This window comes from Streptomyces sp. NPDC023573 (genome assembly GCF_055559735.1).
Window position 1 is genome coordinate 563,657 of record NZ_JBVHKB010000001.1, and the last position, 55,458, is coordinate 619,114.

Consider the following 55,458-nt stretch of genomic DNA (forward strand, 5'->3'; position numbering starts at 1 on the left):
ACCGAGGAGGCCGGGAGGATACGCCCGGCCTCCTCGGCGAGCGGCTTCATGTCGGGGTGCTTGATCTTCCAGCGGCCCGACATCTGCTCGACCACCAGCTTGGAGTCCATCCGGACCCGGACCTGCACGTCCGTGTCCGGGAAGAGCTCCTTCACCGCCCGCAGGCCGGCGATCAGGCCCTTGTACTCGGCGACGTTGTTCGTCGCGACGCCGATGTACCCGGCCTTCTCGGCGAGGGTGTGGGCGTCGGCCGGGTCGACGACGACAGCGCCGTAACCCGCGGGTCCCGGGTTGCCCCGGGAGCCTCCGTCGGCCTCGACGACCAGCTGGCGGGGAGCGGACATTACAGGCCCGACTCCGAGGTGCGTACGAGGATGCGGTGGCAGTTCTCGCAGCGCAGCACGGTGTCGGGAGACGCGGCCTTCACGTCGTTGACCTCGGTGATGTTCAGCTCCAGGCGGCAGCCCTCGCAGCGGCGCTGGTAGAGCCGTGCGGCGCCGACGCCGCCCTGCTGGGCGCGCAGCTTGTCGTAGAGCTTGAGCAGGTCGGCGGGGACGGCACTCGCGACGACCTCGCGGTCCTTGGCCACGGTGGCGGTCTCCGAGTCGAGCTCCTGGGAGGCCGCGTCCCGGCGGGCGGTCGCGTCGTCGACCTTGGCCTGCACCGCGCTCACGCGCTCGGTCAGTTCGGCGACGCGCTCCTGGGCGGACTCGCGGCGCTCCATGATCTCGAGGACGACGTCCTCCAGGTCGCCCTGGCGCTTGGCCAGCGAAGTGATCTCACGCTGGAGGCTCTCCAGGTCCTTCGGCGAGGAGACCGCGCCGGAGTCGAGCCGCTGCTGGTCGCGGACGGCGCGCTGACGCACCTGGTCGACGTCCTGCTCCGCCTTGGTCTGCTCGCGGGTGGTGTCGCTCTCCTCGGTCTGCGAGGCGACGAGCAGGTCACGGAGCTGCGCGAGGTCGCTGTTGAGCGACTCGAGCTCGGCGTGCTCGGGCAGCGAGGTGCGCTTGTGGGAGAGCTGCGACAGACGTACGTCGAGTGCCTGGACTTCGAGGAGTCGGATCTGGTCGGCGGGCGCGGCGTTCAGTTGGGGGCTCCAGAAGAGTGGTGGGTGGTCCAGGGGTCGGTGACCTGCTTCGAGACATGGACCCGCAGGTCCCATCCGTGGCGGTCGGAAATTGCGTCGAGCTGCGCGGCGGCCTGCTCGCACCAGGGCCATTCGGTGGCCCAGTGTGCGGCGTCGACGAGGCCGAGCGGCGAGTGCTGGACGGCCTCGGAGGCCGGGTGGTGGCGCAGGTCCGCGGTGAGGAAGGCGTCCACACCGGCGGCGCGCACGGCGTCGAAGAGGCTGTCGCCGGAGCCGCCGCTCACCGCGACCCGGCGCACGGAGGCGTCGGGGTCGCCGGCCAGCCGGACGCCCTGCGCGGTGGCGGGCAGCCTGGCGGCCGCGCGGGCGGCGAAGTCGCGGAGGGTCTCGGGGTGGTCGAGCTCGCAGATCCGGCCGAGCCCGCGGCGCCCCCCGGCGTCCGTGGGATCCGGCACGAGGGGACCGGTGACCCGCAGGTCCAGGGCGCCCGCGAGGGCGTCGGACACCCCGGGATCGGCGGTGTCGGCGTTGGTGTGCGCGACGTGGAGGGCGATGTCGTGCTTGATGAGCCCGTGCACGACCCGGCCCTTGAAGGTGGAGGCCGCGACCGTCGTCGTACCGCGCAGATAGAGCGGGTGGTGGGTGACGATCAGCTGGGCACCGAGGGTGCGGGCCTCGTCGGCGATCTGCTCGACGGGATCGACGGCGAAGAGGACCCGGTCGATCTCCGCTCCGGGATCACCGCAGACCGTGCCGACGGCGTCCCATCCTTCGGCCCGCTCGGGAGGCCAGAGGGCGTCGAGCTCGGCGATGACTTCAGACAGACGGGGCACGTAGGAAAGGCTACCTGTCCGCCGTGGCCCGGCGCCCCTGGCCGCCGGTCCCGCAGTGCGGGACCGGCGGCCAGGGGCGAATCGTTACCGGGCGGAGCCGCACTCCGCCGTGACGAGGCCGTACGCCGTCACTTGACGAGGTCGGCGCGGAGGTCGTCGAGGACCAGGTTCGCGGAGGTGACTCCAAGGCCCAGGTACCAGGTCTCGTCGGAGACGTCCTTGGCCTGGCCGGCCTTCACCGCGGCGAGGTTCTTCCACAGCGGGTTGGCGCGGGCGGTGTCGCGCTCGGTGGCCTCGGCGTCGCCGTAGACACCGGTGAAGATCCAGTCGGCGTCCGCCTGGTCCATGTTCTCGGAGCTGATCTCCGCGGCGAGGTCGTCGATCTGCTGGTTCTCCGGCCGCGGCAGGCCCACGTCCTGAAGAATCGTGCCGATGAAGGAGGCCTTGGCGTAGAGCCGGATCTTGTCCGGCATGTAGCGGACCATGGAGACGGTCGGCTTCTCCGGGCCGATGTCCGCGCCGAGCTTCTTCGCCTTCGCCTCGTAGGCCGCGAGCTCGGACTCCGCCTTCGCGGTCCTGTCGAGCGCGGCGGCGTTCAGTAGGTAGTTCTCCTTCCAGGTGAATCCCGGGCGGATGGAGAACACGGTCGGCGCGATCTTCGAGAGCTCGTCGTACTTGTCCGCCGCGCGCAGCTGGCTGCCGAGGATCAGGTCCGGCTTCAGGCCGGCGATCGCCTCCAGGTTGAGGCTGTTGATCGTCCCGACGCTCGCCGGCTTCCCCGCCTCCTTCTTCAGGTAGGACGGGATGGCCTCGTCACCCTCGGAGGGGGCGTAACCGACGGGCTTCACACCGAGCGAGACGACGTTGTCGAACTCGCCGACGTCCAGCACGACCACGCGCTTCGGGGCGGCTTCGAGCTTCGTGCTTCCCATGGCGTGGGTGAGTGTGCGGGGGAACTCACCGGCTTCGGCGTCGGTCCCGTACGCCGCCGTCTTCTTCGCCGCGTCGGCGAAGTCCTTGCCGCCCGTGGCGACGGCCGCCTTCTTGTCGCCGCCCGTGTCGCCGCCCGCCGCCCCGCCCGCCGTGTCGTCGCCGCCGCACGCCGTGAGGGAGAGGGCGGCCGCCACCGCGAGACCGATCGCGGCGGTGCCGCGGCGTCTGAAGGACATGTTCTGCTCCAGTTCGGGACATGCACAGGAAATTCTTAGGGAAGGCTCACCTTAGCCCGCAGTGAAGCGGCAGCACAGCCACCCCCGGCTTCGCAGGCGAACAAGGACATCGGCACCCTTATGTGTGAAGTGGCGTGGCTCGTGTTGTCCGGTGGGGAGTGCGAAACCTAGCTTCGGTTGCCGGAGGTGACCGGACCATGACTGCCTGTGCCATCGAGGACGAGACCGCCGGAGCCGCGAGGACGACCGCGGCAGCCGGGCCCACAGCCGAGGTGGCGGAGCCCGGGAAGCCGGCCGAGCCCGTGGCAGACCTCGGCACGGGCGGCCCCGACGAGGGCGGTAAGCCGGCCGCAGGGGGAACACCGGCCGGAGCGGGTACGCCGGCCGCATCCGTACCGCCTGTCCCCTCCGTGCCACCGGAGCCGCCCGCTCCCCCCGCCCCCGCGGCAGTGCCCGCGCACGCCGAGTCCCGCGTGGAGCATGAGGAGGCGCCCCTCCCCCGGACGCCCTCGCGCCTCGTGCCGCCCGCACTCACTCTCGCGGCCGACCACACGTACGCGGCGCGGCTCACCCCGGCCGGGGAAGCTGCCGGGCCGGGCTGGTTCCCCGAGCGCTGGACGCTGGACGGCCCCGAGCCCTACGCCGTGCCCCTCCCGCTGGACCGGCCGGAGGACGCCTCGTCCGACGTACTGCCGCTCTCGGACGGGCGGGTCCTGATCCGGCGGGAGGTGGAACCCCGCACGCACTCGTTCTCCCTCCTCTACCCGACCGGGCCCGGCACGGGCGAGGTCTCGCTGGGCGCACTCGACTGCCCGGAGCTCACGCTCCTCCCTCCGTCACCGGACGGCATGAGCGCCTACGCCCTGCTCCCCGGTGAACGCTCCACCGGCGTCTGGCTGGTGGCGGGCGGCGCATTCGGCCCCGAGCGTGTCGCCGAGGTCCCGGGACGCTGTTCGGGCGGCGTCTGGCTCGACCGCGAGGGCCGCCTGCTGGCCCTGGACCGGCAGATGCCGGGCGGCGGGCCCGTGAAGGCGGTCGTCGTCGACCTGGGGCGCGGCGGAGAGGTGACCCCGCTGCTGCAGATCGCGCCGGAGAGCGACGACCGGCTGTTGATGGCCGACGCGGACAGCGGCCTGCTGCTGGTCCGGTCGGACGCGCCGGGCACCGACCGGCTCGGCTGGGGCGTGCTCGGCAGCTGCCTCCCCATGCGTTTCCCGGAGTGCCTGCGCGCGCCGGAGGGAGCGCTGACGCCGTTCGCCGTGCAGCCCGGTCAGATGCTGATGCCGGAGAGCTGCGCGGTGGCTCTGCGGATCGACGGGGCGGCGGGCAGCTGGGTGGGGCTGTGGCGTCCGGCGGGGCGTCGGCTGCACCAGTTCGCGGCGCCCGGCGGGTGGCTGGCCGGATCCGGATTCTGGACCCGGGACGGGGTGCTGCACCTGCCGTACTCCCAGGAGGGCGCGCCGTGCGCCGTGGCGTTGCTGGAGGCTCCGGTGGACGAGCCTCACCCGGCCGTCGCATCCGGAACGAACACGTCCGCCACCACGCCGGCCCGCGGGGTGTGCAGGCCCGTTCCACTGGGGCAGGCGCCTCTCAACGGGCGTCCGGCACCTGGATAAACTCGGCTCCGGGCTACGCAGCCGTTCCGTGCGGACGCCGAGGTGACCGCGCCGGGGTGGCGGCGGGCTGCGACACACACGTAAGCGATCGCAACGGGGAGACCTCCCACATGTCTGAAGCCCGAACCGACACGACCCGGACGCGTCCGCACGAGGCGGACACGGAACGGGCCGAAGCCGGCGGCTACGGAAAGCACCGAGGAGGCGCGTCCGCGGAGAGCGTGAACGCGCAGCCGCACGGCCGTCACCGCCGTCCCTCCGAAGGAGGTGGCAGCGCGGCGGCCTGAACCGCTCCGCACAGCACACGGGAGCCGTCGCAGCCCGGCTGCGGCGGCTTCCGGCGTCACGGCGGCCGGCTTCCCGCTCCCGACGGCCGCGCGCCCGGGACATGCGTCATCACGAGGTGCGCTCGGTCTCTCCCGGAAGACAGGAACGGGCATCGCGTCGCACGAACGCGCGGCACGCCAGGAGGGCCGGCTCCACTCCGTTCAGCCCTCCGGGGAGTGCAGCGCCGCCGACGTGGACTTCTTCGCGGGGTGTCCGCCGGCCCGCGTGCCCGGACGTCCGGTGCGGCCGTCCCGGCGGCCCGGCAGCCAGAGCAGCATCATCGCGGCCCCGCACACCAGCACCACGGCGGACGTGCGGAAGGCCGTCGCGTATCCGGCCGTGATCTCCGCCGCCTCCGTCGAACCCGCCGTACGGGCCGCCGCGACCGTGGAGAGCACGGCGAGGCCCAGTGCGCCGCCCATGGTGCGGGAGGTGTTGACCAGCCCGGAGACGAGTCCGGCGTCGCCCGGGGCCGCCCCGGAGGTGGCGAGCGTGGCCAGCGGGGTGGAGGCCAGCCCGGCGCCGGCCATCATCAGGACGCCGGGGAGGCAGACCGCGGTGAGGTAGGAGCCGTGTACACCCATGGTGGACTGCCAGCCGAAGCCGGCGGCGGCGACCAGGGTTCCGGCCACGGCCAGGGACTTGGCCCCCGCCCGCGCCATGAGCGCGGGCGCGGCCTTCGCACCGATGAAGACGGCGGCGGAGCTCGGCACGAGGGCGAACCCGGCCTCCAGCGGCGTGTAGCCCAGCACGTTCTGGGCGTAGACGGTCATGAAGTACCACATGCCGAACGTCGCCGAACCCAGCAGCAGCATCGACACGTTGGCCGCCGAGACGGCGCGGACTCCGAGCACCCGCAGGGGCATCAGCGGCGCGGCCGTCCTGGCCTCCACCAGGACGAAGACGGCGAGCAGTGCCAGTCCGCCCAGGAGGGGCACCAGCGTGGAGGCGGCGGCCCAGCCGGCGGCCTCGGTCTGCACGATGCCGTACGCCGTCGTCGCCAGGCCCGCCGTGACGAGTACCGCGCCGAGCAGGTCCACACGGCGGCGGTCGCCCGCCCTGCCCTCGGCCAGCCACACCACGGCGCCGGCGATGACGAGGACGCCGACCGGCACGTTGATGAGCAGCACCCACCGCCAGGAGAGAAGGTCGGTGAGCACCCCGCCGATCAGTCCGCCGGCCGCGCCGCCGCCCGCGCCGACGGCCATCCAGGTGCCGATCGCCCTGGACCGTGCGGGGCCCTCGGGGACGGCGGCGGTGAGGATCGTGAGGGTCGCCGGGGACAGGACGGCGGCGCCGAGCCCCTGCCCCGCCCGGGCGGCGAGGAGCTGCCAGCCCTCCTGTGCGAGTCCGCCTGCCAGGGAGGCGGCGGTGAAGAGGGCGAGCCCGGTCAGGAACATCCTCTTGCGGCCGTATATGTCCGCGGCCCGGCCTCCGAGCAGCATGAAGCCGGCGAAGGCGATCGAGTAGGCGTTGACGACCCACTGGAGCCCGGGTCCGCTGAGGCCCAGGTCGGTGCGCATGGACGGCAGGGCGACATTGACGACGGACACGTCGAGGACGACCAGGAACTGACCGGTGCAGGCGGCCGCGACCACGGCCCAGGTACGGGTTCTCGACCGGGCGGGCGGCAGTGCGGGCGGGGAGACGTCAACCATGGGTGTCATACTCGCAGGCCACTCGTGCCCCGTACATCGGTTTCGGGGCCCCCTTCGGTCCCCTCTCTTCTCCGTCTCCTGGCGTTGGTCCTCCGCCGACTTCCCTGTTTTTACGCCGCGTTCACCGGAATATCGCAGGCACAAGGAAGTGTTCAACATGCACACACTTGGCGGCCGACGCTGCCCGTCGGCGCGCCGCCGCATGCTCCGCCCCGCTCGACCTTCTGCTTCTTCCCCTGCCCGGAGGCCCCACGTATGCAACGGACGACGAACGGACAGCAAGCCGGGGACCTCCCCGACCCGCGCAGGGGCAAGGGCGGTGGCGTCGTACCCGTACTCGCGTTCGCGGGGATCACCGTCGCGGTGATGCAGACCCTGCTCGTCCCCGTCATCAAGGACCTGCCGTCCCTGCTCGGCACCGATCCGGCGAACGCGACCTGGGTGATGACGGCCACCCTGCTCGCCGGGGCCGTCGCGACCCCGATCATGGGGCGGCTCGGCGATCTGTACGGCAAGCGGCGGATGCTGCTGGCCAGCCTCGCCGTGATGGTGGTGGGCTCGCTGATCTGCGCGTCCACCGACAACCTCGTGATCATGATCGTCGGCCGGGCGCTCCAGGGTTTCGCCATGGGTGCCATCCCGCTGGGGATCGGCATCATGCGCGACGTGCTGCCGCGCGAGAAGCTCGGTTCCGCGATGGCCCTGATGAGCTCGTCCATAGGCGTGGGCGGCGGACTCGCGCTGCCCGCCGCCGCGATCGTCGCCCAGCACGCCGACTGGCACGCGCTGTTCCTCGCGTCGGCCGCGCTGGGCGTGCTGGCCATGGGCCTGACCGTCCTCGTCGTGCCGGAACCCCCGCTGCGCGCGCCGGGCCGCTTCGACTTCGTCGGGGCGCTGGGCCTCTCGCTCGGCCTGGTCTGCCTGCTGCTGCCGGTGACCAAGGGCGGCGACTGGGGCTGGACCTCCCCGCTGACGCTCGGTCTGATCGCCGCGTCCCTGGTGGTCCTGCTGCTGTGGGGCCTGTTCGAGCTGCGCTCCCCGGCACCGCTGGTCGATCTCCGTACCAGCGCCCGCCGCGAGGTACTGCTCACCAACCTGGTCTCGATCATGGTCGGGGTCGCCTTCTACGCCGTCTCCCTGGTCCTGCCGCAGCTGCTCCAGCTGCCCGCCTCGACGGGTTACGGCCTGGGGCAGTCCATGGTGGTCGCGGGGCTCTGCGTGGCACCGCTGGGTCTGACCATGATGTTCGTCGCCCCGCTGTACGCACGGCTCTCCGCCCGCCGCGGGCCCAAGACCACCCTGATCCTGGGGATGCTGATCATCGCCGTCGGTTACGGGGCGGGGCTCGGCCTGATGAGCGCGGCCTGGCAGACCGTGGTCATCGCGGTGGTGCTCGGGGCGGGGATCGGGCTGGCGTACTCCTCGCTGCCCGCCCTGATCATCGGCGCGGTCGACGCGTCGGAGACGGGTGCGGCCAACGGTCTGAACACGCTGATGCGGTCGATCGGCACCTCGATGTCCAGTGCGGTGATCGGCATGGTGCTGGCGAACACCTCGGTCCGGATGGGCTCGGTGGACGTCCCCACCATGGAGGGCTTCCGGACCTCGTTCGTGATCGCCACGGGGGCGGTGCTGATCGGCCTCGTGCTGGCGGCGTTCCTGCCGGCACAGCGGAAGGCGCGTCCGGTTCTGCTCGCCAGCAGCGCGGGCGACGCGCTCGCCGCGGCGGAGTCCGCCCCCGTGGCGGCGCCGGTCAGCGCGCCGGGACGTCGAACCTCGGCTCCGTAGCCAGCAGCCGGGACACATCGGTCCCGGCCGCGAGCTCCTGCGGCGGGGCACCGCGCGTGAACAGCCGTGCGGGCCGGGCGCCCTGGACCGTGGCCGTGCCCTCCTCGACGCGGATCCAGGAGCCCTCGCGCAGCCCGAGCACGGGGACGTCGTTCTCCTCCAGGAATTCGGTGAGCCGCTCCTCGCGGGTCTCGCCCTTGTGGGTGCTGTCCGGGTCGGGGTCCAGGTAGTGCGGGTTGATCTGGAACGGGACCAGGCCCAGCGCGTCGAAGGACGGCGGCTGCACGATGGGCATGTCGTTGGAGGTCCGGAGGGTCGGCGCGGCCATGTTGGTGCCCGCGCTGGCCCCCATGTAGGGCAGTCCGCCCCGTGCGGCGTCCCGCACGGCCTCGCGCAGGCCGGTGCGGTACAGGGCGTCGAGGAGCCGGAAGGAGTTGCCTCCGCCGATGAACACGGCGTCCGAGCCGGCGAGTTCGGCGAGGGGGTCGCCGCTCTCGTGGACGCCGCGCACGCGGATCCCGGACGGTTCCAGTGCCGCGCGGACCCGTGCGGTGTACGCGTCGTGGGCGGCCAGCGCGTACGGCACGAAGGCCAGCCGCGCGTTCGCCGGCAGGAACGCGCTGACGGTGTCCAGGGCGTGTTCCAGATAACCACGGCCGTACTGGGTGGAGTTGGACAGAAGAAGCAGATTCATGTGGATCCTCGTGCGACAGGGGCGGAGCCGGGTCAGGCGGTACGCGGCCGGCCCGCGCGGGACTTCGGCCGCTGGGGCGGGTGGGTGAGCCGCTGCTCCAGCGCGTGGGCGGCGTGGCGCAGGGCTTCGAGCCGGTCCTCGGGCGCGCCCCGGAAGCGGTCCTCGCCCCCGCCGAGGCTGAGGCTGCCGTAGGGTTCGCGCCTCAGGAAGACCGGCACGGCGACGGTGGCGATACCGGTGTCGTACTCACCGACGGTCCAGGCGAACCCCTGGGCGCGGATCTTCAGGAACTCCTTCTCCAGCAGATCCGGGTCGGTGACGGTCCGGTCGGTGAACCGCGCCATGGGGCGGCCCCGGAAGAGCCGGTGGCGCTGGTCGTCGGGCAGGTAGGCGTAGAAGGACTTGCTGGTGGCCCCGGCGTGCGCCGGGTAGAGCTCCCCGACCAGCGGGTAGTAGCGCAGCGGCCCGGTCTCGCCCTCCTCGGCCGCCACGCACCGCATGTGGAAGTTGTCCGGCAGGCAGAACAGGACGGTGTCGCCGGTGGTCCGGCGGAGCTCCTCCAGCACCGGGCCGGCCAGCAGCTCCAGTGACCCCGAGCGCTCCCAGAGCCGGCCGAGCCGCAGCACGGCCGGGCCGATGCGGTAGCGGCGGGTGACCGGGTCGGACACCAGGAATCCGCGGCCCGCGAGCGTGGCCAGCAGGCGCTGGGCGACCGAGGTGTCCCAGCCGAACTCCTCGGCGACCTCGGTGACACCCCAGTCGGGCCGGGTGCGTTCGAAGGCGAGCAGCACCAGGAGCGCCCGGTCGACGGTCTGCAGCGCCCCGGCGGGGGTCCGGCGGTCCGGATCGAACTCGGCCATCAGCATCTCACCATTCAGACCTGAATTGCAGATAACGGGAAAGCATTGCGTTCCACGGTAGCGGATCCCGAATGTGGCTCCAGCACCCCGCCCGTCGCTTCCCCGCAGAAGCGCCGGGCGGGTGTCCCGCTCCGGAGAAAGGCCCCCCATGCTCAAGTACGTACTGGACATCGTCGACCTGCTGGACGACCCGCAGGTCAGCGGCAGGTCCGTCGCCGGATACCTCGACTCCGTCGCCGGGGCCGCCGGCTCGGCGGCCGAGGTCACGACGGTCACCGGCGACCGGGGGGCGACGGACTTCGTACTCGTCCGCATCCCGGGCACCCACGGGCGCACCTCGGGCGGCAGTGCCCGGACCCTCGGCGTGGTCGGCCGGCTCGGTGGCGTCGGCGCCCGGCCCGAGGTGACCGGGCTCGTGTCCGACGCCGACGGCGCGGCCTCGGCACTCGCCGCGGCCGCCAAACTGCTGGACATGCGCCGCCGGGGCGACGCGCTGCCCGGCGACGTGATCGTCGCCACGCACATCTGCCCGAACGCTCCGACCGAGCCGCACGACCCGGTCCCGTTCATGGGGTCCCCGGTGGACATCGCCACGATGAACCGGCACGAGGTCACCGGCGAGATGGAGGCCGTGCTCTCCATCGACACCACCAAGGGCAACCGGATCATCAACCACAAGGGCCTGGCCCTCTCGCCCACCGTCAAGGAGGGCTGGGTGCTCCGGGTGTCGGAGCAGCTCGGCGAGCTGCTCGCCGTGGTGACCGGTGAGCCGTTGGTCACGTACCCCGTGACCACACAGGACATCACCCCGTACGGTAACGGTGCACACCACATCAATTCGATTCTGCAGCCCTCCACCGCGACCGCGGCGCCGGTCGTCGGTCTGGCCGTCACCTCGGCCGCCGCGGTGCCGGGCTGCCAGACGGGCGCGAGTCACGAGACGGACATCGCGTCCGCCGCCCGGTACGCCGTCGAGGTCGCCAAGGCCTTCGGCGCCGGAACCCTGGACTTCCACGACGCGGTGGAGTTCGACAACCTCGTCAGCCGCTACGGGTCGCTGGCTCACCTGCAGACCTTCGGCCGCACCACCCAGGAGTCCTGATGGCATCCGACAGCCGGGGCGCCGCCACGGCCCCCGAGGCCAAGAGCATCGGCAGCGACGACTACTCGCTCTCCCGGGTGCCGCGCGACAAGCGCTTCGGCTTCTGGTCGATGCTCCTGCAGTGGCTGGCCCAGTCCGGGTCGATCTCGCAGTTCACGCTCGGTGCCACCATCGGCGTGGGCATGACCTTCGGGGACGCGTTCCTCGCCTTCACGCTCGGCGCGGTGATCCTGGAGATCGTGATCTTCGCGATCGGCATGGCCGGGATGCGGGAGGGCCTGGCGACTCCGATGCTGACCCGGTGGGTGGGCTTCGGCAGAAACGGTTCGGCACTGGTCAGCTTCGTCATCGCGGTCAGCCTGGTCGGCTGGTTCGGCGTCCAGAACACGATCTTCGGCGACAGTGTCTCGGCCCTCGTCGGCGGCCCGTCCTGGATGTGGTGCGTCGTCGCGGGCATCGCCATCACCGCCCTGGTGATCTTCGGCTTCCGCTGGATGGCCCTCTTCGCGAAGATCGTCACCCCGCTCTTCTTCGGCATGGTCGCCTGGTCGGTGATCACGACACTCAACGACCACTCGCTCGGCGACCTGATCAGCTCGCCGCCGCCCGGTGAGACGATCCCGCTGGCGGTGGCCGCCACCGCGATCGCCGGCGGCTACATGACCGGCGCCATCGTCTCGCCCGAGATGACCCGCTACAACAGGAAGAGCTCGCACGTCTTCGTGCAGAGCGCCTCCTCCATGATCCTCTCCGAGTACATCGTCGGCATGGTCGGTGTGCTCCTCGGCCACCTGGTGAAGTCCAGCGAGGTCTCACACATCGTGCTCTCCACCTCGGGCGCGTTCGGCGTGATCGTGGTCCTGATGTCCACCGCCAAGATCAACGACTGGAACCTGTACGGCTCCTCGCTCGGCGTCGTCAACTTCTTCCAGGTCGTCTTCGGCAAGCGGCTGCACCGCGGCGTCGTCACCGTCGCCCTCGGCGTGGCGGGCACGCTCCTCTCCGCGGTCGGCATCATGACCCACTTCACGGAGTTCCTCTCCCTGCTGGGCGTGATGATCCCGCCGATCGGCGGGATCATCGTCGCGGAGTACTGGGTCGTGAAGCGGATGCGGCGGCCGCTGGACGAGACCCGCGAGGCGCAGACCCTGCCCGCGACCTCCCCGACCTGGGTGCCGATGTCCCTGGCCATCTGGCTCGCCGCGTTCTGCGTCGGCAAGTTCTACGACGGCGGGATCCCGGCCCTCAACTCGCTGGCCACCGCCTTCCTCCTGTACTGCGTGCTCGGCCTGCTGGGCTGGATCAGGCCGTACGGAACCTCCGCCCTGGACGACGACGCGCACACCCCCGCGCCCGCCGCCGCCCACGTCACCACCCCGACAGGAGCAGCATGAGCATCGTCCCCGCGTCCGAGCAGGCCCAGGAGGAGGTCGTCGGTCTCTGCGCCGAGCTGATCCGCTTCGACACCTCCAACCCGACGAGCGACGAGCGTGCCGCGGCGGACTGGGTGGCGGCCCGGCTCGCCGAGGTGGGCATCGAATCCGTACGGGTCGACTCGGCCCCCGGGCGGGCCAACGTCATCGCGCGCGTCGCGGGCGCCGACCCGTCCCGGGGGGCCCTGCTGGTCCACGGCCACCTCGACGTCGTACCCGCCGACGCCTCCGAATGGCAGGTGCCGCCGTTCTCCGGCGAGATCCGCGACGGCTACCTCTGGGGACGCGGCGCGATCGACATGAAGGACACGGTCGCGGTCATGCTGGCCACCGCCCGGCACTTCGCCCGCACCGGCACGCGACCGGCCCGCGACCTCGTCCTCGCCTTCCTCGCCGACGAGGAGGCGGGCGGGAAGTTCGGCGCGCACTGGCTGGTCGAGCACCGTCCCGAGCTCTTCTCCGGGGTCACGGAGGCGATCGGCGAGGGCGGCGGTTTCTCCTTCGCGATCGACGACACCCGGCGGCTGTACCCGATCGAGAACGCCCAGCGCGGCATGGCGTGGATGGAGCTCACCGCCACCGGCCGGGCCGGCCACGGCTCCTCCCCCAACGACGAGAACGCGGTCACCGACCTCGCCGAGTCCCTCACCCGGATCGGCCGGGAGACCTTCCCGGTCCGGCTGATCGAACCGGTCCGCGCCCTGCTGGAGGAGGCGGCGCGCCTCTACGGTGTGGAGTTCGACGAGGACGACATCGAGGGCACCCTGCCCCGGCTGGGTCCGGTCGCGGACTTCATGCAGGTGGTGCTCCGCAACTCCGCCAACCCCACCATGTTCACGGCGGGTTATCAGACCAACGTGATCCCCGGGAAGGCGACCGCCCGGGTGGACGGCCGTTTCCTGCCGGGCCACGAGCAGGAGCTGATCGACACGATCGACCGGCTGCTGCTGCCGTCCGTGAGCCGCGAGTGGGTCAACCACGACATCGCGATGGAGACGACGTTCGACGGGCCGCTGGTCGACGCGATGTGTGACGCGGTCCGTGCGGAGGACCCGGACGGCCACCCCGTCCCGTACTGCAACCCCGGCGGCACCGACGCCAAGGCCTTCACCCACCTGGGAATCCGCTGCTTCGGGTTCAAGGGGCTGAAGCTCCCGCACGACCTGGACTACGGCCGGCTCTTCCACGGCGTGGACGAACGCGTCCCGCTGGAGGGCCTGCGCTTCGGCGTCCGGGTCATGACCCGGCTCTGGCAGAGCTGCTGACCCGAGCCGGAAGCGGTCTGGTTCACCGCTGCGGAATCGGCTCGGGATTCCGGGCCGTCCGATGCCTACGGTGGTGCCTGTCCCGCCGGGCGTACGCCCGGCGGGAGAGCCGGCCCCCGGGTGGTGGCCCATGTACCGAGGAGTTACGCATGTTGCGACGCCGTATCGGAGGCCCCACAGGTCCCCTTGCAAGTGTCCTGTCCCTGGGCACTCTGCCCTTCGGCACCACGGTGGACGAGAAGACTTCCTTCGCCATCCTGGACAGGTTCGTGGAGTCGGGCGGCAACCTCCTCGACACCGCGAACAACTACGCGTTCTGGGCTCCCGGCGGGACCGGTGACGAGAGCGAGGCCACCGTCGGCCGGTGGCTGGCCGCCCGGGGCCTGCGCGACCAGGTGCTGATCTCCACCAAGACGGGTGCCCGGCCCACGGTGCCCGGTACCGGTCTGGAGACAGCTGAGGGCCTCTCCGGGGCTGTCGTCCGCAAGGCCGCGGAGGAGAGTCTGCGGCGCCTCGGCACGGACCGTATCGACGTGTACTGGTCCCACATCGAGGACCGGACCGTCCCGTTGGAGGAGACCATGGAGGCGTTCCACACGCTGGTCGGAGAGGGGAAGGCGCGGGTGCTCGGGTGCTCGAACCATGCCACCTGGCTGACCGAGCGGGCCCGTGGCGTGGCTCGCGCGGGCGGATTGACGCCGTACACCTGCGTACAGCAGCGCTACTCCTACCTCCAGCCGCGTCTCGACCTGGCCCTGCCGGAGAGCGGCCACGTACATGTCACACCGGAGCTGCTCGACTACGTGCGTGCCGAGCCCGACATGACGCTCATGGCCTACTCCTCGCTGCTCTCGGGCGCCTACACACGGTCGGACAAGCCGCTGCCTGAGGCGTACGACCACCCGGGCAGCGTGCGGCGCCGGGCGGTGCTCGGCGAGGTGGCCGACGAGCTCGGGGCGACGGTGAACCAGGTGGTCCTGGCCTGGCTGATGGCCGGTGATCCGCCCGTCATCCCGATCGTGGGAGCGAGTTCGGTGGAGCAGCTGGACGAGATTCTGGGGGCGGCGGAGCTCCACCTGCCGGTGGAGCTGAAGGAGCGTCTGGACTCGGCGTCGCTCAGCCCGGCCGGCTGACGTCGTCAACTGCCGGTTCCCGGCCTGGGTCACCACCCACCGCGAGCACCGCGGATCCGACGCGAGGACCCGGCCGGCGGGCAGGGTGCTGTCCGCGGCGAGACGCCCGCTGGTGACGGCGGTGCGCAGCGCACAGGGCGGGCGGCTGTGCAGCGGTCCTTCGGCGGGGGACTCCAGCTCCAGGAAGGGCCCCACGCGGGCCCGGTCCACTCACGGCCGGTCGTCACACCGGGGATGTCAGCCGCACACAAAAGTTGGGGGAACGACGTACGGATCGCCCCGCCGATCCCTGTCGCGGGGGCGTACGGCACGATGGGACGCCGTCCGATCCGCCGCCCCACCAGGAGGAACCCCGTGGCCGCCGAGTCGCCCGCCCGTCCCGACCCGGAGATCCTCGCCGCCTTCGAGGCAGCCAAGGGCTTCATGCCGGTGCACGAAGGGCTCGCCCTGTACGCCGCCGCCGTCGAGGCCGCCGCGCTCGGGCTCCCGCTCCTGGAGGTGGGCACCTACTGCGGGCGGTCCACGATCCTGCTGGCCGCCGCCGCCCGCGCCGCCGGAGTGACGGCGCTCACCGTCGACCATCACCGGGGCAGCGAGGAGCAGCAGCCCGGGTGGGAGTACCACGACCCGTCGGTGGTGGACCCGGAGACCGGCCTGATGGACACGCTGCCGACCTTCCGGCGCACCCTGCACCGGGCGGGCCTGGAGGAGCACGTGATCGCCCTCGTCGGACGGTCCCCGCAGGTCGCGGGTGCCTGGGGCGGAGCGCTCGGCCTGGTCTTCATCGACGGCGGCCACACCGACGAGCACGCGAACGGCGACTACGAGGGCTGGGCCCCGAAGGTCGCCGACGGCGGTCTCCTGGTCATCCACGACGTGTTCCCGGACCCGGCGGACGGCGGCCAGGCCCCGTACCGGGTCCACCAACGCGCCCTGGGTTCGGGGGCGTTCACCGAGACCTCGGTGACGGACTCGCTGCGCGTCCTGCGGCGCACGGGGTCGGGGATCTGAGGGGCACGGATAGCATCGCGACGTGCGTCACGACGATTTCCCTCCCCCCACACCCCGCCGAGGGCCCGTGTTCGCCGCCGCCGCGCTGGCCGGCGTCTGTCTGACCGCCGCGGGATGCGCGGGCGACGGCGGGCAGGGCCCCGGGGCCGGACCGGAGAGCGCGTCGCGGTCCGCCGCGTCCTCGCCCGCGTCCACCCACTCGGCCCCGCAGCCGTCCGCTCCGGCCGCGACCCCGTCCGCCTCCCCGGAGCTCCGGGGGCCGCTCACGGGACGGACCGTGGTGATCGACCCCGGTCACAACCCGGGCAACCGTGATCACACCCGGGAGATCAACAGCCAGGTGGACATCGGCACCGGGCACAAGGAGTGCGACACCACGGGCACGGCGACCGACGCGGGTTACGCGGAGGCCGAGTTCACCCTCGACCTCTCCCGCCGGCTGCGCACGCTGCTGGAGGAACAGGGCGCGAAGGTCGTGCTCACCCAGGACGGCGACCGCCCCTACGGGCCGTGCGTAGACGAGCGGGCGCGGATCGGCAACAAGGAGCGGGCGGACGCGGTCGTCTCGGTCCACGCGGACGGTTCCGCAACCGGGAACCGTGGATTCCACGTCATTCTCCCCGCGGCGGTGAAGGGAGGCGGCGCGGACACCGCGAAGATCGTTGCCCCTTCGCGTGAACTCGGAGTGCGGATTGCGGGGAATTTCGTACGCGTTACCGGAAGCGCACCCTCCAATTACATCGGTGGCAACACGGGCCTGGACACCCGTGACGATCTCGGCGGCCTGAATCTGTCGACCGTGCCCAAAGTGTTCGTCGAATGCGGCAATATGCGTGATCCGAAGGACGCCGCCCTGCTCACCAGTTCGGGCTGGCGGCAGAAAGCCGCTCTCGGCATCGCCGAGGGCGTCGGCAGCTATCTGAAGAGGTAGTTCTGCGGTGAAAGTGGCGACATCGGGGGGATGGCCCGTCCGTGGTCCGGGCAGCATCACAACCCGCCCGGGCAGACGATAGATTCATCCGTACGATGGGGAGCCGCCCCCGAGCTTCGTGCCGTAACCCGCCGATCGGGCGGCATCGACGACCGCCCCGACGAGACGACCGACTAAGGACCTTCACGTGAATATCCGCTCCCTCACTCGAGGCGACGGCGTGGTGATCGGAGCAGCGGTCGTGCTGTTCGTCGCCTCTTTCCTCGACCTCTTCGGCGTCGACTGCCCCTCGGGCGTGGACTGCTCGAACTACAGCTCGAACGCCTGGGACTCGCTCTCCGTCCTGATGAGCATCTACCTGGCCGGCATCATCGGCGCCGCGCTGCTGATCGTCAGCCGCGCGATGCCGGGCCGCAAGGTGGCTGGCTTCGAACTCGGCCAGTCCGGCGCCGCGTTCACCGTGTTTGCCCTGTGGACCATGTTCTGGACCATCATCGACGCGGGTGACGCGGGCGCCGGTCTGATCCTCGGACTGCTGGCGACCCTCGTGCTGGCCGCCGGCGCCGTGGCCACCCCGATGGTTCCCGCGCTCCAGGCCCCCCTCCTGGGCGCACCGCGCCCGGCGCAGGCCGTGCAGCCGGCGTACGGCCAGCAGCCCGGCCAGGGCTACGGCTACCCCGGTGGCCAGCAGCCGTTCGGCGCCCAGCCGGGACAGCCCCAGCCGTACGGCGCCCAGCCGGGACAGCAGGGACAGCCCGCGCAGCAGGGACAGCCGGAGCACCAGCAGCAGGCTCCGCAGGGTGGTGCGGCACCGGCCGGTGACTTCACCCCGTTCTGGTTCGCGGTTCCGGTGGCCCGTCCGCTGTACGGCGAGGACGGCGCCCCCAACCCGATCGCGGAGCTCGCGCCGGGTACGTGGTACCTCGCGGTCGAGCAGCGCGGCCCCGGGCTCATCGCCCAGACGCAGGACGGCCGTCGTGGCGTCCTCCAGGACACCACGGGCATCCAGCGCGGCTGAGCCGTCCGACGCGAGTGGCCCCCGCCCTTCCGGGTGGGGGCCACTCGCGCTTTCCGGCCTCTCAGCCGAAGGACGACCTCTCCAGCCAGAAGTCCAGCAGCCCCCGGTCCCCCAGGACCTCCAGTCCGCCCTCGTCCGGCTTCTGCCTGCGGTTGAACGCCAGCATCAGACCGGTCAGCGGGCCGCGGAGGGCGACGGTCGCCTTCTCGTGGGCGTGGCGCCAGGTGAAGCCCTCCTCGCCGAGGTCGATGAGCCACTCCGCGCCGGGTACATCCGTGGCGTGCAGGTGCAAGGACCGTCCGCCACCGCGCAGTTCGGCTGCCTCCGGATCGCCCTGCGCCTGGGAGAAGGCGACGATCTGGAGCCACTCGGTGATCGTGTCGGCGGCCAGACCGGGTGCCACCTCGACGGCAGTCCCCGCGGCGAGGGCCGCGTCCGCTCCGTGGACGGCGGTCTCGTGAGCCATGCGCCTGGCCCAGAAGGCGCTCCGGCGCTCCCACCCCCAGGTCCAGACCTCGGTGTCGGGGCCCGCCTCGCGCAGTGCGTCCACGGTCGCGGCGGCGCCCGCCCTCAGCCATTGCGCCAGAGCGGCCGGGTCGTCGCCGGCCGGACCCGCGGCGTCCGGCACCTGATCCTCGGGGATCGCGGCGGCTGCCCGGCTGCGGACGATCTCACCGGCCCAGCGGTGCGCGCCTCCGACATGGACGACGAGTTCGCGCAGGTTCCAGTCGGGGCAGGTGGGGACGCGCAGGGTCAGGTCGGCGTCCTTGACCAGAGCGCCCAACCGGTCGGTCTGCACCAGGATCTCGTCGCAGTACCGCTCGTGTGAAAGGAGGGTCATCCTCGCACCCTATGCGGCGTACGGAGATCAGTTCAGGTGATTATCCGCCCAGCTGTGCGGTCGACGGGACCTTGTTCTTCACCTCGGCGCCCGCGCTCTTCCCGGCGTCCTTGACGCTGTTGATGACACTCTCGAAGGCCCCCACGCCACCGGCGTCGCCCTTGCCCATCTTCTCGGCCGCGTCCTTGAGCGACTCGATCCCGGCGGTCAGTGGTGCGACGGCCTTCGACAGGAGCGGGTCGCCCTCGGCGTTGTGCGCGGCGGCCTTGAGCCGGTTGTACGCGAAGGCGCCCGCCGCCCCCGCCTTGACCATGGTGAAGGTCCGCCCGTCCGCGCCCTTCTTGAACTTGCCCGCCCTGTACGGCTTCACGATCCACTGGTACGTGGCCCCGGCCGCGAGGCCCGCGTTGGCCACGAAGCGTGTCTTGGCCCACTTCTGTTTCTGCGCCGACGTCGTGGGGCTCGGACTCGCGGAGCTGCTGGCGGCCTGGCTGCTTCCGTCGTCGTCACCGCAGGCGGTGGTCCCCGCCAGGACGGCGCAGGAGAGCAGCAGCACCACGACGAGCCGGTGGAGCGGTGCGGAACGGGACACGGAGGGCCTCCCTGACCGGGGACATCACGGTGAGTGACGCGGCTCGGCACTCCTCGTCAGGCTCGCCCGTGCGGGAGCGGCCCGCCACCCGGCCCACGCCGTACGGGTTTCACTCACGGTAAAGCGGCAATCCGGAGAACATGTCTCCCAGAACAGGCACAGGAAGCAGCACCGCCGCACGCGTCATAGCCGTCGTCGCGGACATCATGGCGTTCATCATCATTCTGTGGATCCTGATGTACCTGCTCGACGCCAACCGGGGCAACGACCTGGTCCAGTGGGTCCAGGACGCCGCACGCTGGCTCGCCGGCTGGTCGCACGACCTGTTCACCTTCGACGAGGCGTGGGCACGCGTCGTCACGGGTTACGGTCTGGCCGCCGTGGTCTACCTGTTCATCGGTCACGCGGTGGCGGGCCGGGTCCGCCGCTTCTAGAGCACGTCCCTCTCACGGCAGCAGTCGGGCTCCAGCCCCGTCGGCAGCCGTTCGCCGCTGAACACCGCGGTGGTCGCCTCGTCCCCCCCGAGCGCGGCCACCGCCAGCAGCAGTGATCCGGCGGTCCAGGTGGTGAGTTCCTCCGGCCATATGGCCCGCTCGCCCTCGAAGACGTACCCCGTCCAGTAGAGGCCGCCCTCGGCCCGCAGGTGCTGGATCGACTGCAGGATCTCCAGGGCGCGGTCCGACTCCCCCGTCACCCAGAGCGCCAGGGCCAGTTCGCAGCTCTCGCCGCCCGTCACCCACGGGTTGGGGAGCACGCAGCGCACGCCGAGACCGGGCACCACGAAGCTGTCCCAGCCGTCCTGGATCCGCCGCGTCGCGTCGGTTCCGGTGACCGCGCCGCCGAGGACCGGGTAGTACCAGTCCATCGAGTAGCGGCTCTTGTCCAGGAAGCGTTCGGGGTGGCTGCGGATCGCGTGGCCCAGTGCCCCGGCCGCCAGCTCCCAGTCCGGCTGGTCCTCCTCGCGCTGCTCCGCCAGTGCCAGCGCGCAGCGCAGCGCCTGGTACACGGAGGAGGAACCGGTCAGCAGGGCGTCGGCGACGGGGGTGCCGTCGGCCTCCCGCTTCCAGCCGATCTCCCCGCCGGGCTGCTGGAGCCGCAGCACGAATTCGACCGCGGCGAAGACCGTCGGCCACATCCGGTCGACGAACGCGTCGTCGCCGGTGGCGAGGTAGTGGTGCCAGACGCCGACGGCCACGTAGGCGCAGAAGTTGGTCTCGCGCCCCAGGTCGGTCGGCCTGTCGGGGTCACCGTCGTGGTACGCGGCGTACCAGGAGCCGTCCTCGTTCTGGTGGCGGGCCAGCCACGCGTAGGCGCGGGCGGCGGCCTCGTGCTCACCGGCCGCGTCCAGCGCCATCGCGGCCTCGGTGTGGTCCCACGGGTCGAGGTGGTGGCCGCGGAACCAGGGCAGCGCCCCGTCCTCGCGCTGCACGGCGAGCAGCGCGGCCACGGTCTCGGCGGCCTGTCCGGCGGTGAGCACGCCCGGCAGGACGAGGTGTTCGGTCTGCTCCGGCGTGCTCACGCCTCGGCCTTCGGCAGGTGCGGCTTGGTCGCGTACGCGACGAAGCTCTTGCCGACGACCGGGTTGAGCAGCTGCTCGGCGACCCGGGTGGCCAGGGGCTTCTTCATGATGTCCCAGACCAGCAGCTTGTGGTAGGCGCGCACCGGCAGCGCCTTGTCGTTGTCGACGCCGAAGGCGCACTTCAGCCACCAGTAGGGGCTGTGCAGCGCGTGTGCGTGGTGGGTGCCGTAGGGCTTGAGCCCGGCTTCGCGGATCCTGCCGAGCAGTTCGTCGGCCTTGTAGATGCGGATGTGTCCGCCCTCGACCTCGTGGTACGCGTCGGAGAGCGTCCAGCAGAACTTCTCGGGGCCGTAGCGGGGCACGGTGATCGCGATCCGGCCGCCCGGCTTCAGCACCCGGACCATCTCGGCGAGGACACCCTTGTCGTCGGGGATGTGCTCCATGACCTCGGAGATGATGACGACGTCGAAGGAGGCGTCGGGGAACGGCAGGTTGAGCGCGTCGCCCTCCATCGCGGTGGCCGTCGCGCCCGCGGGTGCCTCACCGGCCTCCTTCATCGCGGCGAACCACTTCGCGACCTCGCGGATCTCCTCGCCGTTCTGGTCGAGGGCCACCACCTGGGCGCCGCGCCGGTAGCACTCGAAGGCATGCCGGCCGGCGCCGCAGCCCAGATCGAGCACCCGGTCGCCGGCGGCGAGCGGGAAGCGGGTGAAGTCGACGGTCAGCACGGGGGCCTGCCTTCGAGGTCGGAGGTACGGATTCCGGGAGCCACGGGGGTCGTCACCTGCGGGCCCCCCGGGCTGCGATCGACTGACGGTACAGCTCGACGGTGCCCAGGGCGGCCTTGGCCCAGGTGAAGTTGGCCAGGACCCGGGCGCGGCCGGCCTCGCCGAGGCGGGCGCGCAGTTCGCGGTCGCCGAGGAGTCGGCCGAGGGCGGCGGCCAGCGCTCCCGCGTCGCCGGGCGGCACGGCGAGGCAGGTCTCCCCGTCGGGCCCGGTGACCTCCGGGATGGCGCCGCCGGTGGTGGCCACCAGCGGGGTCCCGGTGGCCATGGCCTCGGCGGCGGGCAGCGAGAAGCCCTCGTACAGGGAGGGGACACAGGAGATCTGGGCGCTGCGGACCAGGTCGACGAGTTCGGCGTCGCTGATGCCCTTGACGAACTCGACGGCGTCCTGGAGCCCGTGGCGCGCGATGGCCTGGGCGACGGGGCCGTGTTCGGCGCGCTTGCCGACGACCACGAGGTGCGCCCGCGGGTTCTCGGTGCGTAGCTTGGCGAGGGCCTCCACCAGGTGGACGAGACCCTTGAGCGGGACGTCGGCGCTGGAGGTGGTGACGATCCGTCCGGGGACCTCGGCGACCGAGGGGTCGGGCGACCAGAGGTCGGTGTCGGCCCCGATGTGCACGACCTGGATACGGTCCCGGCGCACCCCGAGGTGCTCCACGATCTCCTGCTGCGACGAGCCGGAGACGGTGAGCACGGACGGCAGGCGGCGCGCGACGCGCTTCTGCATGCGGGTGAAGCCGTACCAGCGGCGCACGGCGAGCCGGCGGCGCGCCGAGCCGGCGGCGTCCAGGTCCAGTCGGCGGTCGACGGTGATCGGGTGGTGGATGGTGGTGACGAGGGGGGCGCCGATGTCGCCGAGCAGGCCGTAGCCGAGCGTCTGGTTGTCGTGCACGACGTCGAAGTCGCCGCGCCTGGCGAGGAGATGACGGCGCGCCCGCAGGCTGAAGGTGAGCGGCTCGGGGAAGCCGCCGGTCCACATGGTGGCGACCTCGGCGACGTCGACCCAGTCGCGGTACTCGCCGCGCCCCGGGGTGCGGAACGGGTCGGGCTGGCGGTAGAGGTCGAGGCTCGGCAGCTCGGTGAGCGGGACGCCCTCGTCGAGCACCGGATAGGGCTGGGCACCGATGACTTCGACGCTGTGGCCGAGCCGGGCCAGCTCCCGGCCGAGGTGACGGACGTAGACGCCCTGGCCCCCGCAGAAGGGGTTGCCCTTGTAGGTCAGGAGTGCGATGCGCAGAGGGCGGTCACCGTCGGTGCCCGACGTGCCGTCGCCCGCGAAGGGGCCCGTCTCTATGGCCTCAGCGGTCACACTCGGCCCCCTTCTCACTACGTTCGCCGGAGAGTAACCGGTCGCGCTAATCTAGAACAAGTTTCAGACTGGGTGGTTCAACCCGAACCGAATCTACCGGCAGGTAGCGTCGGCGTGACGGCCGCATCAGGTGATTCGCACCACGACCGCCACCCTGGCATGCTGTGCGCGCCCGGAAAAAGACGCCCGGCCGGACAGGGAACCGGTTCTCCCTTTTTGGATGGGGACAGCAGATGACAGCGGAAGCCAGACCCGCGGAGCCTCCCCTGACGGAACGCCAGGAGGCCCGCCGCCGGAGCATTCTGCAGGCCGGCGCCCAGCTCGCGGGACGCGGCGGTTTCGAGGCCGTGCAGATGCGTGAGGTGGCGGACGCCGCCGGGGTCGCCCTGGGCACGCTGTACCGATACTTCCCGTCGAAGGTCCATCTGCTGGTGGCGCTCATGCAGGACCAGCTCGGGCATCTGCACCACACGCTCCGCAGACAGCCGCCCGCCGGGGACGACCCGGCCGAGCGGGTCGCGGCGGCCCTGATGCTGGCCTTCCGGGCGCTCCAGCGCGAACCTCATCTGGCGGACGCGATGGTGCGGGCGCTGACCTTCGCGGACCGGGGGGTGAGCCCGGAGGTGGACGCCGTGTCCCGGCTGACGACGGCGATCGTCCTGGACGCGATGGGGGTCGAGGACCCCACGCAGGAACAGCTCTCCGTCGTGCGCGTCATCGAGCACACCTGGCACTCGGCGCTGATCACCTGGCTGTCGGGGCGGGAGTCGATCGCGCAGGTGAGGCGGGACATCGAGACGGTGTGCGGGCTGATCGACCTTCCGGCGGACTGCGGCTGAGCATCTTCCACGGCGGGGTCTCGCGGCCGGCGCTGCCGCCGGCCCGGCGGGGCTCAGACGTCCCGGCCGCCCGACAGGAGGTGGAGCCGCAGGGCGAGCTGGAGCTCCAGCGCACGGTCGGGCTCGTTCCAGTCGCGGCCCAGCAGCACCTGGATCCGGTCGAGACGCTGTACCACCGTGTTCACATGGACGTGCAGTTCGTCCTTGGCCCGGATCAGGCTGCCGCCCGCGCCGAAGTACGCCCGTAGCGTCCGTACGAGATGGGTGCCGCGCCGTTCGTCGTAGCGCAGCAGCGGTCCCAGGATCTGCGTCACGAAGCCGTCCACGTCCTTGGCGTTGCCCAGGACGACGCCAAGGAAGCCGAGTTCGCCGACGCCGGCCCCCTCGCCCTCGCGTCCCAGCGCCCGCATGGCGCGCAGGCACCGGGCGGCTTCGGCGTAGGCGGCGGCGAGTTCGCGGGCGCCGCGCGCCGGGCCGGTGCCGACGACGGTGACGGGCTGCTGGACGAGGTGGCCGAGCTGCGTGGCCGCCGCGCGCGCGGCGGCGCCCGCCGGGGTGCCCTCGGCGTCGCAGTCGATCAGCAGCACGACGGCGCCCGCGTGTTCGGCGCTCACCCCGTGGATGTCGCCGCCGAAGAGGTACCGCATCGCGGCGCTGCCGAGCCTCTCCCTGGCGGACGCCTCCGCGACCAGCACCAGGTGCGGCCGGTCCAGGTCGATGCCGAGTCTCCGGCCCCGCTCGGCCAGCCCGGCCGGATCGCGGTCCGGATCGCCGAGCAGGTCGCTGAGCAGCTCGCCCCGTATCCGGTTCTCGGTCTCGGCGACCGTGCGGCGCAGCAGGAGGAGCAGGCCGGTGACGACGGCGGCGCGTTCGAAGAGCCGCCGGTCGGAGTCGTCGAGCCGGTCCGGCCGGTGCAGCACCAGGCTGGCGAGGAGCTCCTGGCCGGCGAGCACGGCGCAGATCCACCGGCCGTCGCGGTGCACGGCGCGCGCCCCGTGGCGGGACTCGTCCGCGGTGCCGGCGAGCCACCCGGCGTCCATGCTGCCGGCGGCGCATCCGGTTCCGTCGGGCCGTACGGAGGCCAGCGGGCGCCCGCCGGGGTCGTGGATGGTGAGCGGGCTGTCGAGCAGCCCGGCGACGGACACGGCGACGTCCTTCACGTCGCCGCCGCGCAGCACCAGGTCGGTGAGCCGGTCGTGTGCCTCCTCGGCGCGCCGCATGGCGGCCGAGTGCGCGCGTACGGCGGCGTTGGCCCCGGCCAGTTCCGCGTTGGCGCCGGCGAGTTCCGCGAGGGCGGCGCGGGTGTCGTCCAGGGCGCGTGCGGTGTCGATCGCGATCGCGGCGTGCGCGGCGAGCGAGCAGAGCAGGGCCACCTCGTCGGGACTGAAGACCCGCGCGGCACGGTCGGCGGCGAAGAGCACCCCGATGACCTTTCCCGTGCCGCCCCGGCTGGAGCCGAGGAGCAGGGGGACGCCGAGGATCGCGACGAGACCTTCGTCCAGCACACCGGCGTTGATGTTGCGCGTGTGGTGGAAGCGCTCGTCGGTGCGGTAGTCGGGGGTGGCGTACGGGCTCGCGGTCTGTGCCACCAGGCCGCCGAGCCCTTCGCCCAGTTCGAGCCGGAGCCGCTGGAAGAGCAGGGACACCGATCCGTCGGTGACCCGCATGTAGGTGTCCCCGGCCTCCTCGTCGGGGAGCGTGAGATAGGCGGTGTCGGTGCCGAGCAGCATCCTGGCCCGCCGCACGATCGCCTTCAGCACGTCGTCCAGGTCGCGGGAGGCCGCCAGGTCGCCCGCCGTGTCGAAGAGGGCGGTGAGCTGGAGTTCCCTGCGCCGGTGCTGGCGCAGGGCGTCCCTGATCCGCAGGGCGGTGGCGGCCGCGCGCTCCACCTCGGCCAGGTCGGCCGGGGGTACACCGGCGGCCCTCGCCTCCGAGGTGACGGCGCCGAGCTCCTCGGCGGGCGCGTCGTCGGCCAGCAGGTCGAGGAGGCGCCCCAGGAGGGGCGCGGCGGAGGGGGACGGTTCAGACATGGACGGCCATCGTTCTTCCGGCTTCCGTGGGCGGTCGGGCGTCAGTTGGCGGTCCAGCCGCCGTCCATCGTGAGGGAGCTGCCGGTGATGTGCGCCGTGCCGGGCCCGCACAGCCACAGGACGGCCCCGGCCACGTCACCGGGCTCGATCAGCGACTTGAGGGCGCTGCGTTCCAGCAACACCTGGGACAGGACCTCCTGTTCGGAGATGCCGTGGCTGCGCGCCTGGTCCGCGATCTGGTCCTCGACCAGGGGGGTGCGGACGTAACCGGGGCTGACGCAGTTACTCGTCACGCCGTGCGGCGCCGCTTCGAGTGCGACCACTTTGCTGAGCCCCTCCAGTGCGTGCTTGGCCGAGACGTACGCCGACTTGTAGGGGCTGGCGCGCAGCCCGTGCACGGACGAGATGTTGACCACGCGGCCCCAGCCGCGTTCGTACATGCCGGGGAGTGCGCGGCGCAAGATGCGGAACGGTGCTTCCACCATGACGCGGTGGATCAGCGCGAAGGTGTCCGGTGGGAACTCGTGCACCGGCGCGACGTGCTGCAGGCCGGCGTTGTTGACCACGATGTCCGCGTCGGCGGGCAGCCCGTCCACCGCCTCGGCCACGGAGATGTCGGCCACCCAGGCCGTTCCGCCGATCCGTTCGGCCAGGCTCCTGGCGGCGTCGCCCGCCTTGTCCACCACGTGCACATGGGCTCCGGCGGCGGCGAGCGCCTGCGCGCAGGCCAGTCCGATTCCGCTCGCGGCCCCGGTGACCAGGGCCGTGCGTCCGGCGAGAACGGAGGAGGCGAGGGGGTCGTGCCGGGAGGTCAGGGAAGTCTGCATGGGCGTCACCGTAAGGACGTCACCGCCCGCTTCACATGGGCCTGATCCACACACCCCTGGGCAGCCGCATGGTGGCGGCGTACGTGGTCCGGGCCGGAGCGGCCGCCTGTCCCACCCGCTTACTGACCGCCGGCTCCGGCTGTCAGGACGGGTCCTCGTAGGCGACCCTGACCTTCTCCGGCATCCGGCAGCCGTCCTCGACGGCGGTGAGGGACACGGTCCGCCCGGCGTTCTCCCCGGCGTGGTACCGGGCGTACAGCTTCCAGCCCCGCTTGGTGAGGGTGCGGTAGGTGACGTCCCGCTCGGCATGGCTGGACACGATCTCCCAGTCGTGCTGCCGCAGCCGCATCACCGTCGCCTCGAAGGCGCCGGCGGCGTCCGCCGCCGGTGCGTAGCCCGTCCAGGGCGCGACGCACCCGTGCCAGTCGCCCTTCGGCAGCCGGGCCGTGGAGGTGTCGCCGGGCGGCAGGCCCGCGGCCTCGGCGTAGCCGGCTATCTCGTCGGCGACCGTCCGGGTGGTGAAGGAAGGAGTGGGGTCCGGGGAAGGGGGCGGGGCGCTCCCACTGTCGCTGATGAGGCCGCAGCCCGCGGTCATCGTCATGAATCCGGCCGCCACGGCGGCGGCGGCCGCCGTCCTTCGTCTGCGCACTGGTGCTTCCCACCGGTCGTCCCAACCCCACGGGCACGCGCCCGTGTGACCCCCGCCGGAGTCTCGCATGGGGTCTGACCTGCTGGGAAGGCCCTTCGCAGAGGAAGTGCGGCTGTCCGCCCGGAGGGGTCGGGGGGCGCCCCGGTAGAGTGGGCGGGTCGTCATCATGCCCGTACAGGGGGAAGCCGGTGCGAATCCGGCGCCGACCCTTCCCCGAGCGCTCGGCCAGCTCGAGCAGGGGAGAAACCCCATTCGAGAGGCCCAGTCCGCCATGTCCGTACGCCGCCGCGCGGCAGCGCTCGCGATCACCGCCGTGCTCTGTGGAGCGGCCGCCCCGGTGGCGGTCGCCGCGCCGAGTCCGACCCCGTCCCCCTCCACGCCTGACCTTCCGGCGGGGCTGTACGGCACGAAGGACCCGACGTACGACGGGGTGTGGCGCCAGTCGCTCGCCTTCCTCGCCCAGAAGATCGAGCTGGTCACGCCCGCCACGCAGTCGGTGGACTGGCTCGTCGGCCAGCAGTGCGACAGCGGGGCCTTCCCCTCCTACCGCGACGCGTCCGGGCCCTGCGACGCGAAGACGGTCGCGGACACCAACGCCACCGCGGCCGCGGTCCAGGCCCTGGTCGAGCTGGCCGTGCACCGTGAGGCCGTGGACAACGGCGTCAGCTGGCTGAAGTCCGTACAGAACGACGACGGCGGCTGGGGTTACAACCCGGGCAGTCCGAGCGACGCCAACTCCACCGGCGTCGTGGCCGGGGCACTGGCGCGGGCCGGGGTGCCGGTCGCCGAGATCACCAAGAAGGGCGGCAAGTCGCCGTACACGGCGCTGCAGACCTTCGCGCTGCCCTGCGGGGGCGAGGACGGCGGGGCTTTCGCCTACCAGCCGGACAAGAAGGGTGAGCTCACCGCCAACGCGGACGCCACGGCGGCCGCGGTCCTCGGCGCGATGGGCAAGGGCATGGCCTCGGGGAACTACAACGCGGCGAAGGCCCCCGTATGCGTCGAGGGCTCGGGGCTCACGCCCGAGCAGTCCGCGCAGAACGGCGCCTACTACCTGGCGAAGGCCCTCGCCGGGTCGGGTCGTCTGGACCTGCCGCCCATGCCGGGTGCCGAGGAGTCGGCGCCGCAGCCCGACTTCGGCAACACGGCCGACGCGGTCGTGGCGCTGTCCGCGGCCGGCCACAAGGACAAGGCGGCCGGAGCGGTCACCTATCTGGAGAAGCACGCCCAGGGCTGGGCGGAGGAGGGCGGCCCCGCCGCCACCGCCCAGCTGGTGCTCGCCGCCCACGCGACCGGCACCGACGCACGTGACTTCGGCGGCGTCGACCTCGTGAGGCAGCTGAACGCGACGGGCCCCGCCCCCGCGGCGACCGCCGTACCCTCACCGACCGCGACGGCACCGGAGAAGCCGGCGGACACGAGCAGCGACGACGAGGGGCTCGGCCTCTGGTGGATCATCGGCATCGGTCTCGCCTTCGGCGCCGGCATCGGCTTCCTGCTCAGCGGACGCCGGAAGAACCAGCAGCTGTGAGCCGCCCGCTGCGGACGGCGGCGGTGCTCCTCGTCGGCGCCGTCCTGGCCGTGCTGGGCGCGGGGAACGCGCAGGCGGCCGGTTACCGCTACTGGTCGTTCTGGGAGAGCGACGGCGGCACGAGCTGGACGTACGCCACCCAGGGGCCTTCCGTGGTCCGGCCGGACGACGGCACGGTGCAGGGTTTCCGCTTCTCGGTGAGCGCCGATTCGCAGGACTCCGCGCAGCCGCGCCGCGCGCCCGATTTCGGGGCCGTCTGCGCGGACACCCCGGCGAAGGACGGCCGCAAGCGGATCGCGCTGGTCATCGACCCGGGCACGGCGACGGACGCGCCGGACGGCGAGAAGCCGCCCGCGCCGCGTACCGCCTGCGCCCAGGTCGCGCCGGACGCGAGCACGGCGGAGGCCCTCGCCTCGGTGGCGAAGCCCCTGCGGTACGACAGTGCCGCGATGCTCTGTGCGATCTCGGGCTATCCGGAGTCGGGCTGCGGCGAACAGGTCGACGGGGGCTCCGGCGGACCGGAGTCCAGCGTTCCGGCCACCGCGTCCACCGCCGGCGACGCGACGGCCGGTGATGCCGACGGCGGCGGCCCGTCGGTCGGCGTGCTCACCGGTGTCGGCGCGGTCCTCGTCCTGGGTGTCGCCGCTGTGCTGCAGGCCCGCCGCCGCCGATGACCCGCTCCACCGGCCCGGCCCGGCTCCGCCCTGCCCTGCGTGCCCCCGGGGCCACCCGGGGCAACGCACTGCCGGCCGGGGCCTGGTGGCTGTGGGCGCTCGGTCTCGCGACCGCCGCGTCCCGCACGACCAATCCACTGCTGCTCGGACTGCTGGTGGGCGTCGCCGGCTATGTGGTGGCGGCGCGCCGCACGGACGCGCCGTGGGCCCGTTCGTACGGGGCGTTCATCAAGCTCGGGCTGGCCGTCGTCGCCGTACGGCTGGTGTTCTCCGTCGTCCTCGGCTCCTCGGTCCCCGGCACGCATGACCTGTTCACGATGCCCGGCGTGCCGTTGCCCGACTGGGCGCAGGGGATCAGGATCGGCGGCCGGGTCACGGCGGAGCAGGTGGTGTTCGCGCTGTACGAGGGCGCGAAGCTGGCCACGCTGCTGATCTGTATCGGCGCGGCGAACTCGCTGGCCAACCCGGCCCGGCTGCTGAAGTCGCTGCCCGGCGCCCTGTACGAGGTGGGGGTCGCCGTCGTCGTGGCGATGACGTTCGCGCCGAACATGGTCGCCGACGTGGCGCGGCTGCGGACCGCCCGCAGGCTGCGCGGCCGTCCGACCGGCGGGGTCCGGGCGGTGCTCCAGATCGGACTGCCGGTGCTGGAGGGGGCGCTGGAGCGTTCGGTGGCCGTCGCGGCGTCGATGGACGCGCGGGGGTACGGGCGCACCGCGCGGGTCCCGCCCGCCGTCCGCCGCACCACCCATGTGCTCACACTCGGCGGGCTGCTGGGCGTGTGCGCGGGGACGTACGGGCTGCTGGCCGCGCAGGGCGCCGTGCACGGGCTGCCGCTGCTGCTGGCCGGGCTGCTCGCGGCGCTGGCCGGGCTCCGGCTCGGCGGGCGCCGGTCGGTGCGTACCCGCTACCGGCCGGACCGCTGGGGCGTACGCGCCTGGCTCGTCGCCGCCTCGGGCGCGGCCGTCGCGGCGGCGATGATCTGGGCGGGCGCCGCAGCCCCGGACGCCCTGCGCCCGGGTGTCGTCCCGCTCACCGCGCCCGTCCTCCCCCTGTGGCCGGCCGCCGCCGTGCTGATCGGGCTGCTGCCCGCCGTGGTGGCGCCGCTGCCCCCCTCCCCCTCGGACTCCAAGGAGCACTCATGATCCGGTTCGAGAACGTCTCGGTGCGGTACGAGGGCGCGGAGCGCCCCACCCTGTCCGGGGTCGACCTCACCATTCCCGAGGGCGAACTGGTGCTGGCCGTCGGCCCTTCCGGTGTCGGCAAGTCGACACTGCTGAGTGCCGTGTCCGGCCTCGTGCCGCACTTCACGGGCGGGACGCTGACCGGCCGGGTCACCGTCGGCGGCCGGGACACCCGGACCCACAAGCCCCGTGAACTCGCCGACCTGGTGGGCACGGTCGGCCAGGATCCGCTCGCCCACTTCGTGACCGACACCGTGGAGGACGAGCTGGCGTACGGCATGGAGTCGCTGGGCCTGGCCCCGGACGTGATGCGCCGCCGCGTCGAGGAGACGCTGGATCTGCTGGGGCTGGCGGAGCTCCGCGACCGGCCGATCGCCACGCTCTCCGGGGGCCAGCGGCAGCGGGTCGCGATCGGCTCGGTCCTCACCCCGCACCCCAGGGTCCTCGTACTCGACGAGCCGACGTCCGCCCTGGACCCGGCGGCGGCCGAGGACGTGCTGGCGGTCCTCCAGCGGCTGGTGCACGACCTGGGCACGACGGTGCTGATGGCCGAGCACCGCCTGGAGCGCGTCGTGCAGTACGCCGACCAGGTCCTCCTGCTGCCCGCGCCGGGCGCCGCCCCGGTGATGGGCGCGCCCGCCGGCGTCATGGCGCTCTCGCCCGTCCGGCCTCCCGTGGTGGCCCTGGGCCGGCTGGTGGGCTGGGACCCGCTGCCGCTGTCGGTGCGCGACGCCCGGCGCCGTGCGGTGGACCTGCGGGAGCGGCTCGCCGATGTGGAACCGCCGGCGCGCGAGACCCCGGCGGAGGCCGGGGTGGTCCCGCTCCCGGCTCCGTCCGCCGCGCGCTCCGGTCTCCTGGGCAGGCTGTTCGGCCGGCGTCCGGACCCGGCTCCCGCGGTGTCCCCGGCCCCCGGCCCCGTCGTCCGGGTCGAGGCGCTCGGGGTGCGGCACGGGCGGGTCCAGGCGCTGCGCGGAGTGACGCTGTCCGTCGCGCCGGGCGAGACCGTGGCCCTGATGGGCCGTAACGGCGCGGGGAAGTCGACCCTGCTGACGACCCTGGTCGGGATGACCGAACCGACCACGGGGTCCGTCCTGGTCGGCGGCCTGCACCCGTCCCGTACGGCGCCGCGCGACATGGTGCGCCGGGTCGGGCTCGTCCCGCAGGAGCCGCGCGACCTGCTGTACGCGGACACGGTCGCCGCCGAGTGCGCGGCGGCCGACTCCGACGCGGGCGCGCCCGCGGGGAGCTGCCGGGCGCTGGTCTCCGAGCTGCTGCCCGGGGTGCCCGACGCCATCCACCCCCGTGATCTCTCGGAGGGCCAGCGGCTCGCCCTGGCCCTCGCGCTGGTGCTCACCGCCCGGCCCCCGCTCCTCCTCCTGGACGAGCCGACGCGGGGGCTGGACTACGCGGCGAAGGGGCGGCTCGTGGGCGTACTGCGCCGGCTGGCCGCCGAGGGTCACGCGATCATCCTGGCCACGCACGATGTGGAACTGGCGGCGGAGCTGGCCGACCGGGTGGTGATCCTGGCCGACGGTGAGGCGGTCGCCGACGGCCCGACCCGGCAGGTCGTGGTCTCCTCGCCCGCGTTCGCCCCGCAGATCTCGAAGATCCTGGCGCCACGCGAGTGGCTGACGGTGTCGCAGGTGCGCAGGGCTCTGGAGGCTCTCGCATGACGGCCCGGCCCGCCCGCCCGGTCCGGCTCGGTCCGCACGCCGTCGCCGCGCTCGTCCTGGTCAGCGCCGTCGGGCTGGTCGCCTTCGGCTGGCCGCTGCTGGCGGGGGCGGACTCCGGCCTCGCCCACGCGCAGGACGCGCCGTGGCTCTTCGCCGTCCTGCTGGTGCTGCTCGTCGGGGTGGTCCTCGCGACGATCGCGGACTCAGGTCTGGACGCGAAGGCCGTCGCGATGCTGGGCGTCCTCGCCGCGGTCGGCGCGGCCCTGCGGCCGCTGGGCGCGGGGACGGCCGGCCTGGAACCCATGTTCTTCCTGATGGTGCTGAGCGGCCGGGTCCTGGGACCGGGCTTCGGCTTCGTGCTCGGCTCGGTCACGATGTTCGCCTCGGCGCTGCTCACGGGCGGGGTCGGGCCGTGGATGCCGTTCCAGATGCTGTCGATGGGCTGGTTCACCATGGGCGCGGGCCTGCTGCCGGGCCCGGACCGGCTGCGCGGCCGGGGCGAGCTGCTGATGCTGGCGGGATACGGCTTCGCGGCGGCCTTCGCGTACGGCACGGTCATGAATCTGTACGGCTGGACGATCGTGCCGGGGCTCGGCTCGGGCATCTCCTTCGTCGCGGGCGACCCGCTCGCCGAGAACCTGGTCCGATTCCTCGCCTACTGCACCGCCACCTCGATCGGCTGGGACCTCGGCCGGGCCGCCCTCACCGTGGTCCTGACGGTGGCCGTCGGGCCCACGCTGCTGCGAGCGCTGCGCCGGGCCACCCGCCGCGCCGCGTTCGACGCGCGGGCGGACTTCGAGGCGCTCCCGGAATGATCAGCCGGCCAGTGCGTGCTGCGCGGCGAGCCTGACGGGGGCGTTCCTGGCTCCGTACCCGTCGTACCCGCCGTCGCGCTGGACGAGTTCGAAGAAGACGCTTCCGGTCGTCACGGTGTAGCAGTGCCGGAACTCCCCCTTCTCGTCCCGGTCGTAGAGGATGCCCAGTTCGCGGTAGGTCTCCAGCTCGCCCGGGGCGAAGTCGTGGTGCGCGGCCAGGTCGTCGTAGTAGTTGGCGGGCACGGGCAGCATCCGGGCGCCGGCCGCGAGGGCACGGCGGACGGTGGTGACGAGGTCGTCGGTGGCCAGGGCCACGTGCTGGGGGCGTCCTCCCCGGGCCGGGCCCCTGCCCGGTTCCCGGGCGAAGTCCTGGGTGGGGGACGCCCCCACGCCGAGGGCGATGCGCACGGTGCCGTCCTCGTTGCTGACGGCACGGCTGCGGAGCAGGCCGTACGGGTCGACGAGGTCGACGCTCGCGTGCGGCTGGAGGCCGAGCACGCCCCGGTGGAAGAGGGTCGCCTCGTCGAAGTGGTGCCAGGGCTGGGTCAGCGCCACATGGTCGACGCGGGTGATCCCGGTGGGACCGGGGGTGTGCGGGGCGGGCACGAAGTCACCGGTCCAGCCTGTGTTCCCGGCGTGCTCGGTCACGCAGAAGAAGAACTCCGTACCGTCGGGCGCGGCCACCGCGTCCAGCGGGGCGTCACCGGGGGCACGGCGCCGGGGCAGGACGGGGGCGAGCAGGGACTCGGCCCGTGCGGAGGCCCCCGCCGGGTCGGGGCTCTCCAGGCCCACCGCGGTGAGCGTGGGCTCCGGGCGGTGGCTGCCGGTGTCCGTGTTGAGCAGGAGGCGGGCCTCGCCCTGTTCCCAGAGGTCCACCGGCTTCCCGGAGTGCCTGGCCGTACGGGAGAAACCGAGCGCGGTCAGCAGGGGCGCGATCCTGGCCGTGTCGGCCGTGGCGATCTCGGCGAAGGCGAACCCGGTGGGGACGACCGGCGCCGGGGGCGCGGTCAGCCCGGCCGACTCCTGGAGCAGGGTCAGCGAGCGCAGGGCGTCCACCGCGGTGCGGCCCGCGTCCGCTTGGCGGAAGACGTCGTTGAACACCTCCAGGGAGAGGGGCCCGTCGTATCCGGCGCGGACGGCGGCCCGCACGAGGCCGGTGACGTCGAGGTCTCCCTGGCCGGGGAAGCAGCGGTGATGGCGGCTCCACTGCAGTACGTCGAGCGACATCCGCGGGGCGTCGGCGAGCTGCAGGAAGAAGATCTTCTCGCCGGGGACGGCCTCGATCCCCGCGACGTCGGAACCCCGGGCCAGGATGTGGAAGCTGTCCAGGCAGATTCCCAGGGCGGGGTGGTCCGCGGCCTCGACGATGCGCCAGGCGTGCTCGTACGTGCTGACGTGGCGGCCCCACGCCAGCGCCTCGTATGCGACGCGGATGCCGGACTCCTGCGCGAGGTCCGCCAGCCGGCGCAGCTGTCCGGCCGCGAGGGCGTCGTCGTCGACGGCGTACGGCGACACGCTGGAACAGACCAGGACGGTGTCGGCGCCGAGCCTCCGCATCAGCCGGAACTTGTGCTCGGCGCGCAGCAGGTTGCGGGCGAACGCGTCGGCGGGGACGGCCTCGATGTCGCGCATCGGCTGGAAGAGGTCGATCGTCAGACCGAGGTCGGCCGCCCGTGCACCGATCTCCTCGGGGCTCAGCGGGCTCCCGATCAGGTCGTTCTCGAAGATCTCCACGCCGTCGAAGCCGGCGCGCGCCGCTGCGGTGAGTTTCTCGGTGAGGGTGCCGCTGAGCGAGACGGTGGCGATGGACGTACGCATGTCGGTCCTCCTGCTGGCTTCCTGCGGGTTCACTACTGGCCTTCGGCGGGTCTGCGGCGAGTCTTCGGCGGGCTTTCAGCGGACGGACGTGAGGTCGGCGATGTCCGCGAGCATGCGGGCGGTGTCCGGTTCGCGGCCGGTGAAGAGACGGAAGGCGTCGGCGGCCTGGTAGGCGGCCATGCCCCCGCCGTCGAGGGTGGGGCAGCCGAGGGCACGGGCCGTACGGACGAGCGTGGTCTCCAGCGGCCGGTAGACGACCTCGGCGACCCACAGGCCGGGGTGCAGCAGTTCCGCGGGGAGCGGGAGCCCGGGGTGGGCGGCCATACCGATGGGGGTGGCGTTGACCAGTCCGTCGGCGCCCGCCGTCCGTGCCGCGATGTCCGGGAGGTCGGCCGCCGCCGCCCGGCCGGGGCCGAAGTGGTGGTTCAGGGAGGCCGCGAGTGCCGCGGCCCGGTCGGGCAGGGCGTCCAGCACGGTGAGCCGGCCGGCGCCCAGGGCGAGGAGGGCGTGGGCGACGGCGGCTCCGGCACCGCCCGCGCCCAGCTGCACGACGCGCTCGAGCGGCGCGTCGGGCAGACCGCGTGCGAAGGAGGCGGCGAAGCCGGTCGCGTCGGTGTTGTGCCCGGTCGCCCGGCCGCCCTCGAAGACCACGGTGTTGACGGCGCCCAGCGCCTCGGCCTGCGGCGAGAGCGCGTCGAGGTGGGCGAGGACCTGCTGCTTGCAGGGATGGGTGACGTTGAGGCCGTCGTACCCCATGTCGCGTGCGGAGCGGACCAGTTCACCGGTCCGCTCCGGCGGGACACCGAGCGTGCCGATGTCGATGAGGCGGTAGAGGTAGCGCAGGCCCTGCCGGTCCGCCTCGCGCTCGTGGAGCGCGGGGCTGAGGGACGGGCCGATACCGGAGCCGATGAGGCCGACGAGATAGGAGTCCGGGCTCACCGGTCGTCCTCCAGGAGCCGGGCGAGGTGGGTGAGCGCCAGGGCGTAACCGTGGGCACCCGCCCCGCAGATGACGGTGTCGGCGACGGCCGAGACGTAACTGTGGTGGCGGAATGCCTCCCGCCGGTGGATGTTCGAGAGGTGGACCTCCACGACCGGCAGCTCCACGGCGGCGAGGGCGTCCCGCAGGGCGACCGAGGTGTGGCTGTACCCGGCGGGGTTGATCACGATGCCCCGGTGCGCCGTGCGGGCTTCATGGACGGCGTCGACGATCACCCCTTCATGGTTGCTCTGACGGCAGTCGGCACGCAGCCCGAGAGCCGCCGCCGCGCTCCGGCAGAGCTCGTCGATTCCGGCCAGGGTCTCCTTCCCGTACACCTCCGGCTCGCGCAGGCCCAGCAGGTTGAGATTGGGGCCGTGGAGCACGAGGACCGGGACGCCAGGGGGCGGGGCCGGGGTGTTCGGCATCGTTCACTTCCCGTGGGTGTATCGACTTAATGTACGGACTGGTTAGTTAGTCATAGCGGAAGATGGCCGTCCAGGGAAGACCCAGGGCCGGATCAGCCGCGTCGGGCACCCGCTCTAGAATCGCGAGCACGCACCGCCTGCCGCGAAGGACCCGGATGACAAGCACCGAAGGACCTGCCCAGCCAGCCGTGCGGACCCGCGACGCGGCGCGCACCAGGGACGAGATCCTCACCGTGGCGACGCGGGAGTTCGCCCGCCTCGGTTACGCGGGTGCCCGGGTCGACGAGATCGCCGCCCGCACCCGCACCACGAAGCGGATGATCTATTACTACTTCGGCGGCAAGGAGCAGTTGTTCACCGCGGTCCTGGAGCGGGCGTACACCAGGATCCGGGAGGCGGAACAGCTGCTGGACGTCGAACACCTCGACCCCGTGGCGGCGGTGCGCCGGCTGGCCGAGGTGACGTTCGACCACCACGAGGACCACCCGGACTTCATCCGCCTGGTCAGCATCGAGAACATCCACGAGGCCGAACACATCGCGGCCTCCGCCGAGTTGAGCCGCATCAGCTCCCCGGCCATCGAGGTCCTGCGACGCATCCTCGACACGGGGCGCGCGTCGGGGCTGTTCACGGCGGATGTCGACGCCGTGGATCTGCACGCGATGATCAGTTCGTTCTGCTTCTTCCGCATCGCGAACAGACACACCTTCGGCGCGCTCTTCGGCCGCGACCTGGTCGACACCGGACGGCGCGGGCACTACCGCACCATGCTGGGCGACATGATCATCGCGTACCTCACGGCCGACCGGGCGGAGTAGGGCCGGGAGCGCTCTCCGGTCCCGCAGCGGTCAGGGCCGGATTCTGCGCGAACCCTTGACAGGGGCGTCAACTGCTCGCAGCATCCGTAGCCATCCGCAACTAACTAACTGGTGCGTTCATTAGCCGGGGCCGCTCACCACTCCCCCGCTCGTCCCTCCGCGCACGGAACGTCCCCCGAAGGAGCCCGACGTGACCGCTCACGCCCCCGCCCCCGCTCCCCCACCGCAGGCCCAGCCCCGGAAAGCGGCGCTCGCCGCCTGGACAGGCAGCGCGCTGGAGTACTACGACTTCTTCATCTACGGGAGCGCGGCGGCGCTGATCTTCCCCGAGGTCTTCTTCGACGAGTCCGATCCGGCGAACGCGACCCTGCTGTCCCTGGCCACCTTCGGTGTCGCCTACGCGGCCCGTCCGGTCGGCGCGCTCTTCCTCGGTCACATCGGGGACCGGCTCGGCCGCAAGAAGATCATGGTCTTCACGCTGATGCTGATGGGGCTCTCCACGTTCCTCATCGGCTGTCTGCCCACCCGGGACCAGATCGGCGGGGCGGCGCCCGTCCTGCTCGTCCTCCTGCGGATCCTTCAGGGCATCTCCGCGGCGGGTGAGCAGGCCAGCGCCAACTCGATGAGCCTGGAACACGCGCCCCAGCACCGGCGCGGCTACTTCACCAGCTTCACCATCAACGGGACGCAGGCCGGTCAGCTCATCGCGACCCTGGCGTTCATCCCGGTCGCCGCCCTGCCCGAGGAGCAGCTCCTCTCCTGGGGCTGGCGCATCCCGTTCTGGCTGAGCGTCGCCGTCGCGGTCACGGGTTACGTCATCCGGCGCACCCTGGAGGAGACCCCGGTCTTCACCAAGCAGGCGGCGACCGAAGGCGTGGCGAAGATGCCGCTGGCCGTGCTGCTGCGCGACCACTGGGCCGACGTGCTGCGGGTCGTCGCGGCCTCCGTCATCGCCACGGTCAGCACGATCTTCACCGTCTGGGCCCTGTCGTACGCCACGAGCGACGCCGTCGGCCTGAGCCGCACCGGCATGCTCTGGGTGGGCGCGCTGGCCAATGTGGTCGCCCTGTTCACCATCCCGCTCTGGGCGCGGCTCTCGGACCGCGTGGGACGCCGGCCGGTCTTCCTCGTCGGCGCCGTGGGCAGCGCGGTGGTGATGCCCCTGTACCTGTGGGCGATCTCCACGGGCAGCTATCCGCTGGTGCTGATCTCGGGGATGCTGGTCTTCGGCGTCGTCTACAGTGCGGCCAACGGCATCTGGCCCGCCTTCTACGCCGAGATGTTCCCGACCCGCGTCAGGCTCTCGGGCATGGCGATCGGCACCCAGACCGGCTTCGCCATCGCCGGCTTCGCCGTTGCCTTCGCCTCGCAGATCGCCGGACCCGACGGCGACAACTGGGCCGGGGTCGCCGTCTTCGCCGCCGCGCTCTGTCTGCCGCCGGTCGTCGCGGCGCTCTCCGCCCGCGAGACGGCACACGTGGACACGGAACAGCTCGGGGAGCGCGGCGGCACCGTCGCCGCGGAGCCCGGAGTGTCGGTCAAGGCCTGATCCCGCACCCCTTTGGCCCGTAGGGGTCCTAGGCTTTGCTGTCCGCCGGTTCGGGCGCCGGTTCCCCGGCCGCGTCACCGGCCTCGCGGTCCGGCCGCCCGGCCGCGCGGGGGACGACGGCCTGGAGCCTGCGCGGCCCCGACAGGGCGTACGCCAGCCCGAAGCCCGCGGCCACCACCGCGGCACCGCCGACCGCGTCCAGCACCCAGTGGTTGCCCGTGGCGATGATCGCGGAGACCGTGAACAGCGGGTGCAGCAGCCCGAGGACCTTCATCCACGCCTTCGGCGCGAGCAGGGCGATCACCACACCGCACCACAGCGACCAGCCGAAGTGCAGGGACGGCATCGCCGCGTACTGGTTGGTCATCGCGGTCAGCGCCCCGAAGTCGGGGCTGTCGAGGTCCTGCACACCGTGGACCGTGTCGATGAAGCCGAGCCCCGGCATCAGACGCGGCGGCGCCAGGGGGTAGAGCCAGAAGCCGACGAGGGCCAGGACCGTGGCGAAGCCGATGGTGCTGCGGGCCCAGCGGTAGTCCGGGGGCCGGCGCACGTAGAGCACCCCGAGGATCGCGAGCGGCACGATGAAGTGGAACGTCGAGTAGTAGTAGTCGAAGAAGTCCCGCAGCCAGGGGATGCCGACGACGGTGTGGTTGGCCCAGTGCTCGATGTCGATGTGCAGCCACTGCTCCGCAAAGTGGATCTGCCGGCCGTGTTCCTCGGCGGTGGAGCGCCCCGCGGTGGCCGCCAGCCTGACCTTCGCGTACGCGGAGTAGACGACCCTGATGAGCAGCAGTTCCAGCAGCAGGTTGGGGCGGCTGAGCACGCGCCGCCAGAACGGCAGCAGCGGTACCCACGCGTATCGCGCCGGCACCGGTTTCGCGTAGTCCGTGGGAATCGGCCGCTGCCAGTACGGCGAGGTGCGGGAGAGGAACGGCACGGCGCAGGCCGCGCCGAGCGCGGCGACGAGCAGCACGTTGTCGCGCACGGGCAGGACCACGCCGACGTTCGGCAGCAGCATCTTCCCGGGCAGGGTGAGGACGAGCACCACGACCGCCGGCCAGACCAGCCGGTCGGAGGCCCGGGTGCCGGCCCGGCCGACGACGGCGAGCAGCACCCAGAGCAGCTGGTGCTGCCAGGCGGTGGGAGAGACGGCGACGGCGACACAGCCGGTGATCGCGACGGCCAGGAGCAGCTGCCCGTCCCGGGCGTAGTGCGCGGCGCGGCGCAGTCCGACGAAGACGACGGCGGCGGCCAGGGCCAGGAACAGGGCGATCTCGAGCGGGCCCTGGAGACCGAACCGCAGCAGGGCGCCGTGCAGCGACTGGTTCGCCAGGCTGTCCGGACGGTCCCCGAGGCCCGCCCCCGCGAGATGGTGCACCCAGTACGCCCATGAGTCACGCGGCATCACCGCCCAGGCCAGCGCCGTGCAGACGGCGAAGGTGGCACCACCGGTCGCGGCGGCCCTGCGTCTGCCGGTGAGCCAGAACAGGACGGCGAAGAGCAGGATGGCGGGCTGGAGGGCGGCGGCGACACCGGTCAGTACACCGGGGAGGCGCTCACCGCGCACCGCGAAACAGGCGAGGAGCACCAGCAGGACCGGCAGGATGCTGGTCTGGCCCAGATGCAGAGTGGTGCGGACGGGCAGTGAGACCATCAGCAGGGTGATCGCGACGGGCGCCGCGAGGAACGCCGTACGCCTGCTCACCGGGGCGGGCAGGGCACGGACGGCGACGAATCCGAGCCCCACGACGAGCAGCAGCGAACCGAAGGTCCACACGACACCGAGGGCCTGCTGGGCGGAGACCGTCAGCGGCCTCAGCACCAGACCGGCGAACGGCGTCCCCGTGAACCGGCCCGGGTCGTACAGGGACCCCGCGATGTGCAGGACCCCGGTCGCGCCGGTCCAGGTCTCCAGATCGGTGAGGCGCTCACCGGGCGGCCGCCGGAGCACCACCGCCACCTGCCGTACCGCCAGGGCACCGACGAGCAGCCAGAGGACGGCTCGCGCCGCAGCGGCTCTCGTCCCCGGATCCGCCGCCGCGTCCCCCCGCACACTGCGCTCCACATCTGTCACGCTGCGCCGACCCTCCCGTTTCCATGCACTGTCCCCTCGGCCCGGGTATGTGCGGATGAAGCCTCGCATTGCCCCGGGGGATAGACACCATCAACCCCCACTTAGCCTGACTGTCACCACTGATTTGCCGAAAGAATGCCCGATTCCGGCTGGGCCGGAGGTCCACGGCCCGGGTCAGCCCTCGTACTGGGGGATGTCCGCCTGCCAGCCCGCGAAGAGGGGAACGTCCGAGGAGCCGTCCAGGACGACGATCCCGAAGGGCCGGTCGAAGGCGATGTGCCGCACCGTCCGCGGTGCGGCGCCGGCGCCCCGTGGCGCCACGACCGTGACCGCCGCGGCCTCGACGCCCTTCTCGGCGATCTTCACCACCGCTTCCTGGACGACGTCCGAGATGTGGAGGGGCACGGGCGACAGGCCGGAGAAGTCCGCCGCGGCGGCGTCGGTCGCGAGGCGCACGCCGAGCGCCGGCAGCTGAGCGGTGATTCCGATCCTTGTCCGCAGGGTGAAGCGCGGCAGGGCCCAGGTCACCGCGTCCGCGTCCACCGGGTCCCGCGCCTTCTCGGGCGCCCACGCCAGGGGCAGGACCCGGTCGGCGCCCTCACCCGGCCCCCCGAGGACGAACCTGACCCGTGCGGGCGCCGCACCACCCCGCTCCGCGCGGCAGCGCAGCTCGACGACGTACGCGCCCGATGTGGTCCACGCGTCCCCGCGCAGGACCGGGGCGTGCATCGTCGGCACGGGCGCGCTCGTGCCCGTCGCGTCGGTGAAGGGCACGTCACGGGTGCCGGACACGCGGAACGGCAGCTCCCACAACGCCTCCAGGGCCAGCACGTTGACCAGGACGAGCGCGGTCCCACCGTCGATGTCCAGCGGGAGCCGCTCGATCAGGCCGCCCGTCAGCTCGCGGACCCACGCGTCGATCTCCGCGGCGTCGACCGGCCCGAACCCGACGTCGGGCAGCGACGCTTCGTACTCCGGGTGGAGCGGCACGCTGTTCCACACCCGGGTCGCCACATTCAGCGCCTCGGTGCGCTCCCAGTCCCGCGCCGCCTCCGTCACCACGGCCGCGGCCTCGTGGTCCGCCACGCCGAGCAGGATGCGCAGCTCGACGGCCGTCTCCGTACGCGCGCCCGCGGCGACGGCCGTCAGGGCCAGCCACAGTCCGGCGGGCGAGCACACGAAGCCGCCCCCGCCGGGCCGCGCCAGCTCCCGTATCCACTGCTCCCCGAGCCGCTGGACGGCTGCCGTCCTGGTAGTGGTGTCCCGCATGTTCGCTGCCTCCTGCGCGTAGTCAAGGGTTCGTCATCCCGTCTCACCCTGGACAGAATGTACGAATGACGTGGACCGTGACCCCCGAACACTTCGGCAGCCCCGAGGCGACCCTGCTGCGGCGGGACTACTACGACGAGGTGGCGAGCCGTTACTGGGGCCGTCCGGCGACCACGGCGGAGATCGACGACGGGCTGCGGGACGACGGCGTCGACCGGCTGGCCCCGCCCACCGGGGAATTCCTGGTGGGCCGGTACGAGGGCAAGCCGGCGAGCTGCGCGGGCCTGCGGCTGGTGGACCCGGCGACGGCGGAGCTGACCCGGGTGTACGTCAGGCCCGCCTTCCGCTCGACGGGCGGTGGCGGCCTGCTGCTCGCGGGTATCGAGAGCGCCGCGCGGGCGTACGGGGTGCGGCGGATCCGGCTCGACACCCGCGACGACCTGGTGGAGGCACGCGGGCTGTACGCGAAGCACGGTTACGCGCAGGTCCCGGCGTTCAACCGGGGCCCCTACGCGGAGCACTGGCTCGCCAAGGAGCTCTGAGCCACTCCGCGCGGCGCCTGTCCGGGCGGGCCGTCAGCCCACCCAGTGGTCGCGGCGCGGTTCGGGCATGTGCGGCCGTTCCCTGCGGGACCCGCTCACCTCGGACGACAGTTCCGTCACCAGCCGGATCAGGTCGGTGGGCCGTTCCGGGCCCCACCAGTCGCCCAGGAGCTCGGCCAGGGACTCCTCGCGTGCCTGAGAGAGCTTGACCACGGCCTCCGCGCCCTTCTCGGTGAGCACCAGCTGCATGCCCTCGCGCCGGGCGTAGCCGTTCCCCTCCACCTGGCGGGCGGCCGAGGTGATCACCCTCAGCGGCACGGGCGCGACCTCGGCCAGCCGGCCCGGCTCGACGGTGCCGTGGCGTTTGATGCGCAGCAGCAGCCAGCTGGCGGCGGGCTGGAGGTCGTATCCGGCCTTCTCGGTGATCTTCTCGTAGATCTCCCGGCGCCCCTCACGGGTGGCGAGCACCGACAGGGCGCGGGCGCATTCGTCGTACGAGGAGCGCTGGACCGGGTTGGAGGCCAGGGTCTCGCTGGTGTCGGGCGCGGTCACCGATCCGCGCAGGGGCTCCTCCTTGAGGAACCAGGCGAAGACGAACGCGACGAGGACGACGGGGGCGGCGTAGAGGAAGACGTCGGTGATCGCCGTCGAGTAGGCGCTCAGCACCGAGGGGCGCAGATCGGCCGGGAGCCGGCCGATGGCCCGGGGGTCGGCGGCCAGTGCCCCGGCGTCGACACCGGGCGGCAGGGAACGGCCGCTGAGCGCCTCCTCCAGTTTGCCGGAGAGCCGGTTGGTGAAGATGGTGCCGAACACGGCCACGCCGAAGGACGCTCCGATGGAGCGGAAGAAGGTGGCCCCCGAGGTGGCGACGCCGAGGTCCTCGTAGCCGACGGAGTTCTGCACGATCAGCACGAGCACCTGCATGACGAGGCCGAGCCCGGCGCCGAAGACGAAGAAGCAGAGACTCATCGTCCAGGTGGAACTGTTCTCGGAGAGGGTGTGGAGCAGCAGCAGGCCGACCACGGTGAGGGCGGTGCCGGCGATCGGGAAGACCTTCCAGCGGCCTGTGCGGCTGACGATCTGACCGGAGCCGGTCGAGGTGATCAGCAGCCCGAGGACCATGGGCAGCATGTGCACACCGGACATGGTCGGGGTGATGCCGTGGACGACCTGGAGGAACGTCGGCAGGTAGGTCATGGCGCCGAACATGGCGAAGCCGATGACGAAGCTGATGACGGCGACGAGGGTGAAGGTCCGTTTCCGGAAGAGCTTCAGCGGCAGCACCGGTTCGGCCGCCCGGCGCTCGGCGGCGACGAACGCGACGAGCAGCACCACCGCGAGGAGTGCGAGGACGATGATCTGCGGGGACGCCCAGGCCCAGGTGGTTCCGCCGAGCGAGGCGACGAGGACCAGGCAGGTGGCGACGGAGGCGATGAGGAAGGTGCCCAGGTAGTCGATGGTGTGCTTGGTGCGGCGGACCGGGATGTGGAGGGCACCGGCGATGACGAGCAGCGCGATGACGCCGATGGGCAGGTTGATGTAGAAGACCCAGCGCCAGCTGAGGTGCTCGGTGAAGAAGCCGCCGAGCAGCGGGCCCAGCACACTGGTCACCCCGAACACCGCTCCGAACAGACCCTGGTACTTGCCTCGCTCACGGGGGGTGACGATGTCGCCGACGATGGCCATCGAAAGCACCATCAGCCCGCCGCCGCCGAGCCCCTGGAGGGCGCGGAAGCCGATCAGCTGCGGCATGTTCTGGGCCATGCCGCAGAGCGCGGAGCCCACGAGGAAGATGACGATGGCGGTCTGGAAGAGCTTCTTGCGCCCGTACTGGTCGCCGAGCTTGCCCCAGAGGGGGGTCGCCGCGGTCGCCGCCAGCATGTAGGCGGTCACCACCCATGACAGGTGGTCCAGGCCGCCCAGTTCGCTGACGATCGTGGGCAGGGCGGTGGACACGATGGTCTGATCGAGTGCGGCGAGCAGCATGCCGAGGAGCAGTGCGCCGATGGACACCAGGACGTTCCGCCGGGACCGCCCCCCGCCTTCCGCCAGGGGTGGCGGGCTCAACTGCTGGGCCATGAGCATCTCCTCGGGTCCGCTTCCCCCTATCCTGGCCGTTCTGTGCCGTTATGGCCTGCCGAGCAGTGGTACGGGCGTTGGGCTTCCCCGTGGGGGGCTGCATAATCGCAGGCAGTTCGATGGGGAGGGGAACCCACAATGACCGGACATGTGTGCCCGGAGTGCGGTGGCGAGCAGAGCGCGAGACCTGGGGCGGGGTGCGCCTGCGGAGCCCGTGCGGCCGAGCGGAACGCCCGGTCGGCCGAGATCGCGGCGGCCGAGGACTTCGACCCGCTGCGGATCCGGCCGTATGTGACGCTGAGCAGCGACGACACCCGGGACCCCGGCACCCCGGCGGCGGAGACGACGATGCCGCTGTTCCTGGACGGCGTGGGGGACGGGACGCCTGGGGGTGGGGCCTCGTCGGGCGCGCCGCCCGGGGCGGTCGCCCCGGACGAGACCCGTCGGCGTACGGCCGCCGCCTACGCGGGCGGCGGCCCCGACCCGGTGCAACCGCGCCGCCGGCGGCCGTTCGCCGTTGCCGCCGTGGGGGCGGCGGTGGTCGCGGTGGTGGGCACGGCCGCTTTCGCGAGCGGGCTGTTCGACGACGAGGACCGCCGGGACACGGCGCTGCCCGAGGTCACGACGAGCGCGCCGGCCGTGAGCGACGAGCCGGCCGCGTCGGTGTCGGAGTCCCCGTCCGCGTCCCCCTCGGCCACGCCGTCCGGGTCTGCGTCGGCCTCACCCTCGGCGTCCGCCTCGCCGTCGGGGAGCCCGTCGCCGTCGCGTTCGGCCACCGCTTCGACGTCACCGTCGCCCTCCGTGTCCGCGACGAAGGCGCCCGCCCCCACCACGGCCGCGGCGCCGCCGCCCGCCGAGGAGGCGTCCGGCGGCACGCTGCGGCGCGGTGACCGCGGCGCGGAGGTCACCGAGCTCCAGCGGCGGCTGCAGGAGATCTGGGTCTACCGGGGGCCGGACGACGGCGACTACTCGGAGCGGGTGGAGGACGCCGTCGCCGAGTTCCAGAGGTGGGCGTCGGTCGAGGGCGACCCGTCGGGCGTCTACGGCCCGGAGACCCGCCGCGCCCTGGAGGAGCGTACGAGCGGCGACGGGCGCCGGTCCTGAGCGGGCCCTCTTCCCCGCGGGGAGTCGTTTCGGCGCGCGATTGGCATTTCGGCGCAGGTTTTTGTATCGTGATGGAACAAAGTAGCCTCCGCTCGTTCTCCCTGACCGGCGGGCGGGGCTACTTGTTTTCCTCACCGCACCACACCGCAGTCTTCTTCACCGCAGCTACGAGCTGTCCCCCGCGCTCTGGAGCATGCCGATGCCGGCCACCGTCCTCGAAGCCCGCGCCCTCCTGCTGGACATGGACGGCACCCTTGTGAACTCCGACGCGGTGGTGGAGCGCTGCTGGCGCCGCTGGGCGATCGCACAGGGACTCGACCCCGAGGCGGCGCTCAAGGTGGTCCACGGCCGGCAGGGTTACGCCACGATGGCCGCCCTGCTGCCGGACCGCCCCATGGAGCAGAACTACGCGGAGAACCGCATCATGCTCGCCGAGGAGACCGCCGACACGGACGGCGTGGTGCCCATCGGCGGCGCCACCGCCTTCATGGAGTCGATCGCCGGCCTCCCCCACGCACTGGTGACCTCCGCCGACGAGGCGCTCGCCCAGGCCCGGATGACGGCCGCGGCCCTGCCGGTGCCGGAGACCCGCGTGACCGCCGAGATGGTCGGCGCCAGCAAGCCCGACCCCGAGGGCTTCCTCAAGGGCGCGGCCGAGCTGGGCTTCGACCCGGCGGACTGCATCGTGTTCGAGGACTCCGAGGCCGGCATCGCGGCGGGCCGTGCCGCCGGCATGCGCGTCGTGGGCGTCGGCCCGCGGGCGGCGGCGCTCTCCCCCGACGCCCATGTCGAGGACCTGACGCGACTCCGGGTGGAGGCGGGCACGGACGGCTCGATCCGCCTGCACATCGACGACGCCTCGTAGCCCCGCACCCCTCGAGGACGGCCCCGCTCGGCACACAGCCCCGAGCGGGGCCGTCCTCGTCTCACTCCCGGTGCAGCACCCCCCGGGCGACGAGCTCCAGGACCAGCGCGACGGCGACCGTCTGCACCGCCATCAGCGCCACCAGGACGAACAGCTGAACGGCGCCCGCCTCCACAGGTGAGGCGCCGCCCAGCAGCATGCCCACGAAGGCCCCGGGCAGGGTGACGAGCCCCACGGTCCGGGTCTGGTCCAGCCCCGGCAGCAGGGCGTCCGAAGCGGCGGGGCGGGCGATCTCCAGCCGGGCGTCCCGGTCGGTCAGCCCGAGCGCCATCCCCGCCTCCACCTCCCCGCGCCGTACCCCCAGCTCGTCCAGCGCGCGCCGCCCGCCGAGCACGGTCGCGGTGAGCGCGCCCCCGACGAGGATGCCGGTGACCGGGATCAGGACGATGCCCCGCGCCGGAAGGATCCCGGCGAGCAGCAGCGCCGTCACGACCGGTACGACGCCCGCCGCGATCGGCACGGCGGCCCACCACCAGGTGCGGTTACGGGTGACCCGCCGGCCCGCGGTGCGCACCGCGACAGCGAACATCAGCGCCAGGAACCCGAGCAGGGGTCCCAGGGAGCGCACCACCCAGCCGATGAGCAGGGAGACGACGGCCAGCTGGACCGCGGCCCGGAGCCCGGCGACGGCGATCTCGCGCGACCTGCCCAGCGAGGCCCACGCGGCGGTGGCGACGGCGCACACCAGGAGCACGGCGAGCGCGACACCGAGGGCGGGACCGACCGGAAGCAGCACGCCGCAACCCTAAGGGCTGCCGCCCCGTCAACCCGCTTACTCGAACAGCCTTCGGACGGGACGTCAGACCGACCGTCCTACCCCTTGATGTGACGTGCGCATGTCGTCACTCTGTTACCTGGCGACCACCCCACCGAAATCCGGCACCGCCACGATGGTCCGGCTCGACAGGTCGCCTGCTCAACATCCCCCCACATCAAGGGAGTTCAGATGTCCGGTATCTACGCGCGTCGCATAGCCGTCGTCGCGGCCTCGGCCGCTCTCGCCGCCACCACCGGGCTGCTCACGGCCCCGACCGCCCAGGCCGCCATGCCCACCCCGGTCAGCGCCTCGACCGCCCGTACGTATCTGAGTCAGCTCACCGTCTCCACCGAGGGCTCCTCGTCCGGCTACAGCCGCGACAAGTTCCCGCACTGGATCACCCAGTCGGGAGCGTGCAACACCCGCGAAGTCGTGCTGAAGCGTGACGGCACCGGCGTCGTCCAGGACTCCTCCTGCGCCGCGACGAGCGGCAGTTGGTACTCGGAGTACGACGGCGCCACCTGGACCGCCGCGTCCGACCTGGACATCGACCACATGGTTCCCCTCGCCGAGGCCTGGCGTTCCGGGGCCGCCGGCTGGACCAACGCGGAACGCCAGTCCTTCGCCAACGACCTGTCCCGCCCGCAGCTCATCGCGGTCACCGACAACGTCAACCAGTCCAAGAGCGACCAGGACCCGGGTGAGTGGCTTCCGTCACGCACCACCTACCGCTGCACCTACGCCCGTGCCTGGGTACACGTGAAGCACTACTACGACCTCACCGTCGACTCCACCGAGAAGAGCGCCCTGCAGTCCGTCCTGAACGGCTGCTGACCTCCCGCCCCCCGGCGGAACCAACCCGCCCTCCTCCGTCGTTCCGTACCCTACGGATCCATCGACGACGGCGACGCGAGGAGGGCACACATGGCCGGGCTACGCCTGGGACCGCTGCTGAGGTACGTCGACTGGGAGTCCGGCTCCCGGGCGACGGTCTGGGTGGAGGCGACCAGGCCCTGCACGGCGGAGGTCCGCTGCGCGGACGGGGCGGGCGGGGCCTCCCCCACCTTCGCCGTCCAGGGGCACCACTACGCCCTGGTGGTGGTGACCGGCCTGGCCCCCGGCTCGACCACCCCGTACGAGGTGCTGCTCGACGGCCACCGCGTGTGGCCGCCCGAGGACTCCCGTTTCCCGCCGAGCACCATCAGCACGCCCGCCGTGGACCGGCCGGACGACATGGATCCGGTCCGGGTCGCCTTCGGGTCCTGCCGCTGGGCGGCCCCGCCCGCCCACGGGCACGACGCCATCGGCCCCGACGCCCTCGACGCGCTGGCCACCCGTCTCGCGGCCGACCCCGGCGCCGTACGCCCTGACGTCCTCCTTCTCCTCGGGGACCAGGTGTACGCGGACGAGACCTCGCAGGCCACACAGAGACGGCTCGCCGCCCGCAGGGATCTCGACGAGGCCCCCGGCGCGGAGGTCGCCGACTACGAGGAGTACACCCACCTCTACGACGAGTCCTGGCGCGACCCGGACGTGCGATGGCTGCTCTCCACGGTGCCCAGCTGCATGATCTTCGACGACCACGACGTCATAGACGACTGGAACACCAGCGCCGCCTGGGTCCAGGACATGCGCCGCATTCCGTGGTGGCACGAGCGCATCGTCAGCGGGCTGATGTCGTACTGGGTCTACCAGCACCTCGGCAACCTCTCCCCCGACGCCCTGGAGGCCGACCCGGTCTACGCGGCCGTGCGCGCCGCCCCGGACGGGACCGAGACCCTGCGCGACCACGCGGCGGCGGCGGACGCCGATCCCACGCGGACCCGCTGGAGCTACCGGCGTGTTTTCGGACGAGTACGGCTGCTGATGGTCGACACCCGGGCGGCCCGGTCCCTCGACGAGGGGCAGCGGTCGATGCTCCGCGAGGAGGAGGAGCGGTGGCTGCGCGACGAGGTGCTCGCGGACCCCGGCGCGTACGACCATCTGCTGATCGGCACCTCGCTGCCGTGGCTGCTGCCGCCCCTCATACACGAGGCGGAGACATGGAACGCCGCGCTGTGCCGAGGGGACCGCGGCGAGCGCTGGGCGCGCCGCGGCGAGAAGGTGCGCCGGGCCGGTGACCTGGAGCATTGGGCCGCGTTCCCGGAGTCCTTCCGCCGTCTGTCGGAGCTGCTGAGGGAGGCGGGCAGCGGGCCGGACGCGCCCGCGACGGTATGCGTGCTCTCGGGCGATGTGCACCATGCGTACATCGCCGAGCCCCAGTGGTCCGGTTCCGCCCCGGACGGCACTCCCGCCGCTCGCGTCCTGCAACTGACCTGCTCTCCCGTCCACAACTCCATCCCGGCGTACGTGCGCGCCGGCTTCCGTTTCGGCTGGAGCCGGGTGGGCCGGTGGCTCGGGCGCGCGCTGGCGCTCCACGGGCGGACGGGAGGGCCGCCGATGCGCTGGCGCAAGACGGGCGGGCCGTGGTTCGGCAATCAGCTGATGACCCTCACCCTGCACGGCCGGAAAGCGGCACTGACATTGGTTCAGGCCAGAGCCAGGCCCACGGGGGCACAGCTCGAGACCGTTCTGGAGCGCTCGCTGACTTCGAACGAATGACCAATTTTCAGCCACTCGACAGAATGTTGAACTTGCAAGCAATAGTGAGGTCACCCTAACCTGATGGGCCTCGATCGGTTCACGTCCCCAGACCGAAGGAGCCCCACCCCCCATGTTCATACGCCTGAACCGGGCCCAGCCCTACGCCCTCGGCCTCTTCCGCATCGTCATCGGCTTTCTCTTCGCCTGCCACGGCGCCGCCTCGCTCTTCGGAGTCATGGGCGGCGACACCGTCCCCGCCGGCACCTGGCCGTTCTGGTACGCCGCGGTGATCCAGCTCGTCGGCGGCGCCCTGGTCGCGCTCGGCCTCGGCACCCGCGTCGCCGCGCTCGTCTCCTCCGGCTCCATGGCCTACGCGTACTTCAAGGTGCACCAGCCCGAGTCGCTGTTCCCCCTGCAGAACGGCGGTGAGGCCTCGGCCGTCTTCTGCTGGACCTTCCTGCTGCTCGTCTTCACCGGCCCCGGCGCGATCGCCCTGGACCGGCTGTTCTCCTCGCGCGGCGGCTCCGCGAGCGAGAGCGAGCCCGCCTACGAGAAGGCCCCGGCCGTCTCGGCCTGACTCCACGCTCCCCGCGCCCCGGCCCCCCTCCCCCGAGGGGGGCCGGGGTCGTACGTGACCTGCGCGACATCGGCCGTGGAGCCGGTGAATACCAGGTGAACCGGGTGAGCGGCAGGCGTACGCTGTACAGCTGGCCCTGCCGCTCCTGCCGCTCCCCTGCGACGTCGCGGCGTTGACACGGAACACGGGAACGGGGAGTAGAAAGTGCTCGAGAGTGTGGGTGCGCTGACCGGCAGCCCATGGATCTACGCGGTGGTCGCCCTCTCGGTTCTCCTGGACGTCTTCCTGCCCGTCCTCCCCAGCGGCGTCCTGGTGATCACCGCGGCCACCGCCGCGGCCGCGAGCACGACCACGGTCACCGCCGTGGCCGGTGAGGCCACCCGGCACGTGCCCTCGCTCCTCGTGCTGACCCTCTGCGCCGCCAGCGCCTCCGTCATCGGCGACCTCGTCGCCTACCGCCTCGCCTGGCGCGGTGGTGCACGCCTGGACCGTGCCATCGCCCGGTCCCGCCGCCTCACCTCCGCGCAGGACCGCCTCGGCGCGGCGCTCAGCCGCGGCGGAGGGGCGCTGGTCGTCGTCGCCCGCTTCGCCCCGGCCGGCCGCTCCGTGGTCTCCCTGGGCGCGGGCGCCGCTCACCGCAAGGTGAAGGAGTTCCTGCCCTGGTCGGCCGTGGCCGGAGTGGCCTGGGCGGTCTACAGCGTGGGCCTCGGCTACTTCGGCGGCCAGTGGCTGGGCGCGGGATGGCTGGGCACGGCCGTCTCGGTCCTCGCCCTGTTCCTGGCGGGCGCACTGGCGGCTGTCGTCGTCCGCCGCCCCGCGCACACCTCACCCGCACCCGTCGTGGGAGCCCCCGCCGGGAGCTGACGGGCCGCGCGTCACTCAGACCCGGGCCGCGCCCCGTATCTCCAGGCCGTCCAGCAGCCGCTGGGTGGCCTCGGTGATCTCCTCGACGGCGCGGTCGAAGACCTCCTGGTTGTGCGCGGCGGGCGCCCGGAAGCCCGAGACCTTGCGCACGTACTGCAGAGCGGCGGCTCTCATCTCCTCCTCGGTGGCCTCTTCGGGGATGGACGGGGGGCGAAGTGTCTTGATGCTGCGGCACATGTCTCCAGTGTGCGACGCGCCACTGACAACGCGCCTGACGGCTTACGGATCCGGCGCGTCCCCGAGCCGCCGGAGCGCGGGGACGACGTAACTCCCGTCGAGAACCGCCTGGTCGGGGAGGTGGAGCCTCAGCACCGGCAGGAAGGCGCCGGCAGGAAGCGGCAGCCAGTTCGCCGCGCCGGCCGCGTCCGCCGGCCGGTGCGCGGACAGGCGCAGCGTCAGCGACCCGTCGTCGCCGTGGACGAGCCCGGGCGTCCGGTCCCCGATCGCGTACCGGCCCGCGGCGTTCGTCACCAGGTGGCCCCCGGGGCTGTCGTACACGGTCAGCGACCAGAACGCCCCGACCGGCGGCGGCTGCGCGAGGTGCAGCACATAGCCGTGGGCGCCGTCGAGGGGGCGGCCCCGGGAGTCACGGGACGTGTGGGCGTACACCGCCTCGTACCCGTGGGGCAGCCAGCGTCCCCGCCGGGCAGCCACCGCCCTGACCAGGTACGACGCCTCCCGGTCGGGGATCTTCCACTCCGGTGAGCGGAGCGTGCCGACGCCGAGGTGGTCCAGGTTGTAGTCGCGCAGGTGCGGGACCATCCGCCAGGCACCCGGGGCGCCGTCGGCCGGGACGGTGTGCGGACGGGCCGTCTCCTCCACCCGCAGCCGTCCCAGCGCGAGCCCCCGCCGCAGCGCGCGTACGAGACCGGGCCCGGCCGACACGTACGGCGACAGCCCCTCCTCCAGGAGCCCCAGCGGCTGGAAGCGGTCCTGGTAGGCGCGATCGGCGGCGGCGGGCGGGAAGTCGGCCATCCAGACCCGGAGCTCCTCGAAGAACCGCAGCTCGCCCGGGACGCCGGACTCGGTCGCCGGGAGCCCGGTCCGGTGGGCACGGTCGCCCAGATGCGTGAGCGTGAGCTCCTGCTGGAGCGCCCTGACCCGGGGCATGTCCTCGGGCCCGTCGCAGGCGAGGCGGCCGAGGACGGAGACGACGGAGGTGGGCGCGTCGATCACCCCCGACACCACGTCGGGGACGGTGCCGGCCCAGCCGGGCGGCACGACCAGCCAGTCCCCCTCGTCCGTGCCGGTGGCGCGGGTGCCGAGATAGGTGAAGGCGTTGCCCCAGGCGTCGACGAACTGGAGGACGTAGTAGGCCCCGCCGGTGTCCGGGACGTGCAGCCTCACCGGCCCTCCGGAGAGGTCGAGCTGGGCGAGCGCGTCGACGAGGTCGGCCGGGGCGTACGGGGTGTGCGTGCCGGGCGTGGCGGGTCCGTCCGCGTGGGCGAAGTCGTTGAAGGGCGCGGGTGCCAACGTCCCGCAGCCCTCCTGGAGACAGGCCTGGACGGCCGACAGCTGACGGACGAGCGGGGATCCGTAGACGTACGCCTCGGCGGCCAGCGCCGTGACGGCGTCCGGCTCCAGGCCGCCTCGCCCCGGGTTCACGTCAGATGACCGGCTTCGCCCGGTGGGCGCACAGGGCCCAGATGACGAAGGTGTCGAGCGCGATGGAGATGATCGCCCACACCGGCTGGTACGGCAGCCAGATGAAGTTGGCGATCAGGTTCAGGGCCGCCAGCCCGATGCCCACGCCCCACGCCCAGGCCGCGCCCTTGAGGATGCTCCATCCGACGAGGGCCAGGACCACCCCGAGGACCAGGTGGATCCAGCCCCAGGCGGTGATGTCGAACTTGAACGTGTAGTTGCTGATGCGCGTGTACACGTCGTCGGAGGCGATGCCCGCGATCCCCTTGACGACGGCGAGGATGCCGTCGACGAGGAGCACGACCCCGGCGAACATCGCCCCGGTGGCCGCCCAGGGGCTGCCGGGAGCGGGGGCGGAGGGGCGTGAGGAGCCGGGGGCGGACGCTGACTGGGCCATGGGATTCCTCCACTCGACGGGCCGCACCGGATCACGGTGGGCAGATCCGACCCTGTGCGACGACCTCACCGGCCACGACCCGGACGCGCCCGTTGGGGTGACGGCCCGCCCCGCCGGTCCGCCGCCCCGATCAGGGCGCTCCCACGGTCACGACCTGCCCTCGCGCGTCGACGGTGAGCACCACCCGCTCGACCTTGTTGGTCAGTGCCAGGACCGCCCAGACGACGCCCCAGAGGCAGCACGAGAAGACCGTCAGGAAGGCGTGCAGCACATGGTCGACCGACTGGCCCCTGACCAGCACGGCCTGGCTTCCGGACCGCGACTCCACCCGCCATCCGGTGGCGACCCGGCGGCTCACCACCCAGTCCAGGATCAGGTCCCGCTGCGTGTCGTCGGGTGTGCCCGCGCTCGCCCCGTAGTAACCGGGGGGCGGTTCGAGTGACGCCTCGTGCCGGTGTGCACCTCGACGCTTCACGGGACTCACCTCCAGGTTTCGAGGTCTCCGCCCCGCCACTCGATCAACTCCGGCCGGTCCAGGTCGATCTCCTCGGCCCCCTGGGCGAGACCGGCCCGCCGGAGGAACGCGGCCACGTCACCACGCCCGTGCGCCAGCCCCACGATCTGCCCGCGCACGGTCACCCGTCGCCCACCGGTCGGTGAGGGCGGGTACACGATCACAGGCGGATGTCCGGACATGCCTCCACGGTCCCCCGTGCCTCGTCGCCTCGCATCCCGGAGCCGCCCCGGACCGCCCCATGCGCCAGGACCTCGGCCTCCCGGACTGGGACACTGGCGCACAAGCGGCCGCCGGGTACGCCTCTGCTGTACCGCCGGCCGGCAGGGCAGAGCGATGCAGGGCGGAGACAACGGTGACAGCAGGCAGCCGCGGGGTGCTGGGAGTCGTGGGCACGGCCACCGACGGAGTGGAGACGCTGCGCACCGGGCTGGTCGAGCCGGCCATCGCGCTGGGCTGGCAGGTGGCCGTGACGCTCACCCCGAACGCCGGTCGCTGGCTCAGGGCGAACGGTGAGTGGGACCGGCTGGAGTCGCTGACCGGCCTGCCGGTGCGGGACACGCCCCGCCTGCCCGCGGAGCCCCGCCCGCATCCGGTGGCGGACTGCTACGTCGTCGCACCCGCGAGCGCGAACTACGTCGCCAAGCTCGCGACGGGTGTCGCCGACAACCAGGCTCTGACGCAGGTGAGCGAGGCACTCGGCACGGCCGGCGTCCCGGTGGTGGTCTTCCCCCGGATCAACGCCGCGCACGCACGGCACCCGGCGTGGGAGGGCCACATCGCGACCCTGCGCGGGGCAGGCGTCGAGCTGGTGTACGGGGCGGACGTCTGGCCCCTGTACGAACCGCGGCAGGGCCCGGAGGTACGGGACCTGCCATGGGCGGCGATCCTGGGACGCCCGGCTGTGGGCCCGCGTTGACACCGGGCCTCCTTAGGATGGCCCGGAGCACACGGGCCGACGGGCGGGGTGGGACATGGCAGGCCGGGTCACAGCGGTGAGCAGCAACGGGACGTACTCCTTCAGCAAGCCCAACCGCCCCTCCGTCACCCTGCTCGCCGGCCTCGGCGTCGAGGGGGACGTCCACGCGGGCGAGACGATCCGCCACCAGTTCCGCATGACGTACGAGCCGGATCTGCCCAACCTGCGCCAGGTGCACCTGATGCACGAGGAGCTCTTCGACGAGCTCGCCCTCAAGGGTTACGCCGTCGCGGCGGGCCTGCTCGGCGAGAACATCACCACCCGCGATGTCGACCTGCTCGGGCTCCCGACGGGCACCCTGCTGCACCT

Annotated in this window: 54 protein-coding genes (2 of these 54 only partly in view); 27 read left to right on the top strand and 27 right to left on the bottom strand. The window is 72.5% G+C overall.

Annotated features, from left to right (window positions below; translation table 11 throughout):
• The 4 genes from ACZ32T_RS02600 to ACZ32T_RS02615 all read right to left on the bottom strand — a co-directional run.
• Positions 1-344: the 5' portion of a bifunctional RNase H/acid phosphatase gene (locus tag ACZ32T_RS02600; protein ID WP_467364965.1), read on the bottom strand. 919 nt of this gene lie to the left of the window's left edge; the window shows 344 of its 1,263 coding nt (coding positions 1-344); the start codon lies at positions 342-344; the stop codon falls past the left edge of the window.
• Complete coding sequence (locus tag ACZ32T_RS02605; RefSeq protein ID WP_467273262.1) at positions 344-1,087, bottom strand: zinc ribbon domain-containing protein; 744 nt, start codon at positions 1,085-1,087, stop codon at positions 344-346. Before ACZ32T_RS02605 ends, ACZ32T_RS02600 begins: the two co-directional genes overlap by 1 nt.
• Positions 1,084-1,920: a Nif3-like dinuclear metal center hexameric protein gene (locus ACZ32T_RS02610; RefSeq protein WP_467364967.1), complete on the bottom strand. Its 837-nt coding sequence runs from the start codon at positions 1,918-1,920 to the stop codon at positions 1,084-1,086. Before ACZ32T_RS02610 ends, ACZ32T_RS02605 begins: the two co-directional genes overlap by 4 nt.
• Before the next feature lie 128 nt (positions 1,921-2,048).
• A complete protein-coding gene (locus ACZ32T_RS02615; RefSeq protein WP_467273251.1) occupies positions 2,049-3,089 on the bottom strand; it encodes an ABC transporter substrate-binding protein in 1,041 nt (346 codons plus the stop codon).
• 197 nt (positions 3,090-3,286) lie between these two features.
• On the opposite strand from ACZ32T_RS02615, the gene ACZ32T_RS02620 reads away from it, so the two are divergent.
• Positions 3,287-4,705 (top strand): hypothetical protein, encoded by a 1,419-nt coding sequence (locus tag ACZ32T_RS02620; RefSeq protein ID WP_467364969.1) that lies wholly within the window; start codon positions 3,287-3,289, stop codon positions 4,703-4,705.
• A 488-nt stretch (positions 4,706-5,193) separates the two neighbouring features.
• Here ACZ32T_RS02620 and ACZ32T_RS02625 read toward each other — a convergent pair whose 3' ends face one another.
• Positions 5,194-6,699, bottom strand: coding sequence for an MFS transporter (locus ACZ32T_RS02625; RefSeq protein ID WP_467364971.1), 1,506 nt, complete (start codon positions 6,697-6,699; stop codon positions 5,194-5,196).
• Positions 6,700-6,945: 246 nt separating this feature from the next.
• Between ACZ32T_RS02625 and ACZ32T_RS02630 the strand changes: the two genes are divergently transcribed.
• On the top strand, positions 6,946-8,478 hold the full coding sequence (locus tag ACZ32T_RS02630; protein ID WP_467273255.1) for an MFS transporter: 1,533 nt from the start codon (positions 6,946-6,948) through the stop codon (positions 8,476-8,478).
• Here the strand turns inward: ACZ32T_RS02630 and pepE are convergent.
• A complete protein-coding gene (gene pepE, locus ACZ32T_RS02635; RefSeq protein WP_467273256.1) occupies positions 8,444-9,172 on the bottom strand; it encodes a dipeptidase PepE in 729 nt (242 codons plus the stop codon). The genes ACZ32T_RS02630 and pepE overlap by 35 nt on opposite strands.
• A gap of 32 nt (positions 9,173-9,204) precedes the next feature.
• Complete coding sequence (locus ACZ32T_RS02640; RefSeq protein ID WP_467364973.1) at positions 9,205-10,032, bottom strand: IclR family transcriptional regulator; 828 nt, start codon at positions 10,030-10,032, stop codon at positions 9,205-9,207.
• Positions 10,033-10,180: 148 nt separating this feature from the next.
• Between ACZ32T_RS02640 and ACZ32T_RS02645 the strand changes: the two genes are divergently transcribed.
• From ACZ32T_RS02645 to ACZ32T_RS02675, 7 genes are all read left to right on the top strand, one after another.
• Complete coding sequence (locus tag ACZ32T_RS02645) at positions 10,181-11,134, top strand: DUF1177 domain-containing protein (protein ID WP_467364975.1); 954 nt, start codon at positions 10,181-10,183, stop codon at positions 11,132-11,134.
• Positions 11,134-12,528 carry a cytosine permease gene (locus ACZ32T_RS02650; protein ID WP_467273259.1) on the top strand — a complete coding sequence of 465 codons (1,395 nt, stop codon included), beginning with the start codon at positions 11,134-11,136 and terminating at the stop codon, positions 12,526-12,528. Before ACZ32T_RS02645 ends, ACZ32T_RS02650 begins: the two co-directional genes overlap by 1 nt.
• Positions 12,525-13,832, top strand: coding sequence for a M20/M25/M40 family metallo-hydrolase (locus ACZ32T_RS02655; protein ID WP_467364977.1), 1,308 nt, complete (start codon positions 12,525-12,527; stop codon positions 13,830-13,832). Before ACZ32T_RS02650 ends, ACZ32T_RS02655 begins: the two co-directional genes overlap by 4 nt.
• Positions 13,833-13,981: 149 nt before the next feature.
• A complete protein-coding gene (locus ACZ32T_RS02660; protein ID WP_467364979.1) occupies positions 13,982-14,965 on the top strand; it encodes an aldo/keto reductase in 984 nt (327 codons plus the stop codon).
• 354 nt (positions 14,966-15,319) lie between these two features.
• Positions 15,320-15,976: a class I SAM-dependent methyltransferase gene (locus ACZ32T_RS02665; RefSeq protein ID WP_467263425.1), complete on the top strand. Its 657-nt coding sequence runs from the start codon at positions 15,320-15,322 to the stop codon at positions 15,974-15,976.
• A 22-nt stretch (positions 15,977-15,998) separates the two neighbouring features.
• Complete coding sequence (locus ACZ32T_RS02670) at positions 15,999-16,907, top strand: N-acetylmuramoyl-L-alanine amidase (protein WP_467364981.1); 909 nt, start codon at positions 15,999-16,001, stop codon at positions 16,905-16,907.
• A 187-nt stretch (positions 16,908-17,094) separates the two neighbouring features.
• Entirely contained in the window at positions 17,095-17,925 is an 831-nt protein-coding gene (locus ACZ32T_RS02675; RefSeq protein ID WP_467364983.1) for a hypothetical protein, read from the top strand.
• A gap of 61 nt (positions 17,926-17,986) precedes the next feature.
• Here ACZ32T_RS02675 and ACZ32T_RS02680 read toward each other — a convergent pair whose 3' ends face one another.
• Positions 17,987-18,766: a maleylpyruvate isomerase family mycothiol-dependent enzyme gene (locus ACZ32T_RS02680; protein WP_467263430.1), complete on the bottom strand. Its 780-nt coding sequence runs from the start codon at positions 18,764-18,766 to the stop codon at positions 17,987-17,989.
• Positions 18,767-18,806: 40 nt separating this feature from the next.
• On the bottom strand, positions 18,807-19,358 hold the full coding sequence (locus tag ACZ32T_RS02685) for a hypothetical protein (protein WP_467364986.1): 552 nt from the start codon (positions 19,356-19,358) through the stop codon (positions 18,807-18,809).
• Between the two features lie 140 nt (positions 19,359-19,498).
• On the opposite strand from ACZ32T_RS02685, the gene ACZ32T_RS02690 reads away from it, so the two are divergent.
• Positions 19,499-19,792 carry a hypothetical protein gene (locus tag ACZ32T_RS02690; protein ID WP_356707481.1) on the top strand — a complete coding sequence of 98 codons (294 nt, stop codon included), beginning with the start codon at positions 19,499-19,501 and terminating at the stop codon, positions 19,790-19,792.
• Here ACZ32T_RS02690 and ACZ32T_RS02695 read toward each other — a convergent pair.
• Genes ACZ32T_RS02695 through ACZ32T_RS02705 form a run of 3 tightly spaced genes read right to left on the bottom strand, consistent with a single transcriptional unit; the run spans position 19,789 to position 22,971 of the window.
• Positions 19,789-20,877 carry a prenyltransferase gene (locus ACZ32T_RS02695; protein WP_467263434.1) on the bottom strand — a complete coding sequence of 363 codons (1,089 nt, stop codon included), beginning with the start codon at positions 20,875-20,877 and terminating at the stop codon, positions 19,789-19,791. The genes ACZ32T_RS02690 and ACZ32T_RS02695 overlap by 4 nt on opposite strands.
• Entirely contained in the window at positions 20,874-21,605 is a 732-nt protein-coding gene (locus tag ACZ32T_RS02700; protein ID WP_467364988.1) for a class I SAM-dependent methyltransferase, read from the bottom strand. Before ACZ32T_RS02700 ends, ACZ32T_RS02695 begins: the two co-directional genes overlap by 4 nt.
• Before the next feature lie 52 nt (positions 21,606-21,657).
• Positions 21,658-22,971: a glycosyltransferase family 4 protein gene (locus ACZ32T_RS02705; RefSeq protein WP_467364990.1), complete on the bottom strand. Its 1,314-nt coding sequence runs from the start codon at positions 22,969-22,971 to the stop codon at positions 21,658-21,660.
• Positions 22,972-23,204: 233 nt separating this feature from the next.
• Here ACZ32T_RS02705 and ACZ32T_RS02710 point away from each other — a divergent pair, with 233 nt between their 5' ends.
• A complete protein-coding gene (locus ACZ32T_RS02710; protein ID WP_467263438.1) occupies positions 23,205-23,810 on the top strand; it encodes a TetR family transcriptional regulator in 606 nt (201 codons plus the stop codon).
• A 53-nt stretch (positions 23,811-23,863) separates the two neighbouring features.
• Here ACZ32T_RS02710 and ACZ32T_RS02715 read toward each other — a convergent pair whose 3' ends face one another.
• The 3 genes from ACZ32T_RS02715 to ACZ32T_RS02725 all read right to left on the bottom strand — a co-directional run bounded on the left by ACZ32T_RS02715 (position 23,864) and on the right by ACZ32T_RS02725 (position 27,316).
• A complete protein-coding gene (locus ACZ32T_RS02715) occupies positions 23,864-25,840 on the bottom strand; it encodes a helix-turn-helix domain-containing protein (protein WP_467263440.1) in 1,977 nt (658 codons plus the stop codon).
• A 41-nt stretch (positions 25,841-25,881) separates the two neighbouring features.
• A complete protein-coding gene (locus tag ACZ32T_RS02720; protein ID WP_467263442.1) occupies positions 25,882-26,667 on the bottom strand; it encodes a 3-hydroxybutyrate dehydrogenase in 786 nt (261 codons plus the stop codon).
• A gap of 142 nt (positions 26,668-26,809) precedes the next feature.
• Entirely contained in the window at positions 26,810-27,316 is a 507-nt protein-coding gene (locus tag ACZ32T_RS02725; RefSeq protein WP_467364992.1) for a hypothetical protein, read from the bottom strand.
• A 271-nt stretch (positions 27,317-27,587) separates the two neighbouring features.
• Here ACZ32T_RS02725 and ACZ32T_RS02730 point away from each other — a divergent pair, with 271 nt between their 5' ends.
• The 5 genes from ACZ32T_RS02730 to ACZ32T_RS02750 are packed head-to-tail and all read left to right on the top strand — an operon-like array spanning position 27,588 to position 33,190.
• On the top strand, positions 27,588-28,847 hold the full coding sequence (locus tag ACZ32T_RS02730) for a prenyltransferase/squalene oxidase repeat-containing protein (RefSeq protein WP_467364993.1): 1,260 nt from the start codon (positions 27,588-27,590) through the stop codon (positions 28,845-28,847).
• Positions 28,844-29,521: an SCO2322 family protein gene (locus ACZ32T_RS02735; RefSeq protein WP_467364995.1), complete on the top strand. Its 678-nt coding sequence runs from the start codon at positions 28,844-28,846 to the stop codon at positions 29,519-29,521. Before ACZ32T_RS02730 ends, ACZ32T_RS02735 begins: the two co-directional genes overlap by 4 nt.
• A complete protein-coding gene (locus ACZ32T_RS02740) occupies positions 29,518-30,663 on the top strand; it encodes an energy-coupling factor transporter transmembrane protein EcfT (RefSeq protein ID WP_467263450.1) in 1,146 nt (381 codons plus the stop codon). The genes ACZ32T_RS02735 and ACZ32T_RS02740 overlap by 4 nt, the downstream gene beginning before the upstream one ends.
• Positions 30,660-32,375: an ABC transporter ATP-binding protein gene (locus ACZ32T_RS02745; protein WP_467364997.1), complete on the top strand. Its 1,716-nt coding sequence runs from the start codon at positions 30,660-30,662 to the stop codon at positions 32,373-32,375. The genes ACZ32T_RS02740 and ACZ32T_RS02745 overlap by 4 nt, the downstream gene beginning before the upstream one ends.
• Positions 32,372-33,190, top strand: a complete 819-nt coding sequence (locus tag ACZ32T_RS02750; protein ID WP_467263453.1) for an ECF transporter S component — start codon at positions 32,372-32,374, stop codon at positions 33,188-33,190. The genes ACZ32T_RS02745 and ACZ32T_RS02750 overlap by 4 nt, the downstream gene beginning before the upstream one ends.
• Here ACZ32T_RS02750 and ACZ32T_RS02755 read toward each other — a convergent pair whose 3' ends face one another.
• The 3 genes from ACZ32T_RS02755 to aroQ form a co-directional block, all read right to left on the bottom strand.
• Positions 33,191-35,008 (bottom strand): bifunctional sugar phosphate isomerase/epimerase/4-hydroxyphenylpyruvate dioxygenase family protein, encoded by a 1,818-nt coding sequence (locus ACZ32T_RS02755; protein WP_467263454.1) that lies wholly within the window; start codon positions 35,006-35,008, stop codon positions 33,191-33,193.
• A gap of 75 nt (positions 35,009-35,083) precedes the next feature.
• Complete coding sequence (locus ACZ32T_RS02760; protein ID WP_467263456.1) at positions 35,084-35,947, bottom strand: shikimate dehydrogenase; 864 nt, start codon at positions 35,945-35,947, stop codon at positions 35,084-35,086.
• On the bottom strand, positions 35,944-36,414 hold the full coding sequence (gene aroQ, locus ACZ32T_RS02765) for a type II 3-dehydroquinate dehydratase (RefSeq protein ID WP_467364999.1): 471 nt from the start codon (positions 36,412-36,414) through the stop codon (positions 35,944-35,946). Before aroQ ends, ACZ32T_RS02760 begins: the two co-directional genes overlap by 4 nt.
• Before the next feature lie 155 nt (positions 36,415-36,569).
• Between aroQ and ACZ32T_RS02770 the strand changes: the two genes are divergently transcribed.
• Positions 36,570-37,232 carry a TetR/AcrR family transcriptional regulator gene (locus tag ACZ32T_RS02770; RefSeq protein WP_467263460.1) on the top strand — a complete coding sequence of 221 codons (663 nt, stop codon included), beginning with the start codon at positions 36,570-36,572 and terminating at the stop codon, positions 37,230-37,232.
• Positions 37,233-37,422: 190 nt separating this feature from the next.
• On the top strand, positions 37,423-38,781 hold the full coding sequence (locus ACZ32T_RS02775) for an MFS transporter (protein ID WP_467365001.1): 1,359 nt from the start codon (positions 37,423-37,425) through the stop codon (positions 38,779-38,781).
• Between the two features lie 28 nt (positions 38,782-38,809).
• Here the strand turns inward: ACZ32T_RS02775 and ACZ32T_RS02780 are convergent, their stop codons facing one another.
• Positions 38,810-40,855 carry a bifunctional glycosyltransferase 87/phosphatase PAP2 family protein gene (locus ACZ32T_RS02780; protein WP_467365004.1) on the bottom strand — a complete coding sequence of 682 codons (2,046 nt, stop codon included), beginning with the start codon at positions 40,853-40,855 and terminating at the stop codon, positions 38,810-38,812.
• A 174-nt stretch (positions 40,856-41,029) separates the two neighbouring features.
• Entirely contained in the window at positions 41,030-42,124 is a 1,095-nt protein-coding gene (locus ACZ32T_RS02785) for a serpin family protein (protein WP_467365006.1), read from the bottom strand.
• 65 nt (positions 42,125-42,189) lie between these two features.
• Here ACZ32T_RS02785 and ACZ32T_RS02790 point away from each other — a divergent pair, with 65 nt between their 5' ends.
• Positions 42,190-42,666 (top strand): GNAT family N-acetyltransferase, encoded by a 477-nt coding sequence (locus tag ACZ32T_RS02790; RefSeq protein WP_467263467.1) that lies wholly within the window; start codon positions 42,190-42,192, stop codon positions 42,664-42,666.
• A 33-nt stretch (positions 42,667-42,699) separates the two neighbouring features.
• Here ACZ32T_RS02790 and ACZ32T_RS02795 read toward each other — a convergent pair whose 3' ends face one another.
• Positions 42,700-44,751, bottom strand: coding sequence for an MDR family MFS transporter (locus ACZ32T_RS02795; RefSeq protein WP_467263469.1), 2,052 nt, complete (start codon positions 44,749-44,751; stop codon positions 42,700-42,702).
• 132 nt (positions 44,752-44,883) lie between these two features.
• On the opposite strand from ACZ32T_RS02795, the gene ACZ32T_RS02800 reads away from it, so the two are divergent.
• Positions 44,884-45,849 carry a peptidoglycan-binding domain-containing protein gene (locus ACZ32T_RS02800; protein WP_467365007.1) on the top strand — a complete coding sequence of 322 codons (966 nt, stop codon included), beginning with the start codon at positions 44,884-44,886 and terminating at the stop codon, positions 45,847-45,849.
• A 199-nt stretch (positions 45,850-46,048) separates the two neighbouring features.
• On the top strand, positions 46,049-46,714 hold the full coding sequence (locus ACZ32T_RS02805) for an HAD-IA family hydrolase (RefSeq protein ID WP_467263472.1): 666 nt from the start codon (positions 46,049-46,051) through the stop codon (positions 46,712-46,714).
• Positions 46,715-46,775: 61 nt separating this feature from the next.
• On the opposite strand, the gene ACZ32T_RS02810 is transcribed toward ACZ32T_RS02805, so the two are convergent.
• Positions 46,776-47,510 carry an ABC transporter permease gene (locus ACZ32T_RS02810; protein WP_467263473.1) on the bottom strand — a complete coding sequence of 245 codons (735 nt, stop codon included), beginning with the start codon at positions 47,508-47,510 and terminating at the stop codon, positions 46,776-46,778.
• 210 nt (positions 47,511-47,720) lie between these two features.
• Between ACZ32T_RS02810 and ACZ32T_RS02815 the strand changes: the two genes are divergently transcribed.
• The 4 genes from ACZ32T_RS02815 (at position 47,721) to ACZ32T_RS02830 (ending at position 51,555) form a co-directional block, all read left to right on the top strand.
• Positions 47,721-48,365: an HNH endonuclease family protein gene (locus tag ACZ32T_RS02815; RefSeq protein WP_467263475.1), complete on the top strand. Its 645-nt coding sequence runs from the start codon at positions 47,721-47,723 to the stop codon at positions 48,363-48,365.
• 90 nt (positions 48,366-48,455) lie between these two features.
• On the top strand, positions 48,456-50,132 hold the full coding sequence (locus ACZ32T_RS02820) for an alkaline phosphatase D family protein (protein ID WP_467263477.1): 1,677 nt from the start codon (positions 48,456-48,458) through the stop codon (positions 50,130-50,132).
• A 112-nt stretch (positions 50,133-50,244) separates the two neighbouring features.
• Complete coding sequence (locus ACZ32T_RS02825; RefSeq protein ID WP_467263479.1) at positions 50,245-50,691, top strand: DoxX family protein; 447 nt, start codon at positions 50,245-50,247, stop codon at positions 50,689-50,691.
• Positions 50,692-50,895: 204 nt separating this feature from the next.
• Positions 50,896-51,555 carry a DedA family protein gene (locus tag ACZ32T_RS02830; protein WP_467365008.1) on the top strand — a complete coding sequence of 220 codons (660 nt, stop codon included), beginning with the start codon at positions 50,896-50,898 and terminating at the stop codon, positions 51,553-51,555.
• 15 nt (positions 51,556-51,570) lie between these two features.
• Here the strand turns inward: ACZ32T_RS02830 and ACZ32T_RS02835 are convergent, their stop codons facing one another.
• From ACZ32T_RS02835 to ACZ32T_RS02855, 5 genes are all read right to left on the bottom strand, one after another.
• Positions 51,571-51,792: a DUF2277 domain-containing protein gene (locus tag ACZ32T_RS02835; protein WP_104785181.1), complete on the bottom strand. Its 222-nt coding sequence runs from the start codon at positions 51,790-51,792 to the stop codon at positions 51,571-51,573.
• 42 nt (positions 51,793-51,834) lie between these two features.
• Positions 51,835-53,220, bottom strand: coding sequence for a DUF1254 domain-containing protein (locus ACZ32T_RS02840; protein WP_467365010.1), 1,386 nt, complete (start codon positions 53,218-53,220; stop codon positions 51,835-51,837).
• A 1-nt stretch (position 53,221) separates the two neighbouring features.
• Positions 53,222-53,656: a DUF7144 family membrane protein gene (locus ACZ32T_RS02845; protein WP_467263485.1), complete on the bottom strand. Its 435-nt coding sequence runs from the start codon at positions 53,654-53,656 to the stop codon at positions 53,222-53,224.
• Positions 53,657-53,786: 130 nt separating this feature from the next.
• Positions 53,787-54,131 carry a DUF8108 domain-containing protein gene (locus ACZ32T_RS02850; RefSeq protein ID WP_467263486.1) on the bottom strand — a complete coding sequence of 115 codons (345 nt, stop codon included), beginning with the start codon at positions 54,129-54,131 and terminating at the stop codon, positions 53,787-53,789.
• Positions 54,132-54,136: 5 nt separating this feature from the next.
• Positions 54,137-54,352 (bottom strand): hypothetical protein, encoded by a 216-nt coding sequence (locus ACZ32T_RS02855; protein WP_467263487.1) that lies wholly within the window; start codon positions 54,350-54,352, stop codon positions 54,137-54,139.
• Between the two features lie 173 nt (positions 54,353-54,525).
• On the opposite strand from ACZ32T_RS02855, the gene ACZ32T_RS02860 reads away from it, so the two are divergent.
• Together ACZ32T_RS02860 and ACZ32T_RS02865 are read left to right on the top strand one after the other, a co-directional pair.
• Entirely contained in the window at positions 54,526-55,089 is a 564-nt protein-coding gene (locus ACZ32T_RS02860) for a flavoprotein (RefSeq protein ID WP_467263489.1), read from the top strand.
• Between the two features lie 55 nt (positions 55,090-55,144).
• Positions 55,145-55,458: the 5' portion of an MOSC domain-containing protein gene (locus ACZ32T_RS02865; protein WP_467263491.1), read on the top strand. 232 nt of this gene lie beyond the right edge of the window; 314 of the gene's 546 nt are visible here — the first part of the coding sequence; its start codon is at positions 55,145-55,147; the stop codon falls past the right edge of the window.

Excerpts from the sequence above, each read along its gene's own strand:
- ACZ32T_RS02615 (WP_467273251.1), bottom strand. The coding sequence starts at position 3,089 with ATGTCCTTCAGACGCCGCGGCACCGCCGCGATCGGTCTCGCGGTGGCG.
- ACZ32T_RS02620 (WP_467364969.1), top strand. The coding sequence starts at position 3,287 with ATGACTGCCTGTGCCATCGAGGACGAGACCGCCGGAGCCGCGAGGACG.
- ACZ32T_RS02625 (WP_467364971.1), bottom strand. The coding sequence starts at position 6,699 with ATGACACCCATGGTTGACGTCTCCCCGCCCGCACTGCCGCCCGCCCGG.
- ACZ32T_RS02630 (WP_467273255.1), top strand. The coding sequence starts at position 6,946 with ATGCAACGGACGACGAACGGACAGCAAGCCGGGGACCTCCCCGACCCG.
- pepE (WP_467273256.1), bottom strand. The coding sequence starts at position 9,172 with ATGAATCTGCTTCTTCTGTCCAACTCCACCCAGTACGGCCGTGGTTAT.
- ACZ32T_RS02640 (WP_467364973.1), bottom strand. The coding sequence starts at position 10,032 with ATGGCCGAGTTCGATCCGGACCGCCGGACCCCCGCCGGGGCGCTGCAG.
- ACZ32T_RS02645 (WP_467364975.1), top strand. The coding sequence starts at position 10,181 with ATGCTCAAGTACGTACTGGACATCGTCGACCTGCTGGACGACCCGCAG.
- ACZ32T_RS02650 (WP_467273259.1), top strand. The coding sequence starts at position 11,134 with ATGGCATCCGACAGCCGGGGCGCCGCCACGGCCCCCGAGGCCAAGAGC.
- ACZ32T_RS02655 (WP_467364977.1), top strand. The coding sequence starts at position 12,525 with ATGAGCATCGTCCCCGCGTCCGAGCAGGCCCAGGAGGAGGTCGTCGGT.
- ACZ32T_RS02660 (WP_467364979.1), top strand. The coding sequence starts at position 13,982 with ATGTTGCGACGCCGTATCGGAGGCCCCACAGGTCCCCTTGCAAGTGTC.
- ACZ32T_RS02680 (WP_467263430.1), bottom strand. The coding sequence starts at position 18,766 with ATGACCCTCCTTTCACACGAGCGGTACTGCGACGAGATCCTGGTGCAG.
- ACZ32T_RS02690 (WP_356707481.1), top strand. The coding sequence starts at position 19,499 with ATGTCTCCCAGAACAGGCACAGGAAGCAGCACCGCCGCACGCGTCATA.
- ACZ32T_RS02710 (WP_467263438.1), top strand. The coding sequence starts at position 23,205 with ATGACAGCGGAAGCCAGACCCGCGGAGCCTCCCCTGACGGAACGCCAG.
- ACZ32T_RS02715 (WP_467263440.1), bottom strand. The coding sequence starts at position 25,840 with ATGTCTGAACCGTCCCCCTCCGCCGCGCCCCTCCTGGGGCGCCTCCTC.
- ACZ32T_RS02720 (WP_467263442.1), bottom strand. The coding sequence starts at position 26,667 with ATGCAGACTTCCCTGACCTCCCGGCACGACCCCCTCGCCTCCTCCGTT.
- ACZ32T_RS02730 (WP_467364993.1), top strand. The coding sequence starts at position 27,588 with ATGTCCGTACGCCGCCGCGCGGCAGCGCTCGCGATCACCGCCGTGCTC.
- ACZ32T_RS02740 (WP_467263450.1), top strand. The coding sequence starts at position 29,518 with ATGACCCGCTCCACCGGCCCGGCCCGGCTCCGCCCTGCCCTGCGTGCC.
- ACZ32T_RS02745 (WP_467364997.1), top strand. The coding sequence starts at position 30,660 with ATGATCCGGTTCGAGAACGTCTCGGTGCGGTACGAGGGCGCGGAGCGC.
- ACZ32T_RS02750 (WP_467263453.1), top strand. The coding sequence starts at position 32,372 with ATGACGGCCCGGCCCGCCCGCCCGGTCCGGCTCGGTCCGCACGCCGTC.
- ACZ32T_RS02755 (WP_467263454.1), bottom strand. The coding sequence starts at position 35,008 with ATGCGTACGTCCATCGCCACCGTCTCGCTCAGCGGCACCCTCACCGAG.
- aroQ (WP_467364999.1), bottom strand. The coding sequence starts at position 36,414 with ATGCCGAACACCCCGGCCCCGCCCCCTGGCGTCCCGGTCCTCGTGCTC.
- ACZ32T_RS02770 (WP_467263460.1), top strand. The coding sequence starts at position 36,570 with ATGACAAGCACCGAAGGACCTGCCCAGCCAGCCGTGCGGACCCGCGAC.
- ACZ32T_RS02785 (WP_467365006.1), bottom strand. The coding sequence starts at position 42,124 with ATGCGGGACACCACTACCAGGACGGCAGCCGTCCAGCGGCTCGGGGAG.
- ACZ32T_RS02790 (WP_467263467.1), top strand. The coding sequence starts at position 42,190 with ATGACGTGGACCGTGACCCCCGAACACTTCGGCAGCCCCGAGGCGACC.
- ACZ32T_RS02795 (WP_467263469.1), bottom strand. The coding sequence starts at position 44,751 with ATGCTCATGGCCCAGCAGTTGAGCCCGCCACCCCTGGCGGAAGGCGGG.
- ACZ32T_RS02800 (WP_467365007.1), top strand. The coding sequence starts at position 44,884 with ATGACCGGACATGTGTGCCCGGAGTGCGGTGGCGAGCAGAGCGCGAGA.
- ACZ32T_RS02805 (WP_467263472.1), top strand. The coding sequence starts at position 46,049 with ATGCCGGCCACCGTCCTCGAAGCCCGCGCCCTCCTGCTGGACATGGAC.
- ACZ32T_RS02815 (WP_467263475.1), top strand. The coding sequence starts at position 47,721 with ATGTCCGGTATCTACGCGCGTCGCATAGCCGTCGTCGCGGCCTCGGCC.
- ACZ32T_RS02820 (WP_467263477.1), top strand. The coding sequence starts at position 48,456 with ATGGCCGGGCTACGCCTGGGACCGCTGCTGAGGTACGTCGACTGGGAG.
- ACZ32T_RS02825 (WP_467263479.1), top strand. The coding sequence starts at position 50,245 with ATGTTCATACGCCTGAACCGGGCCCAGCCCTACGCCCTCGGCCTCTTC.
- ACZ32T_RS02835 (WP_104785181.1), bottom strand. The coding sequence starts at position 51,792 with ATGTGCCGCAGCATCAAGACACTTCGCCCCCCGTCCATCCCCGAAGAG.
- ACZ32T_RS02845 (WP_467263485.1), bottom strand. The coding sequence starts at position 53,656 with ATGGCCCAGTCAGCGTCCGCCCCCGGCTCCTCACGCCCCTCCGCCCCC.
- ACZ32T_RS02855 (WP_467263487.1), bottom strand. The coding sequence starts at position 54,352 with ATGTCCGGACATCCGCCTGTGATCGTGTACCCGCCCTCACCGACCGGT.